This window comes from Nocardia alni (assembly GCF_019038435.1).
Classification (GTDB): domain Bacteria; phylum Actinomycetota; class Actinomycetes; order Mycobacteriales; family Mycobacteriaceae; genus Nocardia; species Nocardia alni.
Genome location: NZ_JAGPOX010000076.1, coordinates 1 through 44085 on the forward strand (window position 1 = coordinate 1; position 44085 = coordinate 44085).

35 protein-coding genes are annotated in these 44085 nt (G+C 65.5%); 8 read left to right on the top strand and 27 right to left on the bottom strand.

Features of this window, described 5'->3' with window-relative positions:
- From eccCa to eccA, 3 genes are all read right to left on the bottom strand, one after another.
- Nucleotides 1-2087: type VII secretion protein EccCa (gene eccCa, locus JZ791_RS25960; RefSeq protein WP_216897845.1), on the bottom strand; the 2087-nt coding region annotated here is incomplete at its 3' end.
- Entirely contained in the window at nucleotides 2084-3634 is a 1551-nt protein-coding gene (gene eccB, locus JZ791_RS25965) for a type VII secretion protein EccB (protein WP_216897846.1), read from the bottom strand. The genes eccCa and eccB, both read right to left, overlap by 4 nt.
- A 6-nt stretch (nucleotides 3635-3640) precedes the next feature.
- Nucleotides 3641-5395, bottom strand: coding sequence for a type VII secretion AAA-ATPase EccA (eccA, locus tag JZ791_RS25970; RefSeq protein ID WP_216897847.1), 1755 nt, complete (start codon nucleotides 5393-5395; stop codon nucleotides 3641-3643).
- A gap of 370 nt (nucleotides 5396-5765) precedes the next feature.
- On the opposite strand from eccA, the gene JZ791_RS25975 reads away from it, so the two are divergent.
- Complete coding sequence (locus JZ791_RS25975) at nucleotides 5766-5999, top strand: hypothetical protein (protein ID WP_216897848.1); 234 nt, start codon at nucleotides 5766-5768, stop codon at nucleotides 5997-5999.
- Between the two features lie 147 nt (nucleotides 6000-6146).
- Nucleotides 6147-8939 carry a helix-turn-helix transcriptional regulator gene (locus JZ791_RS25980; protein ID WP_216897849.1) on the top strand — a complete coding sequence of 931 codons (2793 nt, stop codon included), beginning with the start codon at nucleotides 6147-6149 and terminating at the stop codon, nucleotides 8937-8939.
- 273 nt (nucleotides 8940-9212) lie between these two features.
- Here JZ791_RS25980 and JZ791_RS46295 read toward each other — a convergent pair whose 3' ends face one another.
- Nucleotides 9213-10022 (bottom strand): C40 family peptidase, encoded by an 810-nt coding sequence (locus JZ791_RS46295; protein ID WP_305802084.1) that lies wholly within the window; start codon nucleotides 10020-10022, stop codon nucleotides 9213-9215.
- 420 nt (nucleotides 10023-10442) lie between these two features.
- Here JZ791_RS46295 and JZ791_RS25990 point away from each other — a divergent pair, with 420 nt between their 5' ends.
- On the top strand, nucleotides 10443-11312 hold the full coding sequence (locus JZ791_RS25990) for a hypothetical protein (protein ID WP_216897851.1): 870 nt from the start codon (nucleotides 10443-10445) through the stop codon (nucleotides 11310-11312).
- A 50-nt stretch (nucleotides 11313-11362) separates the two neighbouring features.
- Here the strand turns inward: JZ791_RS25990 and JZ791_RS25995 are convergent, their stop codons facing one another.
- The 13 genes from JZ791_RS25995 to JZ791_RS26055 all read right to left on the bottom strand — a co-directional run bounded on the left by JZ791_RS25995 (nucleotide 11363) and on the right by JZ791_RS26055 (nucleotide 24191).
- Entirely contained in the window at nucleotides 11363-13573 is a 2211-nt protein-coding gene (locus JZ791_RS25995; RefSeq protein WP_216897852.1) for a hypothetical protein, read from the bottom strand.
- Nucleotides 13574-13629: 56 nt separating this feature from the next.
- Entirely contained in the window at nucleotides 13630-13968 is a 339-nt protein-coding gene (locus JZ791_RS26000; RefSeq protein ID WP_216897853.1) for a hypothetical protein, read from the bottom strand.
- Nucleotides 13969-14008: 40 nt separating this feature from the next.
- Nucleotides 14009-14350: a hypothetical protein gene (locus tag JZ791_RS26005; protein WP_216897854.1), complete on the bottom strand. Its 342-nt coding sequence runs from the start codon at nucleotides 14348-14350 to the stop codon at nucleotides 14009-14011.
- 58 nt (nucleotides 14351-14408) lie between these two features.
- Complete coding sequence (locus JZ791_RS26010) at nucleotides 14409-14750, bottom strand: YbaB/EbfC family nucleoid-associated protein (protein WP_216897855.1); 342 nt, start codon at nucleotides 14748-14750, stop codon at nucleotides 14409-14411.
- Between the two features lie 7 nt (nucleotides 14751-14757).
- Nucleotides 14758-16647, bottom strand: coding sequence for a type VII secretion target (locus JZ791_RS26015; protein WP_216897856.1), 1890 nt, complete (start codon nucleotides 16645-16647; stop codon nucleotides 14758-14760).
- 150 nt (nucleotides 16648-16797) lie between these two features.
- Nucleotides 16798-18729 (bottom strand): hypothetical protein, encoded by a 1932-nt coding sequence (locus JZ791_RS26020; protein WP_216897857.1) that lies wholly within the window; start codon nucleotides 18727-18729, stop codon nucleotides 16798-16800.
- Nucleotides 18730-18735: 6 nt separating this feature from the next.
- Nucleotides 18736-19050, bottom strand: coding sequence for a hypothetical protein (locus JZ791_RS26025; protein WP_216897858.1), 315 nt, complete (start codon nucleotides 19048-19050; stop codon nucleotides 18736-18738).
- 33 nt (nucleotides 19051-19083) lie between these two features.
- Nucleotides 19084-19431, bottom strand: a complete 348-nt coding sequence (locus JZ791_RS26030; protein WP_216897859.1) for a hypothetical protein — start codon at nucleotides 19429-19431, stop codon at nucleotides 19084-19086.
- Complete coding sequence (locus tag JZ791_RS26035; protein WP_254206311.1) at nucleotides 19431-20132, bottom strand: hypothetical protein; 702 nt, start codon at nucleotides 20130-20132, stop codon at nucleotides 19431-19433. The genes JZ791_RS26030 and JZ791_RS26035 overlap by 1 nt, the downstream gene beginning before the upstream one ends.
- Nucleotides 20129-20497, bottom strand: a complete 369-nt coding sequence (locus tag JZ791_RS26040; protein ID WP_308163097.1) for a YbaB/EbfC family nucleoid-associated protein — start codon at nucleotides 20495-20497, stop codon at nucleotides 20129-20131. The genes JZ791_RS26035 and JZ791_RS26040 overlap by 4 nt, the downstream gene beginning before the upstream one ends.
- Nucleotides 20494-21978 (bottom strand): PE family protein, encoded by a 1485-nt coding sequence (locus JZ791_RS26045; RefSeq protein WP_216897860.1) that lies wholly within the window; start codon nucleotides 21976-21978, stop codon nucleotides 20494-20496. The genes JZ791_RS26040 and JZ791_RS26045 overlap by 4 nt, the downstream gene beginning before the upstream one ends.
- Nucleotides 21979-22017: 39 nt before the next feature.
- Entirely contained in the window at nucleotides 22018-23598 is a 1581-nt protein-coding gene (locus JZ791_RS26050) for a hypothetical protein (protein ID WP_216897861.1), read from the bottom strand.
- Between the two features lie 56 nt (nucleotides 23599-23654).
- On the bottom strand, nucleotides 23655-24191 hold the full coding sequence (locus JZ791_RS26055; RefSeq protein WP_216897862.1) for a hypothetical protein: 537 nt from the start codon (nucleotides 24189-24191) through the stop codon (nucleotides 23655-23657).
- Nucleotides 24192-24982: 791 nt separating this feature from the next.
- Here JZ791_RS26055 and JZ791_RS26060 point away from each other — a divergent pair.
- From JZ791_RS26060 to JZ791_RS26075, 4 genes are all read left to right on the top strand, one after another.
- Nucleotides 24983-25918 carry a DUF4226 domain-containing protein gene (locus JZ791_RS26060; RefSeq protein WP_216897863.1) on the top strand — a complete coding sequence of 312 codons (936 nt, stop codon included), beginning with the start codon at nucleotides 24983-24985 and terminating at the stop codon, nucleotides 25916-25918.
- Nucleotides 25918-27087: a transglycosylase SLT domain-containing protein gene (locus JZ791_RS26065; protein ID WP_254206312.1), complete on the top strand. Its 1170-nt coding sequence runs from the start codon at nucleotides 25918-25920 to the stop codon at nucleotides 27085-27087. Before JZ791_RS26060 ends, JZ791_RS26065 begins: the two co-directional genes overlap by 1 nt.
- Nucleotides 27088-27237: 150 nt before the next feature.
- On the top strand, nucleotides 27238-29574 hold the full coding sequence (locus JZ791_RS26070) for a hypothetical protein (protein ID WP_216897864.1): 2337 nt from the start codon (nucleotides 27238-27240) through the stop codon (nucleotides 29572-29574).
- Nucleotides 29575-29688: 114 nt separating this feature from the next.
- Nucleotides 29689-31161, top strand: coding sequence for an MFS transporter (locus JZ791_RS26075; protein WP_254206313.1), 1473 nt, complete (start codon nucleotides 29689-29691; stop codon nucleotides 31159-31161).
- Nucleotides 31162-31180: 19 nt separating this feature from the next.
- On the opposite strand, the gene JZ791_RS26080 is transcribed toward JZ791_RS26075, so the two are convergent.
- The 10 genes from JZ791_RS26080 to JZ791_RS26125 form a co-directional block, all read right to left on the bottom strand.
- The gene (locus JZ791_RS26080; protein ID WP_216897865.1) at nucleotides 31181-32617 is read right to left on the bottom strand and encodes a C40 family peptidase; all 1437 of its coding nucleotides are present in this window, start codon (nucleotides 32615-32617) and stop codon (nucleotides 31181-31183) included.
- An 82-nt stretch (nucleotides 32618-32699) separates the two neighbouring features.
- Nucleotides 32700-33317, bottom strand: a complete 618-nt coding sequence (locus tag JZ791_RS26085) for an NlpC/P60 family protein (protein WP_216897866.1) — start codon at nucleotides 33315-33317, stop codon at nucleotides 32700-32702.
- Nucleotides 33318-33690: 373 nt separating this feature from the next.
- A complete protein-coding gene (locus tag JZ791_RS26090) occupies nucleotides 33691-36252 on the bottom strand; it encodes a hypothetical protein (protein ID WP_216897867.1) in 2562 nt (853 codons plus the stop codon).
- Nucleotides 36249-38774, bottom strand: coding sequence for an ATP-binding protein (locus JZ791_RS26095; protein WP_216897868.1), 2526 nt, complete (start codon nucleotides 38772-38774; stop codon nucleotides 36249-36251). Before JZ791_RS26095 ends, JZ791_RS26090 begins: the two co-directional genes overlap by 4 nt.
- Entirely contained in the window at nucleotides 38774-39289 is a 516-nt protein-coding gene (locus JZ791_RS26100) for a hypothetical protein (RefSeq protein WP_216897869.1), read from the bottom strand. The genes JZ791_RS26095 and JZ791_RS26100 overlap by 1 nt, the downstream gene beginning before the upstream one ends.
- Nucleotides 39289-39555 carry a hypothetical protein gene (locus tag JZ791_RS26105; protein ID WP_216897870.1) on the bottom strand — a complete coding sequence of 89 codons (267 nt, stop codon included), beginning with the start codon at nucleotides 39553-39555 and terminating at the stop codon, nucleotides 39289-39291. Before JZ791_RS26105 ends, JZ791_RS26100 begins: the two co-directional genes overlap by 1 nt.
- Before the next feature lie 18 nt (nucleotides 39556-39573).
- Entirely contained in the window at nucleotides 39574-40611 is a 1038-nt protein-coding gene (locus JZ791_RS26110) for a conjugal transfer protein (protein WP_308163098.1), read from the bottom strand.
- Between the two features lie 124 nt (nucleotides 40612-40735).
- Nucleotides 40736-41857: a GAF domain-containing protein gene (locus JZ791_RS26115; protein ID WP_216897871.1), complete on the bottom strand. Its 1122-nt coding sequence runs from the start codon at nucleotides 41855-41857 to the stop codon at nucleotides 40736-40738.
- Between the two features lie 146 nt (nucleotides 41858-42003).
- Complete coding sequence (locus JZ791_RS26120; protein WP_216897872.1) at nucleotides 42004-42894, bottom strand: ROK family protein; 891 nt, start codon at nucleotides 42892-42894, stop codon at nucleotides 42004-42006.
- 13 nt (nucleotides 42895-42907) lie between these two features.
- Nucleotides 42908-43489, bottom strand: a complete 582-nt coding sequence (locus JZ791_RS26125; protein WP_216897873.1) for a hypothetical protein — start codon at nucleotides 43487-43489, stop codon at nucleotides 42908-42910.
- A gap of 316 nt (nucleotides 43490-43805) precedes the next feature.
- Between JZ791_RS26125 and JZ791_RS26130 the strand changes: the two genes are divergently transcribed.
- On the top strand, nucleotides 43806-44085 hold a 280-nt coding region (locus JZ791_RS26130), incomplete at its 3' end, for a MerR family transcriptional regulator (protein ID WP_254206318.1).

Sequence of the window (44085 nt, forward strand, 5' to 3'; positions counted from 1 at the left end):
GGGGTATACGGCGCGCCGACGTAAGCGGCCTGGAACCGCTGCAGATCCCCGGAACCGACGCGCAGGTATCCGGCGCCGGGCTTCTTCGGCAGGTGATAGGCGTCGGCGGTGCCGATCGCGTCGCGAGAGTCGCTGGTCTGGTTGGTGCGCAGGGCAATCCGGTAGGACAGGTGCGCCTCGAGCTCCCCCATCCGGTTGGCGGGCACCTTCTGCGAGGCCAGCAGCAGATGGATCCGCAACGACCGGCCCAGCCGCCCGATCGCCACGAACAGCTTGGCGAAGTTCGGATGCTGTTCGAGCAGTTCGGCGAATTCGTCCAGGATGATCAGCAGTGTCGGCAGCGGCGCCAGTTTCGCGCCCTGCTCGCGGGCCCGCTCGTAGTCCGCGACGCTCGCGAAGTTGCCCGCATCACGCAGAATCCGTTGCCGCCGTCCCATTTCGCCGTTGATCACGTCCTCCATGCGGGTGACCAGGTCGGCCTCCTCCTCCATGTTGGTCACCACCGCTGTCACGTGCGACAGGCGATCGAATCCGAGAAACGTCGCGCCACCCTTGAAGTCGACGAGCAACAGATTCAACGTATCCGGCGAGTGCGTGGCCACCGCCGAGAGCACCAGCGTCCGAAGGAATTCCGACTTGCCCGACCCGGTGGCGCCGATACACATGCCGTGCGGGCCCATGCCCTCCTCGGCCGACTCCTTGATGTCCAGATGCACCAGACCACCGGCCGGGTCGTGGCCGAACACGATATTGAGCCGCGACCGGTCCGCGTCCCGGCGCCGCGTCCACAGCCGTTCGACGCGCAGGACACCGGGATCGGCGATGCGCAGCATGTCGTGCCACGCGGTGCCGACGCTGGCCTGATCGGCGACAACAGCCTCCACCACGGTCGACAACCGGTACGGCGACAGCGTGCGCGCCAGTGCGGTCGCCGCGGCAACCGGCATATCGTCGGCCACCCCGACCCGCCGCAGCCCTCGCGCGGTCACCTCGTGCAGCGACCGGTCGTCGGCCACGGTGAACTGCAGTGCCCGCGGCAGCGGCTGATCGGTCGTGCCCAGCCGCAGCCAGGTGCAGCCGTCGATCCCGGAGATGTCGCGATCGCTGGCCGGGCCGCCCACATCCACGATCAGCACATAGTGTTTGCGGTCCAGGCTCGGGTCGGCGTTCGCGGTGAACGGCCCGCGATTGAGTCCGGCCAGCACCTTCACCCGCAGTTCGGCGACGGTGCGGTACACCATCCGGCTCGAGCCGATGCCGTCGGTTTCGGCCGAATGCTGCACGTGCGGAAGCCATTTGAGCCATGACCACTGCGGGGAGTCGGGATCGGCCAGCACCGCGGCGACGGCGACCTGATCGGGACCGTGCAGCACCGCCAGTTCCGCGATCATGGCGCGCACCAGCGCGGCCACGGTATCCGGGTCGCCGTCGACACCGACCTGTGGCGCCGAGAGCAGATTGATCGCGATCGGCATGCCGCCCACCGTCGAATACGCCTTGGCGAACCGCGTCAGTTCGACCACGCCGACCGGATCCAGGTCGGAGGTGGGCGCGGCCTCCGGGACGATGACCCGGACCTGGTTGGCGATCCGGCCGCGGCCCATCCGCACTCGCAGGAACTGAGGGCTGGTGACCTGCACCTCCCACATCCGTGTACTGCCCACCAGCCTGGTGAGCTCGGCCGGGCCGGGGTGGGTGTAGCGCAGGTAGGTGAACAACTCGATTTCCGCCGCGCGCACCGATTTCCGATTGTCGGCGATACTGCGCAGGTAGTCCTTGCGCTCCTCGTTCAGGCCGGCCGCGTTGGCGCCGCCGAACGCGCCGCCCAGCATGCCGATGACCGAGGTCACCATCATCATCGGAAAGAACAGCATGGTCGGTGAGAGCTGACCGCCGCCGCGGAACATCATCACCATCATGCCGATCATGCTGGTCATCATCACGACCGGCATGATCATCTTGATCCGGGACGGCGGTACCGGCCGGGGCAATTCGGTCGGCGGCTGCAAACGCAGTTCGGTGACCGCGGGCGCCTTGGGCCCGCGCACCATCCGCGCGGGCCGCACGAAACGACGGGTGCTCGTCACTGGCCGTCACCGAGCCCGGCCACGGCCTTGTCCGCCGCGACGCCGTCGTGGGCGAGGCGGGAGTCCTTCTGCGACAGGGTCGGGCCGACCGCGAACAGCGAAACGATGCTCCAGGGCGCGAGAATCGGTGTGCGCAACCCCAGACCGGCCAGCGTCGGATCACCCGCGGAACCGCCGAGGGTCGCGTCTATGCCGTAGCGGACGCCACTGCCGGAGACCCAGTACAGCGCCTCGCGCCGGGATGATTGCTGATCCGCCCCCGTCACCTGCACGAACCGGCCCACGCTGCCGGCCAGGTACGCGGCATCGGCGGTCGTGCCGTTCGACAGTGACGCCGTCACCAGGGAGACCGGACTGTTCTGCTGGTTCTCCGGCAGCGGCAGTCGCTTGCCCACGATCAGGTCGGTGACCGCGTTCTGCGCGGACGCCGTATGCGACCAGTGGTAGCAGGACACGGTGAAGCGTTCGGAATCGACCAGTCGCACAGGTTGTTCCGGATAGGTCTGCGTCCCCGGCCACGTGCCGGGCCGCAGGCTGGCGGCGATGACGTCGGGCCCCACCATCATCGGTGAGACCGAGCCGTGCGAGTTGGCGCTGCTGAGCATCGTCGCCAGCACCGGACTGACTTGCACCACACCGGAATTGGAGACCACGTAGTAGAGCTGCGGACGGTCCGGCGCCGATACCGTCAACACCGATCCGATCGACGCCGACATCCCCGAGGACAGCGTCACCGTGCTCCCGGCTCCGGGCAACTGCGGCACGGTGATCGCCGGCGCCTCGGGTATCGCGTTGATCAGACCCGGCGAGGCGACCATCACCGGCGCGCTCGAGTCGATGCCCAGGGCCAGGACCACGGCCGAATCGGTGAGATCCACCGCGGCACGCACGATGTGGTCGGCGCCGTCCAGATAGACCAGCCAGGTGGTTGTGCCGCTGCGCATCAGCCTGGCCTCACCAGCGGCGAGACCGCGGTCGGTATCGCCATCGACGCTCAGCGGCCCGCCGATCAGGGTGGTCCACACCGGGCGTTCGGCCGTCGTCGGCAGCCCCGCCTGGTTGACCGGCGCCTGGGCGCCCGTCCGCTCGGTATCGCAGACCGTCCACTCCGAATCGCGAGGTCCGGAGTCGACAATGCTGCCGGGCGCTCCCGGTATGCCGACCAGCGGCCCGCGCGGATATTTCGACAGTTCGTCGTCCGAGACCGGTACCGGATTGTCCGGCGACCCGACGATCAGGCGCGCGGAGGTCAGGTTCAATGCCGGGTACAGCCGATCGCCCAGATGCACGAACAGCGCGCCGGTGTCCTTCTCCGCGACGATCTTCGCCTGCGCCACCTGCTTCGCCGGTTTGAAGAACGCCAGCACGGCCGAGCCCAGGATGACCACGCAGGCCAGGGCGATGCCGACCGACAGCGCGGTCGAGCGGCCCCGCTGCGGATCGTCGATCATCGAGGCGTCCCGGCGCACCAACGCGTGCTCGATGCGGCGGAACAGGAACCGCCATCCCGAGATCTGGTACCGGGTCACCACCCGGAAGCGCGCCACCGGTGTTTACCTCGCCGGCGCAAGACCCGCGAGCGCGCGAGTGATGTCGGTGCCGTCTATGGTCATCAGTTCCTCGTCACTCATCGCCAGCACGTCGAGACTGTCGCGTGTGAAGCGATAGTCGCGCTCGGCCTCGGCGGCCTCGACCACGTTGCGCACGAAGCGGCCGTTGCCTGCCAAATCGATCAGCCTGCGGCCGTCGCGGCTCTGCGCCGCCAGTTCCTCGCAGCGCAGTTGCAGCGCCTCGCGCGCCTCGCCGGACAGGATCGAATCTTTCTTGTGCGCAATGTGATCGGCGATCCGCACCAGTTCGTCGCCGGTATAACTGGCGAAGCGAATTCGTTTGGTGAAACGTGAGGACAGGCCCTCGTTGGAGGTCAGGAACCGATCGATCTGGTCCTCGTAGCCGGCGATGATCACGACCAGTTTGTCGCGGTCGTTTTCCATCCGGGCCAGGAGTGTGTCCACCGCTTCCTTGCCGAATGCGTCGCCGCCGGACAGGCCCTCCTGGATCAGGGTGTACGCCTCGTCGATGAACAGCACGCCGCCCAGCGCCGAATCGATCAGCGCGTTGGTCTTGGGCGCGGTGTGACCGAGGTGGGTGCCGACCATATCGTTCCGGGACGCCTCGACCACATCGGGATTCTCGACCACGCCCAAGCCCGCGAAGATCTTGGCGATCACCCGGGCGATGGTCGTCTTACCCGTGCCGGGCGGGCCGGAGAAGATCAGATGTTGGGAGCGCGATTCCACCGCGAGCCCGCGCTGGGCGCGCACCCGGTCCATCAGCACACCGGATTTGAGCCGGTCGACCTGTTCCTTGACCGAATCCATCCCGATCTGTCCCTGCAGCAGTTCCGACGCCTCGGTCAGCAGGCCCTCGCGCTCGGCCGTGGCGGCCTTGGCCGCGGCCTCGGCGGGATCCTTCCCGGTCGCGGGATTCCACTGATCGGTGCGGGTGGCCAGCAGTTCCTCGGTGGTGACCTCGAGCCGATAGGTCTTGTCCCGCAGCGCCTGCTGCCATCGTTCGCGCTGGGGCCACAGCGCCGAGCCCTGCAGACCCTTCAGCACCCGGTCCGAGGCCTCGTGCTCGCCGTTGTTGCGCAACAGCATTCCCAACAGGAAGTGCGCATCGGCCCAGATGTAGGACAGGCTGCCCGCGGCGCTGTCTTCCACTACACGCTGGGTCCGCGGCAGCGATTCGCCGAATCGTCCCAGATGGGCCAGGGATTCCGCGGCCATCAGCTCGGCGGCGATATCGAGCAGGCCATCTTCCAGGATGGGCTTGTCGGCCCGTGCGGCGACCACGTCGTGCCACCGTTCGGTGCGGAAATACAGTGACAGGCGCACGAAGTCGGCCACGTCGTCGCGCGGCACCTGATCGAGAATCGCCACGGCCTCCTGCCATTCACCGCCCGCCGCGTAGGCGCACGCCTGTGCGATGGCGATCTGATCCCGATCGGCCATGGCCACGCGCAGCCCGTACATCCCGACTTCGACCTGGCACCACAGCGAGCGATCGACAAGCCCCGCGCGCTGCTGATCGCGATAAAGATTGTGCACCGAACGGTAGGCACCGTAGATCACCTCTTCGGTGACCTCCCCGGCCATGGCCCGCCCCAGCCAGGCATCACACATATTCGGATCCAGATCGGTGGCCGCCCGGAACGCCGCCAGCGCCTGCTGTTCGTTACGCGGGCCACCAACTACCAATCCGAGACTTTGCACACCTGTGTAGAACGCGTCCTCCGCCGCTGACAACTCGGACTTCCCTTCCACCGAACTCGTCTACAGCGAACGATAGACACTCGCGATCGCGCGACGATCCGGACTATTCCCAACATTGGGAAAGCTGGGTTGCGGTGGCGTTTCGCTACTTCGTCACTGATGGCCGCGACCGGGAGACAGCATCGGGTTTCCGCTACCGGTCGACGGCGCGATCACCCTCGGCGATGCCCCGCGCCGAGGCGGCCCAGCCGGCGCGGAGGCGATCCTGCGACGGGTCGGCTGCTCTGCGCCCACCGCATCGGGGGGTGAAATTCGCTGGTGCGGAACCGGTCCGGCATAAGTCGGAGCGAACACCCGATGTTCGGACTTCTGGTGATCAGCTATCGGCGCGGCCGACCATGGCGTGGCGGACCGCACCGGCTCGGCGGTGACCGAGGGCGCGGCCGCGGGGCGAGTGGCCCTGCGACGGTGTGTTCGCCACGGCGTCGCACTCCGCACGGGCGTACCCGCGGCCTGCGACCACGGGCTGGAGGTCGCGGAATCGCTCTCGGCAGCACCCATTCCGACGCCCGGCACGGCGGCCGCGACCGCGGCCTCGTACGGGACTTCCATGGCCACCCCGGGGTTCGGTTCGTAGCACCGACGACCACGGCGCCACTGGACATAGGCGAACTGTGCCGACATGTTCCCACATCGGTCCGCCGCACCCGCCTTGCCAGAGCCGGGAAGGCCGAGCGCGGGGCGGGCTGTCCCAGGGGCCCGGCAAAACCTATGATGAGCGCCGATGGCCGACCTGTCTACCACTGTCCCGCCGACCGGCGCGGGCGTCCTCGTGGGGCGCGATGCCGAAGCCGGTCGATTCGCCGAACTGGCCGAGCGCGTCGCATCGGACCGCGGCGGAGTCCTCGTCGTGGAGGGCGAACCGGGAATCGGCAAGACGGCGCTCCTGCGAGCGGCCGAAAGGGAATTCGCCGCCCGCGGGCTGCGCCTGTTACGTGGCACGGCACGGCCGCAGGACAGCACCGTCCCATTCGCCGCGATCGCTACCTGTCTGCGTGGCGACGACCCCTCGATCACGCGAGTACTCGAACTGCTGCAGGGCCAGGGCGCATCCGGGGACAGCGCGTTCGATCACGAAGTCGCCGTCATCGACGCACTGCTGGCACTGGCCGACGAGTGGTGCACCCGGGGGCCGGTGGCGGTGATCCTCGACGACACGCACTGGGCCGACGCGTCCAGTCTCCTCGCGCTGGACCGGCTCGCCGAGTCGACCGCCGATCTGCCGCTGCTGATCGTGCTCGCGATGCGCCCGCTGCCGCGGTCGGACGCATTGTCAGCGCTGCTGTACCAGCTGACCGCCAAGCGGATGAAGTCGCTGCACCTGGCTCCGCTCGCCGAGGGCGATATCGCCGCACTGGTCGCACGCACGGCCGGAGTGACGGTCGAGCCCGCACTGCGCTCGGAACTGGCGGCCGCGGGCGGTAATCCGCTGTATGCCATCGAGATGGCCGAGACCCTCCGGCGGTCCGGCGGCGCCGACGATCCGCCGACCGGCCCGCGTCCGCCGCTGCCCGCCTCCCTGACCGATGCGATCGTCAAGCGGCTCGAGGTCCTGCCTGCGCCGGTCCAGCGGGTGCTGAATGTCGCGGCGGCGCTCGGTGGTGAGATCGACGCGGTATTCCTCGCGGAGGTGGTCGAGTCATCGATCCTGGATGTCTGGAACGCCGTGGCCGCCGCCGTCGATGCCGAACTGCTGGACCGCACGAGCGCCGAACTCGTCTTCCGGCACGAGCTGATTCGCCAGGTCCTCGCCGATCGGCTGCCGCCGGGCGCCCGCGCCGAGCTGGCGACCCGAGCCGCCCATGTCATGATCTCGAAACAGGCGCCCGCCGAACGCATCGCGCACTACCTACTGTCGGCCGGCGATCCGCTCGACGATCGGTCGATGCAGTGGCTACTGGCCAGGGGATTCGCGCTGATCTCACGCGCGCCCGAACTGGCGATCGAACTGTTCGAGAGGGCAACGGCCGATACCGATCGCGGTGTCCAGCGGACCACACTACAACTGCTCCATCTGCGCGGCCTGCTCTGGGCCGGGCGAGCAGCTGATGCGGAAACCCTTGCCCACCAAGCCCTTTCCGAGCAATCTGAGGAGAACTCACCGACAGCCAAACTCATCCGCTGGACGCTGATCCTGGCTCACTACGGCCAGGGTCATCTGGCCGAAGCGGCCGGGGCAGTCGAGATCGCACTCTCCGATCCCCGTATGACACTCGCGGAAGAGGCGAAATACCACGCGTTTCTGGGGGCGATCTATCTGTTCAGCGAAAGGTTCGACGACGCCGAGCGAAGCGCCCGCCGAGCCATCGAGGCGGGAACGGCCACCGACGACCCGTTATCGATCGGGTTGGGGTGCAACGCCCTCGGCGGACTTCGCTACACCCAGGGCCGTCTCGACGAGGCGCTGACGCTCGCCGACCGGCTGGCCGACGCGCACCGGCAATGCGAGCGCCGGGGCACACAGTTAGGCGATCAATTGGATCCCTATGTGCTGCCGGCACATTCACTGATCGAGTCCGACCGGCTGGACGAGGCCGAGGAGATACTGAACCAGGCGATCACCCACGCGCCGATGAACCGTGGGCTGCACCTCGTCTCGCGGGCCCGGTTGTTCTTCCTGGCCGGTCGCTGGGACGACGCACTCGCTGAAATCGCCGCTCGCCGAGGGCTTCCCGATATCTTCGGCCACGGCGTGGTCACCGAGAGCCTGACCGCGCTCATCGCCGTGCACCGCAGCACCGAGGTTCCCGAATGGACTCCGCCCGCTCGCGACGACAGGACCGGCAGCCTGACCTACCTGCACTTCGACTCGTGGGTCGACGCCCTGCTGCTGGAAGCCCAAGGAAAGCTGACCGAGGCGGCGGACACGCTGGCAGACGCGTCTCGCAGTTTCGCACGCGGACTGGCCAATTCGACGCTGCACTACATCTATCCCGACCTGGCTCGCCTGGCCGCGCGAGCCGGCGATCGAGCGGCCGCGGCGGAGGTGAGCGCCGCGGCCGAGGCGATGCTGGCGCTCGGCCCGACGGTCGGCAGGCGCGCCACCGCGGCGCTGTGCCGGGGCCTGGCTGCCGATGATCCGGATGCCATCACCGCCTCGGCCCAGCAGTTTCGTGCCGCCGGACGGCCCCTGTTCGAGGCGACCGCATGGGAAAGCCGGGCGTTGCTGCTCGCGCGCGCCGGGCGTAACACCGAGGCCCGCTCGGCGGTGGACGCGGCGATCGAGCTGTACTCCGAGCTGGGCGCGCAGCGTGACATCGCCCGCGCCGAGGCGCTGCTGCGCGAGCACGGCATTCGGCGCGTGCGGGTGCGCAAGCGCCCGAAAAGTGGTTGGGGCGCACTCACTCCCACCGAGAACAAGGTGGTGGAGCTGGTCGCGCAGGGGCGCTCCAACACCGATATCGCGGGCCGGCTGTGCCTGTCGCACCGGACGGTTCAGACCCATGTATCGAACATTCTCGCCAAGCTCGACCTGCAGTCGCGGCTCCAGGTCGCCGTAGCGTACGGCAGCCGGTAACCAAGGTAACGAACCGATATTGACCGTGCCGTCATATAGGTGTACATTATTTTCGGATCGTTAGTCCTCACCTACCGATCCCACTAGGGTGAATCCGGGGCCGATCCTGCGGTCGGCCCCGGTCGCCGAACTTCGATCGCAGCGGTCGGCCGCTCCCCCTCACCGGTCGGCCCTGCTAAAGCACCGGTCGGCTCTCGGCCGGACCACCGCTCGGACGGGGCAGCGACCGACCACCATCGCCGGCCCCCTCCGACGCACCACCCATTGCCACCACTACAGCACTCGCACGACCACCGCCTGGCTCGGCATTCGCGACATCGTCACCGTGGCCCCGGAGTGCGGCGCCTCGATCACCATCCCATTACCAGCCGCGAGCTGAACATGTTCGGGCCCGCGCGCGCTGAACGAACTTGCCGGGAAGACCAGATCCCCCGGCCGCACGTCTTGTATAGGCACCCGCACGCCGCTGTAGATCTGTTGATATGTGGTCCGGGGCAGGATCACCCGGCCATGGCTGGCCTGCGCGATCGCATATTGGGTCAGCCCGGAACAGTCGAATCCGCCGTCGCTCGGGCCGCCCTCGCCGCCGCCACCCCACACGTAGGGCGTGCCGACCCAGGCGCTCGCCACACTCACGGCATTGCCGCCCGCGGTGCCATCGGACGATATCGGGGTGCGCAACCGCGTCTTCGCACCGCTGTGCCGGCGACCTCTGCTACTGCGGCGACGGCGCTTGGCCGACGTGGTTCTACCGTTTCCGGTCGACGACGTGGATTTACCGTTTCTGGACGGCGCGGCGACAGAGGGGGGCATGATCTTGGCGGCCTGTTCACGGGCCGCCAAGATATCGGCGTCCACCTGGCGGGACGCATTCGTGATCGCATTCTGTGCCGCGTCGAGCAGCGCCGCGCCACCGAACCGGGTGTCGCGGACGGCGGCAATGGCCTGCACACGGGTCTGGAAATCGGCGATCTGATCGGTCAGCCTGCTGCGGCCGGTCACCGTACCCGTGCCGGAATCGGCGACCGCTTCGAGTACCACGTGGTCCTTGCCCGCATGCGATTCCGCCACTGCCGCCTGCATACCCCGGGTATTCGTATATCCATTCACCGCGGGACCTATTACTGCGCCCACGGTGTCGGCAATGGTTCGTGCGGAAGAAGCCCGACCGGCCGCAGGCTGGCCTGCTCCATATAAACCGAGCAGCGACGCGAGCACCCCGGGCAGGCTATCGGTCAGCGGCAACGTCATCGGGCGTTTTCCAGTCGTTCGGTCGAATGTCCATTCCATTGTGCCGCGCGGAATTCATCGGCTGTTCCCAATTGTGGGATGATGCCGTCATCTCGGTTATTCCTTCCCAGCTTCGGGAAGATCGGACAATGAGGGAAACGCTAGGGAGGCGGTACCCAGGGCATGGCATCTGCGACGTCGGACAGCAGCAACGGTGTCGGCCAGCACTATTGGACCGTCACGCTGAAAGCTCCCTCCGGAGCGTCGGCGGCGTTGCAGCAGTTCGTGACGATGGGTCAAGACGCCATTCAGACCGCGGTCGACCTGCTCGGCAGGGGCGCGGGCGAACTCCCCCCGAACATGGACGATCTGCTGCAGACGGTGACCTATCAGGATCTCGGTTCGGGCTCTGCGAACTCCAGTTACCAGACGATCCTCTCGGAAATCGAGAGCAGGCAAACCTCTCTGCTCTCGACCGATAATCAGGTGGCACAGACCTCCATCACCGTCTCCGCATCCACCGATACCACCCTGCAGTACATCGAGACGGTCGTCGACGATCTGCAATCCGAATTCAACTCCATCACAGGCACGTTGACGGCGGCGGAGAACACTGCCCTCATGCAGCAGATCGGTGATGCGGTGGATATCGTCAATGCCCGGGTCACATCGGTCTACGAGGCCAATCAGAGCCTGGCCGGTAACTCCGGTTCCGGCTCCAGTTATGGTGCCGGCAGCGGAAACGGCTATGGTTCCGGTTCCACCGGCACCGGTACCAGCACCGGCACGACCAGCACTGGAAGCAGCAGTGGCGGCTCGGATCTGTCCTCGCTGCTCGAGATACTCCCGATGCTGGCGATGCCGCTGATACAGCTCGCACCGCAGTTGCTCAAGGACCTACCCAAGCAAAATCAAGGACCGGCCGGGGCGGGTACCGCCCAACAGACGGGCAACGCTCAACAGACGGGCGCCGCTCAAAAGGCCGGCAATGCCCAGGCCGCCGTCGGCGCGCCGGCCAGCCTCGTCCAGCCGGCCGTCGCCACCGTCCCGACGAACTCGGGACAGCCTGCCACGGCGAACTCCTCGACCACCGCCACCCAGAATCAATCCACTCCGCAGAATCAATCCACTCCGCAGGGCTGAGACCGCGAAGGCACTCGCCGTCCCAACGGACGGCGAGTGCCTTCGCGGTCTCAGCCCTGCTTCGGCGGAGTGATGGGGGGCGGATTCGCCGACGCCGTCTGTGTGCTGGTGACAGCGGGCGGATTCGCGACCGCGGTCTCGACCGGCGACGTGTTCGTCGAACTGTTCAGATCGGCGCCGGACGGATGGTAGAAGCCCTTGAAATCGCCGTACGCGCCATAGGCGTCCTGCGGCGGGGACTGTGTGGTGTCCTGGGTGAGCGGGACGATCTGACCATCGACGATCATGTGCAATCCCTTGTCGTCGTGGACCACCAGGGAACTGCGATCCTGCCACTGCACGACGTCACCGGTCTGCAGCTTGGACAGGTCATCGATCTGCTGCCACGGCTGCCCGGTCGTATTCTCCCCCGGCGTGCCGGAGTACGCGTCGATCGCGTTGCTGCCGTTCGGATTGTTCAATTCCTTGTTGATCGCATCCGCCACCACGGACGGAAGCTTTTGGGTCTCACCGTCCAGAGATACGCTCACCAAATGGTTCGCACCCGTCGTCGCGGGGGCAGTGCCCGCGTCGGGAGCGGTCACGGCCGCCGGGGCGGCCGTTCCGGGCTGACTTTGCGCGGCTGCGGGCTGACTCTGCGCCGCAGACGCGTCCTGTGTCGACGATGCATTCGAATTCTGATTGGTATCACCGGAATTGGCGTTGCTGTCGTTGCCCTGCCCATTGCTGGGATCGAGCGCCTTGCCCAGTATGTACGGGAGTATCTGAGCCAGACTATTGTTGTTGTTATTCGACGAGTTGTTCGACGAGTTACCGTTCGCCACTTCGCTCTCCAACTGGCTGAGCAGAGAGGAGATTTCAGAGTCCGAACTCGTACTCGCGGTGGCGCCATAGGAGCTGCCATAGTTACTTCCGTAGGAGCTGGACACCAAACTCGAACCGCTCCCGCTGGTGGCTCCGTCCACCGCGTCGCCGAACAGCGACGAATAGTCCGCAGAGGCAGCGGTCGAAGCAGCCGGTGTGCTGTAGTCGGCATTGGCGGCCGCGCCCTCACTGCCAGTGCCAGTGCCAGTGCCAGTGCCAGTGCCAGTGCCAGTGCCAGTGCCAGTGCCAGTGCTACCGGTCGCAGCCGCTTTTCCCTTGTCGTACCAGTAGGTTGACGAACTCGTCCCGGAACCGTTCGAACTGGTTTTCCCGGACCCGCTACTGCTGCCGGACCCGCTGCCGGAGCCGGACGCTTTCGTGTCGTGCTTGCCGGTACTGCCGTCCGGCCAAATAGCATTATTCGGAGCCAGATTGTTGCCGAAATCCACGTACTTACCCACCCAGTACGAGACCCCGCTGATCGCCGCATTGACGGCAGAATAAGCAGACGCTACGTCCTTGATCGAATCCGCCTTCCCGCCGTGGACAACCAGCGATTGCAATCTTTGGTTACAATCTGCGATCACTCCGTCGGCACCCTTAACATCGGCGGCGCGCTCTTGTTGCAGGTTTTTTAGCCGGGTCTTCAGATCGTCGTCATTGTTCTGCCAAATCTGCTCATGGCCGGTAACGTAATTCAGTGCACTCTGCCACGCGTCGTGCGCCGCACCGGTACCGGTAGCGGCGCTGGTATTATCCAGATCCTTCCCCACCCAGGACGGCGCATTGGAAATTCCGGTCTCCTCGGTGAACTTCAATTCCACCTTACCCGATCCGAAATGCTTGGCCAGAGGCAGGATGACGTCCGCGTTAATTCCGCCGATAAAGCTCTTCAGTGGATCCGCGGCACCTTCTGGGGCCACTATTGTTTCATTGAGGTACGGAGTTTTATCAGTATAGCCCGTAGAGTCATTTACGGTTCCGTCGCTTTGTTTTCCGACAAAATTTCCGTCATTCTGCAGCGTGTAGTCGGTAGTGCCCCAGCTATGATTGTAGCGAGTGTGACCTAGAGTTATCCACGACCCTTGGCCCTGGTTATTTTGAAGTTTATTATCACTGTTGATGCTGAGGGTAGTATTCGGATCTTCGGTATTGCTGGAGGAGACACCGGCTTCGGTACCGACATCATCCTGGGTAACGTCCTTGGACCACGTCTTCTGCCCATCCGGTCCATACTCGACGAGTTGGCCGTTTTCCAGCTGCAGCCGGTACTGACCGTCCGGCGACAGCAGGTAGTCGCCGTTTTGCATCGGGTCCATACCCGACTTCAGCGTGGAGCCCCGGTAGTGCGAATCCTTGGGGTATGCCGGATTTACCGGCGGTTTACCGTCACCCATGGATCGATCGCCCTTCGACAGGGCGCTCGGCGCCCATCACCGTGCCGTGTGCCACGTCAGAATTCATCCCCGCTCCGCGTGGCCTGGGTTCCACCGTCGGCGTCGGCGGACTCGAAATCAGGTGCGTTCACATGGTGGGTATCGCCCATACCCTGGTATTTTTCCGCGACCCCGTGCCATCCAACCTTTCGATGGTTGTAGACATATTCGTTCGCCCACGAGGTGAACGTATGAGCACCGTTACCGAATCCGGACAGATCGAATTCAGGGTTCGGCTCGGCGATCTTCCGACAGTCCGCGGCCTTGCCGTAGCAAGCATCACCGACGGTGCGTAGAGCATCCGGGTCGACATCAGTATTGTCAGCCATGGTGACAAGTCCTCTCTCAGCGACCACTGCCGTCGGTCTCATTGTCGATCATCCCCGCCCATGGGAATCATTGATCGAATGCCGCCCGCTCCATCGCGGCGTATTGAGCCGCAGTCGGCAAACCGAAATCCTCGGCTATATAAGACGGTGTCCCCCGCTCGAGCATCTCCGCACGGCGGCCGACCAGGGACTTCTGATAGGCAAGCCGGGCAAGCAAGAGGATCTCCGCGGCCAGCCAGCCGTCGGTGCTGTCGCGAACCCCTGCACCGATATGCAGCCCGATAATCTCACCGTCTAGATCACAGGCCACCCCCACCGAATGATCGGGGTTGAAAACCTCGTAGAACGTCGGTGGCTGCGGCGAGGCTGTCCCGAGTTCCTCACTGCCCGATAGGAATAGGTCGGTCATCGCCAATTCCCGCCAATCGCGTCCTCGGCCCATCTGGCCACGCGATCATCACCGCGTCTCATACGTCCGACTCGTCTTGCGGCGGACCGGACCCAAGGATGTCGTCGACAACGGTCTCCTCGATCACCATCGACTGGTGGCGCTTGGCGTCGGCGGTGCTCTCGCGGATCGCGGCCATGATCTCCGCGGCCAGTTGCTCATCGGACAGCCGCGCTATCGTGCCCTGCGCGATATAGAGATCGGTGAGCCGCCCGGCGCCGTCGACCTCGGGAATCACCCAGTTGTTGGGCGAAGGTCGCCGGGCACGGATTTGACCGATTCGCTCGAACATATCGTCGATTTTGTGTCTTATGGCGGTCGCGTTGTCCAGTGCCGCTTGGGTTTCGGGATGAATCGCCATGCCGCGCTCAGCGTGTTTCAGGCATTATACCGGGGACCCCGAGAGTCGGCGGCTGCTCGATCGGGGGAGCGATCGCGCCGTTCGGTGGTCCGGCAGTCGCACCGGACGGTGGTCCGGCGGTCACCGGCCGGACGAAGTCCACGCCACCGGCAGCGGCCGGACGCGCAACGCGCTCGACCTCCGGCGCCGACACGGCAACCGGAGCCGCGACGAACTGCGGATGACCCACGATCTGCTCGTGTGCGTACACCGCGTCCCGCAGGCTCTGCCGCGTGGAATCGTCGGCGGCCAGCGCCAGTACCAGCTCGTTGCAGCGTCTTTCGAACGCCAGGGCGCGCAGCGCGCCGGCCTCGTCGTCGAGGCGCAACGCGCCCACCTCGACCCGTCCGACGTCGACCCGGCGAGTCAGCAGGGATGCCGCGAGCAGGTCGTCCGCGTCGCGCAGGTCGTCCCACAGCGTGCGAGGCACCGGGCGCCCGGACTGGACCGCGGTCAGGATCGCCTCGCGCAGCCGGCGTGCCGCGGCCACGTCCGGTGTGGCCGCGACGGACCGGGTCACCTGTGCGTCGGCATCGGTGGCGAGTTCGATGCATCGCGAGCGCACCGCCGAATCGGGCACGGCCGCAACCTGTTCCAACGCCGGCTTCGATCCGGTGAGCCCGAGCCGATCGGCCGTGTCGGGAGTGAAGACCCGCAGATCGACGTCGAAGGACGGACCGACGAGCCCCTGCATGGGCACATCGCTCAACTGGGCCCGCAGGCCCGCATCGATCGGCCCCGACGAGGCCAGGGCCGAGAGCTTCGCACCGGCCGGCGGGCCCCAGGCCAAGCCGAACTCGACCAGTACACGCGCGGGATCCGATACGCCCTCCCACGGCGATCCGGCACCGGTCCCGTCGGGATCGAGCACCTCGTCCCACAACCACGGTGTGGACACCTCCCGGGGCAGGAACACCGCGGGCGGCAACCAGCCGCGGCCCTCATTGGAGGTGATGAACACGCCCACCCCGGCAGGTCCGCGCATCACCGACACCGCCCAGGCCGTGCCCGCGACCGAGGAGTCCACGGTTGCCAGCACCGCACCCAGCAGTGTCCGCGCGATCAGCAGGTCGTCGTCGGTGACGCCGTTCACGACGGCGGGATCGTTCTCTCGCTTCCGCACGGCATGGACCGCCGCGGCGAACGGCGTCGGCACGAGGATCGGTATCGGACCTTCCGGTCCTAGCGGGGTGGGCCCCTGACCGCCACCCGGGCCGCCACCCGGACCACCGAACCCGCCGAATCCGCCGAGCGGCGACGTGCCGAATCCGGAGCTGGGCACGGTGCCGGATCCGGTCAGTGCAGGTGGCACCACACCGAAACCTCCGGGGCCTTGCGAATCTGGACCGCCCCCGTCGCCTCCCGGTATCTGCCCCAGCGGGCCTTCCGGTGTCGACGTGGTCGACGGCCCACCAGCATGTGGGCCACCCCCGGGTGGGATGCCGACAGGTGCTGCGGTATGCGCCGCCGCCGGTCCCCCGCCATGCCCAGCCGGCGCCATCGGCCCCGACGATGGGCCACCGGAGTACCCGGGATGCCCGCCGAACTGGTCACCGGCCCGCCCGATATGCGTCGCACCGGCTTGGTCGGCCTGCTCGAACGCCTCCGCGGAGGCACGCAGTGCCGCCGCGGTCTTGTTGTGCCCGTCCGCGAGCGCTTCGCCTGCCCGCTGGCGTGCGTCGTAATAACGATTCAGCGCCTGATGTACCGGATGTGCGATCTTGCCGTAGGTGTCGGGGAAGCTCGCCAGCCATTCCGTGGGAGGCTGCGCCCAGGTGCGGGTATCGTCGGCGACCTGATCATGCTGGTTGGCAAGGTCATACAGCAATTGCAGGTCGACATCCAAGCTGTCCGGCATGCTGAATCAGATCCTTTCCACCCACCAGTCCCCTCATTTTCCTCGCTTCCCAGGGCTGGGGATTCGACCGCGATTCGGCAGTGCCCGTTGTGAACTCACACCAATTCGGCCCGTGCGAACGCGCCCGGACACCCGAGCAGGTGGTCGGCCCTATGCCGGTGCTCGAGCCGGGTCGGCTGGAAATGCCGTGGATACGGGGGGTGCGGTGGTCAGCACAGGGTGGTCGACGATCTGGCCGTGGGCATAGATCGCGTCGCGCAGCAGTTGCCGGTCCAGTGGCAATGCCAGCATCAGCGTCAATTCATCGCAGCGCCGCTGGAACACCATCGCACGCAGCGCGGTCAGCTCCGGGTTGGAGCGCGAGGATCGCAATTCCCCCAACGGAACACCGGACACGTCGGCGCGGCGCGCGAGGATCGTAGCCGCCAGCAGATCGTCGATGTCGCGCAGCTCGTCCCACCACTGCGCGGGCGCCTCGCGCCCGCCGCGAACGGCGGTGAGCACTCGCTCGCGCAAGGCGGGGACACCCAATGTCTCCGCACTGCTCGATGCGAGCTGCCCGACCCGGTCGTGCGCGTCCCACGCCAGCTCGACACAACTTGCACCGATCAGATGTGCGGGCACCCGTTCGACGCGGTCCACCAGCCGCGGCGATCCGACCAGTCCCAGCCGGTCCACCAGTCCTGGACCGGGCGCGGTCAGCGGCATGGCCGACGACGCGGCCACCCGACCCTCCATCGGAATCTCACCCAACTGCCGGCGCATATCCGGCTCGATCCGTTGTGAGGACACCAGTGCCGACAACCGCGCCCCGGATTGTGCTCCCCACGCCAGCCCGAATTCGGCCAGCACCCGCGCCGGATCCGAAATCCCTTCCCACGCGGCATAATTTGCCGCGGCCCACCGCGCGGGGGTCGAGGTAGCACGCGGCAGATACAGTCCGGGCGGCAACCAGCCGCGCCCCTCGTTCGAGGCCACGAACGCCCGCACACCACCCGGGTGCCGCATCACCGACACCGCGTATCCCACTCCGGACCATGATGATTCGACCGCGGACAGGATCCCGCCGAGGATCGTGCGGGCGAGCATCAGATCACCGTCGACCCGAACGCCGCCCACCTCGAAGGCCGGGGTGGCCGCCGCGGCCATCGCACCGCCGACGACGGTACGGATCATCTCGGCGCTGCTGTGCTCCTTCTCGGCGTTGTGCACGACGGCGGGTCCGGATGACACCCGGTCTTCGTCGGGTGCGCGCACAGCGGACCGAGCATCCGCTGCCGGGTCACTGCGCGCCGAATGATCGGCCTCACCGTTGCTCGCCGCTTCCTCCCGTCCTGCGGATACCTCCGGCCGCTGATCCGGTCCGGACCGGGTCCCGGCCGTCATGGGCGGCTCCTCCTGGGGCGCGAACGCCATCGGCCAGAGGAACGGATCGGAATCGGCTGTCGCGTCCGCATACTCCGACGTGTCCGGGGAGTCGACGGGCACTGCCGCCGCCGAATCTCCGGGTTCGTCGGTCGTCATGGGAGCCCGACTGTCCGGCGAGTCGCCGGCCAGCGACGATGGCGCCGGGGCGGTCGACCCCAGGGGTTCGGCGATCTCGGCCTGTGCCCGCGACCAGGGCACATCGGCCACGTGCAGTGCGCTCGACACCACATCGGCGACCTCGTCCCGCGCGGCGGCGACGATGCGATACGCCTGGACAGCTCTCGGCTCGGCTACGAGCCCCGGGTGTATCCGAGTGATACTGTCGGTCGCCCGATCCACGACATCGAGAATCTGATTGCGCGTCCGGTGAGCCAGCTCGGCGAAGTCCCGCAACAGTTCCGCGGCGGCCGTGAGCATATTCGCCAGATCTCGCGAATTCCCTTGCTGGACAAGCATATCGTCCTTGATCAGTTGCAGGGACTGGCTGGCTCTCACCCGGCTCTCGAAATCCCTGCGGGCCTGCTCGAGACCGTCCACGTCGAGCGCGCCCGAGCCGTCGCGCACGACCGCCTCCAGCGCGCCCCACTCCGCCGGACCGATTACCGGCCAGTTGTCACCGACGATGGCCGTCCAGTAGATGCTCTGCGGCTGCACGGCGGCTCAGCCCGGCCCGGACCCGCGAATATGCCCGGCGCCCGTCCGATCCGCGTCCTCGAGTGCCCGCACGGCCGTGACCGCGAACCGGATGCTCGTATCGACCCGCGCCACATGCCCATCCACGCGGCGAGACAGCGCCGCGCAGACCCAGTGCAGTCTGGCCGCCAGTGCTCGATCGAGCACCGACTCCGCCCGACGAGGCAGGACAAGCTCCCGCAACGTCCCTTCCACGCGGTCGGTGACGGCGGAGGCGGCGAGGCGGTAGCGACCGGCCGCCGCGATCACCTCTTCGGGATCATCGATATCGTGGACGTCCACGCTGTTCCTTCCGGCGTGCGCGCAGCGGCGGATTCAGGCGCCTGTCCCGCCGAACTCGGCCCGCTCGATGGCCCGATAGGAGTTCTCGGTCGGCAGATCGAATGCGTCGATGGTGTAGGGACGGGTGCCCTTGTGTTCCATTTCGGCCCGCAGCCCGACGCGTGATTTCAAGTGCACAAGCCGGGCCAGCCGCACGATCTCCTCGGCCAGCCAGCTGTCGCCGTTCTCGCGAGCCTCGTCGGTGATGTGCAGGCCGATGATCTCACCGTCGCGATCGCAGGCCGCACCGACGGTATGGTCCGGGTTGAAGACCTCGTAGGTCATGGTGCGCCAGTCCGGTTGCTCGACGCGGCTGGGCTCCTCGGGTGTCACGTCTGTCATCAGCTGGTCTCCGTCTCGGGATTCGGATTCGGGTCGTCCTCGGCGGCCAGCCGCTGCGCCAGCGCCTCCCACGCGCCGTCCTCGACCCTCATGATCTGGCGCAGCTGCCAGAACCGCGCGCCCAGATACATTTCGCCGACGCCACCGGTGGCGATGTCCAGATGATCGGGGCCGTCGTTCGACGAGTCCACGGTGACCGTGGTGACGGGCGGCCGCTTGTCGTCGATCGTGACGATCGTCGCGCCCGCCCCGGGGATGAATCCGTGCCGGCAGCGCGGACTCTCGGCGATTGCCAGATCCGCGCTGTTGGTGGTTATCGTGACCTCGGAGTTCAGCAGCAACTGCATCACCCACGCGCGCGCGGCGGTCTCGGGACGCTCACCGTTGATCGAAATACGGTCCGCGACGGCGAGGTCCACCACGAGTACCGCATCGGCAGACGTAATACCGACGACCACAAGCCGTTTCGGCGTGCCGATCGGACCCGGGAGATCGTCGGCAGACAGCGTCACCACATCGGAGCCGAGCCCGACACCCGTTGCCGGATGGGCGGATACGGTACCGGTGCCGATATCGATCGTGTACGCGACGATGGGGTCCGGGATACGCCCGCCCACCGAGGCCAGCCGGATGAGCCCCTCCTCGTGCAGCCACCGCACCGCGTCCGCCGCGGTGACCTCGGCTTCCAGGGACTCGGTCATGACGCCTCGGGCGAGGCGACGGCCGATTCCAGCTCCTGCTCGGGCTGGGCATCCGGCTCGGTATCGACCCAGGGGTCACTGTCCATGATCGTCTTGTACTGGCGGGCAGCGTCCGCGGTGCTGTCGCGGATGGCGCCCATGATCTCGGCGACCAGTTCCACGTTGTCGAACCGGTCGCAGGTGCCCGGCGCCAGATACAGGGAGGTCAACCGGCCCATCGCGTCGATCTCGGGCACGACCAGACCGCTCGGCGACGGCCGGCGTGCCCGGATGGCGTCGATCCGCTCGCGTAGGTCGGCGATCCGATGCCGCAATTCGCGAGCGGCGTCCAGGGCCGCCTGCACATCGGGATGGATATCGTTCACGTGGTGCCTCCGGGTTGGTTGAGCGGAGTCGGCGGTGTCACGGTCGGGGCGATCGTCGGCTTCTCGCCGATCACCTGCTCGGTGTGCGGGGTGTCGTCGACGTACATGAGCCGATCGGGATGCCAGGCCACCACCCGGCTACGTTCGGCGCCGCCGGCTCCCGCACCCATACCCGCACCGCCGCCGGGCATCATCGGCATATAGGGCATGCCGGAGCCGGCTCGCCCGGCCTCGGCGGCCTGGGCATCCATCGCCGCGGCGGGGCCCAGCGCGTCGCTTACCGCCGCCTCGGGCAGGGACGCGGCATTCAGGCTCGACGCGGCGGCGACCATGGGCATCGCACCCAGCGCGACATTCTGGACAGCCGAGGTGGCATCGCCGATGCTGCTGCTCATCGGGGCCAGTGCCGTATCGATGTCCGAGCCGATATCGGGGAGAGAGGAATCATCGCCGCTCCCACCATCCGAGGACAGGGCGTTGTCGGTCGAATCGCCGATTTTCGAGTTCTGCGACGAAAGTCCCTGTGCGCCCATCATGCTCATCAGCGGGAGCATCGACGCCAGACTGCTGAGATCGCTGGAACCGGAGCCGGTGCTCGAATTCGAGGTGGCGGCGGAGGTCGCCGCGCTCGAGGTCGCGGCGCTCGTGCCGGTTTTGGCGCCCACCGTCGAGGCGTAACTACTGATCGTCGCCGCCGACCGGGCATTCTGCTCCTGGTATTTCGCCAGCGCGGCCGCCATTGCGACCTCGTTCTTGGATCGCATCGCACCGAGCAACTCCTGACGGGTGGCGATGATCTCCTGCGGGGTCGGATGCGTGGCCTTGGCCGTTTGGAATGCGCCGCTGTAGGTATCGACACCATCGACCAGTGACCGCATTCCGGAACCCAGACTGTCCAGGTTGCTCGCGTGCCCGGTCAGGACCGTAGCGGCCCGGGTCCCGACCGGTGTCCAATTCTGCATGGTCTGCGCGGTATCGGTGACCGTGCCCGTGGCGTCGGTATGCGCACCGCCGAGGTATTGCCGCACGTCGTCGGCGAATCCGCTCGCCAGGCCGGTGCCGGGACCCGAATGCAGCCCCTCGGCGAAGGTCAGCGGATCGATCGAGGCGCCGGTATCCGGAAACGTGTACACGGGCGCCGTGCGCGGGCCGAAATTCTCCGCGGACGCAATGGGATTCGTGAGCACATCGCTGCCCGCCCCGTTCACCATGGCGCCACCCTCGGCATCGGCGGCGGAGTAACCCGCCGCCGATGCGCCGATCTCGCCGGCCGTGGCGTGCACACCCCGCAGTACGGCGCTGGTCTGATTGAACAGCGCCTGTGCCTGCGCGTTGAGGGCCGGGACCGCCTGTGCGGAAACAGGATCCGCGCCCGCGGGCACCACCCAGCTGCCGGGCAGCGCGGCCGCGGTGCCACGCGCTGTCTCGGCGAGTTGCTGAGCCGACGAGATCAGTTCCGCCGGGTCGACATTCAACGGCATAGCGTTCTCCTGTTCACCTCGCTCACCTCTGGCCCACGATCAGCCCGTCGGCGCCGCCGCCACCGCCGGCGCCGACATCGCGCCCCCGGTGGGGTCCGCGGGCGCCGCGGCGGCGGCCGTGACACCGGTGGCTGCGCCGCTGTCGGCGCTCATCTCGATGCCGTGCGGGTGGGCGAACCCGTTGAACTGACCGAAATCTCCTTGCTTGTCCGACATTTCCGGAGTGAACGGCTGCAGCTTGCCCTGGACCATGACCTCCAGGGATCCGGTGGCGCTGGCCTGATCCGGTGGGAAAACCACGAGGATCGCCGTTCGGTTGTCCCAGGTCGCGACGTCGCCGGTCATCAGTTGGTACGGATCCACGGCATCGCCGATGTGCTTGGCATCCGACCACTTCACCGACGTCTTGGCGTACGCGGCCTGCGCGTCGGTTCCGTCGGCGTTCGCTCGCGCGGCATCCAACGCTTGCGCGACGATCGCCGAAACCTTCTGCGTGCGACCGTCGTCGAAGGTGTAGGTCACGCTGCCGTCCGAGTTCTGGCCCGGCGGCGTACCGGTCGGCTGGGTCGAGGACGGGCTGCTGGGCGCGGCCGGCGGCGCGGGCGTGACAGGCTGCTGAGTCGCCTGCACGGACGACGGGGACTGACTGACCGGCGGCGGCGCGGGCTGGGCCGCACTGCCCGAAGCGCCCTGATTGCGCAGGGAGTTGAGGTCGGAATCGTTATTGTCGCGGCCCGACATCTGATTCATCATCATGGGCAGCATCATGGAGTCCATCAAACTACTCATATCCGAACCCGAGCTGCCGCTGCTGTCGTTCGCCGAGTTCTGCAGGGAGTCGATCGCATTTTGTAGTTCGCCGGCGATATCGGAGTTGCCGGCGCCATAGGAGGAACCGTACGAATTCCCGGTGCCATTGCCACCGGAACCGGTGGTGGTGTAGGAGCCATCGGTACTACTGGACGGGAAAAGGCTGCTGTAGTCGGTGGATACGGCGGTCGAAGCGCCACTCCCACTGCCCGCCGCAGCATCAGCAGCTTCCTGGGCAGCCAAATCGTTGGCAGCTGCCTGATCCGAATTCGATCCATTATTATTATTACCGGCAGTACTGGGGATGCCGCTGGCCGTACTGCCCTGATCACCGTTCGCTGCCGTGTAAAGTTTATCCACCTGTTGCACCGTAGTATCCATGGCGGTCCAGAGATATTGGTCCTCGGATTCGTTGCCCGCCGGCGGTAGCCCCACAGTCTGATTGAATGCCGCTATAGCGGTATTGAAACCGTTCTGACACTCGGTGCTGATGGTGGCGGACGCCCGCACTTTGTCGAGGACATTATTGTATTCCGTCAGAAGCGATTCCCAGTCGGCCTGTAGGGCCGCAGCCGTACTGGCATAATTGTCGAATACCTGGGACTGGCCCGCCGAAATCTGAGGAACCTGCGTCACGGCCGCAAGAGTCGGCGGGGGGAGTTTCGATCCCTCGCCACAGGCTCGAAACATTGTCGAGATACTGTCTCGGGTCGAGAGGATCAACTCTGCGGTCTGATCGAGAAAGATGTACTGCCGTGGATAGCTTCGAGCCCTCATGGCTATCCGATCCGGCAGGTACATATCGTCCATGACGACGGCAGAAGTAGATGCAGTGGACGCAACCATAGGTCACACCGTCCAGCCACTCATACAGGGATCCCGGAGGATGCTGTGGTCACATAGGGGCTCGCGTCGGTGATCGTATTCGAATCCGTACCGTTTCCTATGTTTACGGTAGGAATAGAGGTAATCGCAGTAGTCTTAGCCGCGGGTACCTCGCCCGCATATACCTTATCCGCACCTTGATTGACTGCTGTCGCACCCGCACCAGCCGCAATGGAGCCCCATCCTGTACGACCTATATCGTCCATTGCAAATTCCCGCGCCTCAGCCCAGGTAGCATTACCGGCGAATCTCTCGCCTAAACCGGCCACGGCATTCTCAGCGGCGTCCGTAACTCCGTCCAACGCACCACCGGCGAGCCCTCCACCGATCCACCCAACCGCCCCGGTCAACGCGGCGGACTCGAGGGAATGAGTGAGACTTTGGCCGTCGATCATATTGGTGGCAAAGGAAGCAGCCCCGCCCACGAGTGCCGCGCCGATCGGCCCGCCCACCGCGAATCCGACCCCGCTCGCCAGGCCGGTAGCAATATTTCCCCAGCTCAGACCGAACAAACCCATGAGATCACCTGCCTGACCACCATCTACGGAACTGTTTCCGAACAAGCCCATTGTCGAAGATTCCCAGCGATGGGAAGCGCCGACTGGTGAGGGCAGGTCAGGATGGAATCGTCGGATGCCCAAAGGGCACCTATGTCCGTGACCGTAAGGATGCTGTCGGTGCCCCGTCATCGATGCAGGAGGAAGTACCGGATGAGCCTCCACCACTCGCGGCTCATGGACCCCACACCGCTCTGCTATCCGTGCGGGGTGACGGATGTGCCGGGTGGTGGGCGGTGACGAGTCCGACGGCCGAGGCGCCCGCCGACGATGATGCGGCGACAACCGGTACACAGGATAATTCGAGCACGAGCAGTACGACACCGTGGTCGGGGCGGACTTCCCAGCGCAAAGGGACGCAGTCTCCCGGGACAAGCGCACCGGGGACCACCGGTGATCTGAACAATCCAGCCCAGCAGGGTTCCGGGAATCAGACCGGCTCGACTACGGCGACGCAGAATTCGGATGGCACGAACGCTCCCCCGGCAGCGAGTACGACCGCGGCGCCGCAAGGTGTCACGGTGGGCGCACCGGCACCGGGGCAAGCTGGGACGACGGGGCCAGGGAACCCACAGGCGGGAACGCCCGGAGCTATATCCGCCGATCCCGGAGGCCCTCGAACAGGTTCCACCACAGCATCTTCCGCACCCAGCGGTACAAGTTCCGGTGCGTCGCCACTCGATCCGAGCCAACTCGCCACATTCGCCGCACCGCTGCTCCAGGTCGGCGCCTCGGCCCTGGAGATACTGCCCATGCTGGCCGCGGCACTGGCCGGCTCCGGTGGCGGCACAGGCGACAGCGGGAACTCCGCACAACTCCAGAACGCGATCAATATCCTCGAACAACTCCAGTCGGCCTATGGCGACGGCAATTCGGGTACCGGCGGTACCGGCACTACCGGAACTACCGGCGCCACAACAGGTTCCGGTACGGGGTCGACCGCGGAGGCGCTGAAGGCCCACGAGATCTACCAGGAGAACGTCGCGGCGGCGTTCAACGGGATAGACAACACGCTCGCCAACCTGGTGACCTCCTTTGCCGGAGGCCATACGGTCGACCAGTCCCAACTCGACTCCCTGCTCCAAGCCGTGGATGCCGCGCTGGCACATGTCGGCTCGGCCGCCCTGCTCACCAGCGCGGGCGAACAACAGGTCACCAAGATCCTCACCATCGCCCTGGACCAGGCGGAAAAGCTCGCCGGGAACACCACGACCAGCGCGCAGACGACCGCCACCGACATCAACGAACTCGCCAACCAATACCTGCTGATCCTGTCCGGAGAGAACCCCAACGCCACAGTGTCGGTAGCGGGGGTGAACAGCGTCGGCGGCACCGTCGGCCAATGGATCTCCGAAGCGGCACAGGTGCTGAAGAAGTACGGCATCACACTCACCGCGGCCGACGAGCAGGATCTCGCCGTCATCATCGAGCACGAGTCGGGCGGAAATCCTGACTCTATCAACGAAACCGACAGCAACGCCGCGGCCGGCGACCCGTCCCGCGGCCTGATGCAGACCATCGGATCGACCTTCAGCGAATACGCGGTGCCGGGTTACAACACCAACATCTACGATCCGGTCTCCAATATCATTGCCGGAACTCGCTATGCCATCGCGAGGTACGGCTCGCTGAGCAGCGTTCCGGGCGTGATCGCCGTGAACGAGGGCAAAGCCTACGTGGGGTACTGATGCCCCTTACTCGGAACATCCCGGATCCGGACTCCGACGACGACCAGGCTGTCCCGGGAGCCCACCCCGAGGTGACGACGGCACCGTCTCCACAGCGGCGTTCCGCACCGAAACGACCTCGGCTGACACCGCTCGAGCTGACAACGGCGGCACCACCACCAGCGACAACTGCCGCGACGAAGGGCGTGGCGGCCGTCACGCCGGCTGCGGCCGCCGCACTGCCCCTGTCGGGCGCGCTCGCCGGCCAAGCCTCCGCCACACCACTCGCCGCTACCGCCCTCGGCACACTGGCCATGATGGCCGCCAGTTACGGTGCGGGAGCTCCTGTTTCCGATATCGGACAGTCCGTGACTCCGCCTGGACTCGCTACGAGCGGCCAACCGGCCGGCCTGTCCGCCTGGGATGGCCCGGTCGGTTCCGGCTACGCCAGCGCTGCCCAGACCACATCGGAATCGGGCACCGCGATGGGCGATGTGAACACCGAACTCACCTCACTGCTATCCGGCGCCGCCGGCAATACGGCCCAGGGTCGCGCGGCGATGCAGGCGATCCTGGCCGATGTCGATTCGTCCATCACGGCCCTGGGCACGGTGCCCGACTCGGCCGCCGGACGCGCCTTGCTGATCGGTGTGATGGATACCGCCTTACACCGCGCGGGAACCGTTCTCGGGCAAGGACACTCGGTCTCGGCCATCACCGCCGACAGGATATCCGCCCTCGCGGACCGCTACCTACGGGAGTCGAGTATCAGGTCGTACCCGACCGCCGTCTATTCCGGCTTCTCGGCCGGTCCGCCACTGGCCATGCCGTCAGGCACGGAGGCCGAGTGGATCGGCGGTGCCCTGGACCTGCTGCGCGCCAACGGATACGACGTCAGCCATATCAATCCTGCAGATATCGCGGCGATCATCCAGCACGAGTCCGGCGGCAACCCGAACGCGATCAACGGCTGGGACAGCAACGCCGCGGCCGGGCACCCGTCGAAGGGGCTGATGCAGACCATCGACTCGACCTTCTACGCCCATGCGCTGCCCGGCCATACCAACATCTGGAATCCTGTCGACAACATCGTCGCGGGTGTCCGCTACGCCATCGGCCGTTACGGCTCGGTCGACAACGTGCCGGGTATCGTCCGACTGCACGAGGGCCTGTCCTACGTCGGATATTGAGCCCAGCAGGCCATGACCGGGTCGACCTAACAATGTTCGGTACCGTAAGACACCTTTAATGTACCATCAAACATCGGGACGATTAACGCCGTCACAACAGACAGGTCGCATTGCGGCAACCATTGATTCATGCCGATGGGCGGTGAAACGATGCCAGCGCTCGCAGTCGAGACGGGATCGCACAGGCCTCATCGGCTGAAGCACGCTCCAGCACAACCGGTTTCGGTCATCGGGTGCTGCGCGCGCTGGGCCACCGCGTCCCGGCGACGTCGCTCGACCGTCCTGCTCACGATCGCCACCCTCGTCGAGTTGACCACCACCGCAATCCTCTGCTCACGAGCCGGGGCGTATGCCGGGCCCACAACCACCGGCACCAACACCTCCGCGATCAACGGACTCAGCTTCACCGATATCCGGGACTCGTACGGCGTCCCGGTGTGGGACTACCTGTACGCCACCAAAGATGGCAGCATCCTGAATCCCGGGCAGACGATGCTGGCTACCGGGCTGCGCGGTCTCGAGATGGTCTTCGTGGTCGAGTCACTCCTCGCGCTCTATCTCACCCAGTGCGTGTGGAGCTTCTCGTGGCTCGGCTGGTTCGACGCGGCGCTGACGAAGGTCGCCGATACGCTGACCGGGCAGCTGACCACCCCCGTCATCCTGGTGCTGTCGGTCACCATCGGTGGGTTGTTCGTGGCGTGGTTCGTGCTGCGCGGCAGCTATGCCAAGGCCACGCTGCAGGTCGTGACGATGGTGGCCGTCGCCACGCTGGGCACGATATTCCTGGCCCATCCGCTCGCCGATGTGCTTTCACCCAACGGCGTATTGGGTCAGGTTCGCAACCTCGGCTTCTCGATCGTGGCCGCGCTGAACGGGGATGACACCGGCAACGGCCAGGCCACGATCAACACCGTGACGGGAACGCTGGCCACCAATATCCCTCGACATCTCCTGCAGACCTGGAATTTCGACGCCATCGTCGATGATTCGCCCACGTGCCGCGCGGCCTGGTCGAACGGGGTGCTCGCCGGTAGCGAATCGCAGGTGGAGTCCGGACTGCGCAGCTGCGGAGCGTCCTCTGCCTACGCTATGACGCAGAATCCGAGTATGGGGCAGATCGGCACGGGCCTGGTGGTTGTCACATTCGGCACCATCCTGCTGATGTTCCTGGCGTATCTCTCGATCAAGGTCGTGCTGTGCGCACTATCGGCCATTACCAACGGTTTTCGCCTCATCTTCGCGCTCACCGTAGGCGGGTTCATCTACGGGCGCACTCAACTCGGCCTGGTGCGCGCCCTCGTGGGTGTGGCCGGGGACGCCTGGTCGATGCTGGTTTATCTCATCTATCTGGGTGGGTACGCGATGATCGCGAACGATATCTTCGAGGCTGCCCCCGGCAGTGGAATGGAGGTGATTCTCGTCGGTGGGAGTGGGATGATTGCCGGATTCGTGCTCCTGCGGCGCATCGACAAGAACCTCCTGCTCGGTCAGAGTCAGATCGTCGACCAGTTACAGGGCGCATTGACCGGCAAACCGGGCGAGGCGGTCGGCAGCACTGGCGGAATGGGCATGAACAGCTTGCGCTATTCGCTCTCACCAGGTCATCTCGCCACCGAACTAGCACTTCTCAATGCCAACCCGGTCACTTCCTACGTATTTCGCAGGCCGAGCCCGCTGACATACGGATCGAAGGCGAGCTGGGACAACACCTGGCTCAACTACCAGATGATGCTCGGGAAGATTCCGAAACGGGCAAGCGAAAGCTGGATGGCCCGCCTGACTGCCAACAAGATAGCGCACGACCATGAAGCGAGAGAGGCGGTACGCGAATTCCACGGAAACAACGCTCGTTCGGCCGCTGCCGCAGTATCGAACGTATTCGGGCTCACGAATGATCCCGCGGATGCCGTGGGTGCATTGATAAACGCAAGATATTCGAGAAGTATGGCGTATGGCGCCGTAGAGGCCCGCGCTCGGCTGAATTTGGCCGCCGAGGACAATCCGGCGGAATACGGACCACTGAATCGTGCGGCCGCGGCCGTAGAACTCGCCCGCAACGCGCGACATTTTCCCGATCCGGCAGAAAGGGACATTTATCGAGGTCAGATGGCCGAGATCGCAGCACTGTTCGCGTATGACGCGAGGCCGTTCGATCCCAGTGGATTCCAGCATCTCAGTCAGGCAGATCAGAACTTCATCACCGAGGTGCGGAATCATTGGGATGAACCATGGGAAACCTTCAATGCCAGCCTGACGCAGGGACAGGGATCGAACCAGCGCACAATGCGGCAGCGGTGGGGGGAGATCAGCGACGATGCCCGCCGATATACGGGAAGCCAGCTTGCCGATGGGCTTTCCCGGGCGGCCACCCGATACTGGGAAACCGACAATCAGGCCGACCTGAACGACGCGGTACGGTGGAAGAATAGAGCGACGATCATAGATATGATCATGTCGGACACCCATGTCGGCCCATGGACCAACTAGAATTCACGGAAACCGGTGATGGGAACGTGCCTGCACTATTAGCATCGACCCGGACAAACCAGTTCATCATGAGGGCGGTACAGTATGACGACAAACCCCACCATAATCCGAAGTTTGGTCCCCGCACGGATGGACCGATTGCCTTGGACGAGATTTCATTGGCTCATCGTTGTCGGCCTCGGTGTCTCCTGGATTCTGGATGGGCTCGAGATCCAGATCGTCAGCAGCCTGGGTGGGGTGCTGGAGAGCCCGCACACCCTGCATATGACCAGCGGGCAGGTCGGCGCGACGGCGTCGTGGTATTTGGCGGGTGAGGTGGTCGGCGCGCTCGTCTTCGGGCGGATCACCGACAAACTCGGCCGCAAGAAGCTGTTCGTCCTGACCCTGGGCATCTATCTGGTCGGCAGTGGGCTGGCCGGATTCGCCTGGGGTCCGGTGTCGCTGTACCTCTTCCGATTCATCGCGGGCACGGGGATCGGCGGCGAGTACACCGCGATCAACTCGATGATCGACGAGATCATGCCGTCCAAGTATCGCGGACGGGTGGACATCGCGATCAACGGAACCTATTGGGGCGGTGCGGCCCTGGGCGCCGCGGCCAGCCTCATCCTGTTCAACGAGCACTACGTGCCGATCCAATGGGGTTGGCGGATCGGCTTCTTCATCGGTCCCGTGCTCGGCCTGATCATCATCTTCGTGCGCCGCCAGATCCCGGAGAGCCCGCGGTGGCTGCTCACGCACGGCCGGGCCGAGGAGGCGGATCGCACGGTCGAGGAGATCGAGGCACGGGTACGCGCGCGAGGTGTGGATCTGCCGCCGGTCGACGAGAGCAAGGCCCTGGACATCGTCGATTCCGATCGCCTGTCTTACCTGCAGATGGCACGAATCTTCTTCGGCCGCTATCCCTCTCGATCGTTCCTGGGCTTCACGATGATGGTCACCCAGGCATTCCTGTACAACGCGATCTTCTTCACCGAAGGTCTGGTGCTGATCCACTTCTATCACGTCCCGGCCGACCACACGGGGTACTACTTCTTCCCGTTCGCCGTGGGCAATCTGATCGGCCCCATCGTGCTAGGCCCGCTGTTCGACAGTATCGGCCGCCGAAAGATGATCTTCGCTACGTACGCCGGCTCGGGCGTGCTACTGCTGTTGTCCGCCTGGGCATTCCACGCGGGCATCCTGAACGCCACGACCCAGACCATATTCTGGTGCTTCATCTTCTTCTTCGCCTCGGCGGGCGCGTCGTCGGCCTACCTCACGGTCAGTGAGATCTTCCCGCTGGAGCTACGCGGCCAGGCGATTTCGTTCTTCTTCGCGATTTCCCAGGGTGCCGGCGGCGTGGTCGCGCCGTGGCTGTTCGGCCGCCTGATCGGCGGATCGGACAACCCGAGCCCGGATCGGTTCCCGCTGACCATCGGATACGTCATCGGCGCGGCGGCGATGATCGCCGGCGGGCTGGTGGCATGGTTCTTCGGCGTGAACGCCGAGGGGCAGTCGCTCGAGGACATCGCCGACCCGCTGTCCAAGGCGGACCCGAGTTCGTTGCCCGCGGCGACCGCCGGCGAGCCGAGCGGTCAACCGTAACCGCCATGCCCGGAGGGGCTTACGCCCAGCGGCTGGCGTGATAGCCGCTGGGCAGGGGGATCACCTTGACATCCTCACCGGTATGCGGGGCCTCGACGCACTCGCCGTTGCCGATGTACATCATGACGTGCCCTGGGTCGCCATTGTTGAATTCGGCGTCGGGGAAGATCAGGTCGCCTGGCTGGATGTTGGCCGGGTTCACCTTCTGCAACTCCTGATACTGCTCGGCCGCGGTACGCGGAATGTGGACTCCCGCCGCCGCGGCGGCATATTGGGTGAGCCCGGAGCAGTCGAAGGAGTTCGGACCCTCCGCGCCGTAGACGTACGGCTTGCCGACCTCAGACAGCGCGACCGAAATCGCCTGGCGCACAGCGGTGGTCGCGGATCCTCCGCTGCCCGCGTTCGGATTCTCGCCGGACAGGATCAGCATGTACTGGTTGGCCAGGTCATTGATATCGGCCGCTGTGGTCTGGGCACTGACACTCGTGTTGCCGGTGAGCTTCTCGGCCTGGGCCAGGGCTGTGGTGAGGATCTTGGTGACCTGTTGCTCGCCCGCGCTGGTGAGCAGGGCGGCCGAGCCGACATGGGCCAGTGCGGCGTCCATGGCCTTCAACAGGGAGTTCAGTTGGGCCTGGTTGACCGAATGTCCCCCCGCGAAAATCGTGATGTCCTCGGCAAGAGTGTTATCGATGGCGTTGAACGCCGCGGAAACGTTCTGCTGGTAGAGCTGATGGGCCTTGACCGCGTCGGAGGTAGAACCTGAGCCCGAAGTTGTTGTGACACCGGTTGTTCCAGTGCCCCCGTTTGCCCCTGTTCCGGTCGTCCCGGCGCCGACCTCACCGCTGCCGCCGTTGCCGTAAGCGTCTTGAAGTTGTTTGAGAATGTTGATCGCGTCCTGGGTTTGCGCGGAGTTCCCGGTTCCTCCGCTGGTTCCGTCACCGGAACCGCCGAGCGAGGCGAGCAGCGGCAGCATCTCCAGCGCGGAAGCGCCTGCTTGGAGCAGGGGCGAGGCCAGGGAAGCCAGATGCTGCGGATCAGTGAGGGATGCACCGGAACTCGCGCCGACCGACGCAGAACCACCGGTGGAGTCCGTCTGAGTGCTCCCCGGCCCCGTCGACACGGTAGCCGCCGTTCCCGCCTGAGGATTCCCAGGTCCGGTCGTCGCGGCCTGGCCGGGACCGGCCGCACCGACGGTCGTACCGCTCGGGGTGGGCGCCGCACTCGCGCCTACCGGATTCTGGGCCACCGTACCCGGACCCGTATTCGTCCCGGTGGCCTGGATCTGCCCGTTCAGCCCGCCCGCGCCCGCCGCCTCTGCGGTTCCGCTCCCTGGTTGCGTCGCTTTACGCTGCTGCGTCGTCCGACCGGACCACGGCGTCGAACCAACCGAGCCCGCGTCCGCCGCAGCGGTTTCCGAATCATCGTCCGTCGGCGCATCGGTCGCCGGACTGGTCATGACACACCGCCCTCCCGGCCTGTTTCAGCGACGCTCATCGCATCCGCAGTTCCGCTCGTTCCTTTCGGCTCTGGTCTCGGGATCATGAAGCGCCCTCGAGCACTCGTTTCACCCGCACATCGCTTCCGGTCGGCATGCTCTCCTCGACGACCTGTCCGGTCCCCGGGTCCACGGTGACGATCTGCTCCGGCCCGAGGGCCACACCGGCACGGGTCGGCGCGTTGTCGCTGTAGCTCCAGAACACCAGGTCCCCGGGAGAGGCGGCCGCGGGAACCACCCGCTGACCGCAAAGCCCCTGAGCCGCGACAGTACTGGGAAGTCGAACGGATTCCGGTGACTTCGCCAACTCTGCACAGGTCTCCGCCGAAGCAACGGAGGGCGCCTCGGAATTCACCACCGTGGTCGGAACCTGACACCGGCCGGTCGAGCCGGCGATCGCCCCGAACTGTGTGACCTCCTGCGTCAGTGCCGCGACGCCCCGGGCAGCCCGACTGCCCACGTCCGCCAGTGCCACCTGTCGGGCGCAATCGATCGCCGCCCCAGTGGCCGGCGTCTGCAGCGGCTGCTGCTGATAGGGAGCGGATGCCATGGCTGTGGCACAGGCCAGGTCCCAGGCCGAGGCACTATCCCCTGGGGCGAAGGTGAGCCCGGCATACGGGTTGGCGGTCGGCAACTGCGACGGCGCCGTAGTCTCGGTCACTGCCGCCGTAGTGGATGGAGCGGTGGTCTCGGTGACGGCGGGATCCGGCCCGATCGCACTGTCGCACTGATAATGCCAATCATCCGTTGCTTCCGAGGTAAAGCTCCCCAACTCGACGACCGTCAACGCCACTGCGAAGATCACCAACCCGACAAAGATCATGACCGCCCAGAAAACGACGGGGAATCCCGCTGCGAGGGATCCAACCCAAAGTACTGTCTGCACCCCTCTGACCATCCTCCCAGCAGCCGACCGCTTCGCATTGTTCCCTTGTCCTCGACCGACCATCAGGGCCTACCTCACCGCTGAAGCGTCCAGGACGTGCGGTTCGGCCGCAGTTCCATTGCAAGGCACGGAAAAAATCGGTTGAGCATCAGGGCACCGACCCATTCAGAGGCCATTCCTGGTATCCGCGAGGCGTCCTCAGTCGCCTGCTCAGCGGAGACAACCTTGAATTCCAGTCGTGGGGGGCAAGGTGAACAGTGTCCGAATCGGGGGGATTCACGATGTCGATGACGGACCCGGTTTTGAAACCGTGTATCTGCTGGGTCAAGTATGCGGCTTCCCTGGCTTGCCTCATAGTTTCATAGTCTCCAGGGTTACGCATGAGGCGCAAGGAAGAATCAAATGTGCGCTTTGCCGCCTCGTTCGTAATCCAGTCCAGAACTCGATGAGCGTGCTCGGGATCCATGTCTCGCAGTTCATGCCGAAGCGAAGCAAAATCGTCACTCAAATCTGCCCCGCTTTGATAGGGCGAAAGTCCCGAGAGCTCCCGGAGTGCCCCGATATGGAGTTTATCGGGATACTCAAAATACCTCTGGGCGATATCCAGATTCTCGGGACTCAGCGTGACACCGCCACGGTGGTGTCGCCGATATCGATGAGCCGCAGCCTCGAATGTTGCGAAATCTGCAGCCACCTCTTCCGCTGATTGATGCGGATCTCGCATAGCATACCGCCGCGCAGAAATAGAGGCACGACTGGCCGCACCGAGCAGCAAACGGAGATTTGCGTCGGACAACGGATAGCCCGCAGCCTCCTCCTCCGCCCCGCCCCATGAGCGTACTGCCTCCCAGGCTATAGGCGCACTGAATCCGGAGGCGATCATGGCGGCGTATGCGTCATCGAGGCTGCCGCCCGCTCTGACGACATTGGATATGGCGGCGCCTGCTCCGAGGTGGCTATTGATTCCACCGAAGGCCACGGCTCCGTCAAGGGCCAACCTCTGGTTCTTCTCGCGGTGCATCAGGCCCTGCACGTTGGCATTGTTCCTTCCGCGCAGGAAACGATGATGCTTGAATGCATCAGAATTCGCCTTTTTGGCCAACTTATCCCCCCGAGCAAATGGGTGCAGGAAGTTCGGGGTGGCCCCGGCCAGCCATTCGAAGGCAAAGTTGCTGCTCAGCGCATTTGCCGCGGCGAGGCCAGCCATCATCTTGAACCCGCTCAACGAATTCCCCGCCGCGGCGTTCCCCATGCCGAGCGCACGCCCACCACCGCCGCCACCGCCGGATCCGCCCTGCGCAGCCTGACCGAGCCGGTTGGCGATGAAGTCGTTGGCGCTTTCCATCCCCTTGCGCATGCGTCTGAGTTGGGTGAACGCAAGTATCGGCATGAAGACGCACAAAATCATCACCACCATGGTCTGCCCCTGGGCGACATCGAATAGATCGCCAACAAAGAGCTCATACCCGCCGTCGAGAGCGATATACCCCACCATGGCGCCGGCGGCCACGAAGCCCTCGACGACGCTACGTATAAGAAATATCTGAGGCGGGCCGTACACGAAACCGCTGCCCGCAAATCCTACGATTGCGCAACCAGCCGACCAGACAGCGCGGAAGAACGCCCACACGATCACCCAGAACAAGTAAAACTGAAACAACAGTTCGAAGAGCCCGACCACCACCAGGATGAACCCTTGTCCCATTTGGCTGGCAGTCGGGTTGGCGGCCAGCGAATACGCTACGCTGTCGCCGCAACTCTTCATACCACTCTTGATCTCATCTTCATTCGATGTCATCGCACCGCGGGTCCAGGCAGTCTTGCAGGTCGCCGAATTGTCGACCACATGTCCAAAATTCCACACCTGAAGCGGATAGCGACCGAACTGGTCCACCATATCGTGTTCCATCGAGGCTTGCATCGCGTCGGGTTCGGTGGTTGGCGTACCGTTGAATCCCGCCGCGAGTGAAATCCCCAAATTCTGCCCTTGCGCGAGTAATCCGTTCGAGGACAGCGCATCACTCAGTGGATGTGCGAGATACAGTGGCCCGATAATTGCGACAAGAATCATGGTCACCACCTGCATGGCGGCCTTGGCATGAAATCCCCGGACAACGAAGTACGCGACGAATAATGCACCGATAGTCGCACACACAATCAGTATGGAAGAAATCGCAAGCTGGCTCGAGAAACGATCGGTCACCTTCGTCAGTACCGAGCCGATCGCCTGTGGCACGCCTCCGGTAACTGCCGCGTGATTCACCTCTTCGGACCACTCCAACTCCTTTTCCCAAAGCCCGAAGTTGATCTCGTCCACGCTCGACATACCGAAATCCTGCGGATTGAACAAACTCCCGTGATTGGTGGCGAACACATAGTTCGATAATGGAACGCCTGAGGAATCGGTAATCTGCCCCGAACCCAACGTTGACGCCGCAGGCGTGTCGATGACCGCAGTGTCGGTCTGCGCAGTGGCGCCCGGCGCCATCGGCAGGAACACCAGCGCGAGTACAGCCGTCAGCAGCCATACCGCCCTTCGCCGACGACGGGTGGCGCCGAGCCATCGCCGACCTCGCCGCACCACCGCCAGCAGTCGCCACCGGTCGTAATCGAAGAGCGTACGCTCCCACGCCAGGAATTCCGGCCCCTGTGCTGGGGGTAAAAGCCGCGTGACGCGTTCCCGAAAACGCTCCGCAACTCCGGTACTCACGGAGCAACCTGTCGCTGAGATATCAGCTCACGCATCTCCGCCGCAGAGGTCGGCGTGCTACTTATCGCTTCGGCTCGGTCCGGCCGCGCCGGACCGAGCACCTTGCCGCGCCCGATCCGGTTCAAGGCGTCGCGGATGAACATCTCCCCGCGTCGCTCCTCTGGCACCTGTCGTCCCTGGCCGACCGGCGGGGAGGTTTCCTCGCGCAGAATCTGCAGCAGAAACGGGGCCTCCTCGAGATCCACGCCGAGCCATTCCAGGCTGTTGCGGGCCAGAACCTCATCGCGCTGCCGGAAGACGAAGCGGTTGGGGATCAGGTTGTGGGCCGCGCCCTGGAAGTCGGTCGCGGGGTCGTGTGAGGCCAATCCGATGGCGGCCAGATGCTTTCGGCCGTCGCGGCTGAAGTCGGAGGTCACCGCGGCGCCCACCTGGGTCTGGGTGAAGTGGTGCGCCTCGTCACCGATCAGAAGCCCGAATCGTCCGTTGTCGGTGAGGAATGCCTCGCGCGCGGTGACACCCACCAGCTCGTACAGCGCGGTGCCGAGTCGTTTGGTCAGCGGCAGTCGGTTATACAGGTGCGGTGTGGTGAGTTCCTCGGCGGTCGGCAGCGCCAGGTTGTGGCTGCGGATGACCGTCGCCGCCGCGTCCAGGCGCAACGTCGGCAGCGCCGAGTCGAACAGGACCGGAACACGGTCCACGATGGCGCCCAGCCGGGCCGCCAGATCGGTGTATTCGTCGCCGCCGGCGTGGTCGCGCAGCTTCAGAACGACCCGGTGCAGGTCGGCCATGCTTCGAATGCCGTGTTCGGCGAGCCCCTTTCGGGTCAGCAGATTGCCGATCACGGCGCCGGCCCCGCTCGTGGGCGACAAGTCCAGCAGCGGCAGCAGCGAATCCGTCGCTCGCTCACCGGCGACCGCGGGATCGAACAGGCGCAAGGGATCCAGAGAAACCGTCGGATTGGTCAGGTCGATGACGACGGCGTCGTCGATCGACTCCGCGAAATACGCCCACTCCCCAACCTGACTGCGATCGATCGCCAGGAACTGGCCGCCCATATCGTGCACCAGCACCGCGATCAGCTTCAGGAAATAGGACTTACCGGAGCCCAGTTCACCGGTGACCGCGAACGATGCCGACAGGTCGTGCAGCGCGGCCTCCATGATGCCGAAATGGATCGGCTCGTAATTACCGGACAGCAGGTTCACCCCGATCACCGGACCGCTGTCGTCGCCGATCTGGCTGGAGGTGAACGGCACGAATCCAGCCCACATGTCCGAGGGCACGATATGTGCGAAATCGTCGTAGGCGCGCCGCGGTGGGCTGCCGGGTATCAGCATCGACCACAGGTCGACCTGGGCGCCGACCGGCGCGGTCAAGTCCACCTGAAATCGCTTGTAGCGTCGTTTTATCGTGTTGACCGCATCCAGCGTGATGTCTCGGGACGCTCCGCCGACGGCGATCACGGTGGTGAACGACACCTCCGCCTCGCCGCCGTTGACCTCGAAATGTTGCTGGTATTCCCCCAGCATCTGCGCCTTGGACATCAGGGTGTTCTGGGCGAAAGACACCTCCTGATCCCGCTGATCGAGCTGTTCGCCCAGACGCCGCAGGCTCAGCTCGTTGTTCTTGAGTACCTGCTCCGCCGGTTTGGTCGATACCCGGATCCCCCAGTCGACCGTGACCTCGGACATCCCCTCGACGACGCTGAGGAATTCGCTCCCGCCCGGAAATGTCATGCCGGCGTAGGGAAAAGAGCGCGGGGTGAGCATCGTCTGATAGGAGGGCTGATAGCCGTAGTCAGGCTGCACCACCTTGATCACCGGGGCGAACGAGGGCCGCAGGCGTCGGCCGCTGTCGGCCTGGGCCCCCTCGTCGAGGGCGGCCGAGCGGAATACCGCCGAGGTGATGTCGTCCAGCACACCCGCACGGGTCGGGGCGTCCGGATCACCCACCGCGCCGCGCGCCAGATAGTGCTCCCATAGCCATTGGAACAGCGCCGCCGGAACCGGCGTCGGATCGAATTCGCTCCCGATACGGGACAGGATCTCGGTGGCCTTCGTCTCGTATTGTTCGAGCTCGGCGTTCGAGAGCGCGGTCGCGTCAATCGTGGTGGTACTGCCGCGCCACATCCGTGACAACGCGGAGGTCGCCTGATTGCCGGCTCCGACCGGAATCGAGAGCAGGAATATCCGGGTATTCGGTGCGATGGCACGGATCCGCTCATAGGAGGCGACGACCTCGAGCGCGTAATCCTCGCATTCGTCGAGATCGACACCCTCCACCATTTTACTCAGCACATCGATGGTGCTCAGACGCGCCTGAATACCCAGCAGCAAAGATCCGCTGGGCACATTGGTGATGAGCGCGTGGTGGGCGGCTTTGACATCGTATTTGTCGGTCGCCCGGCGCAATCCGTAGCCCAGTGGATTGATGAAATAGGTCGCGGTGATCAAGCCCGAGTGGGTGAATTGCAGATTCCCTCGGATCGCGGCAGTGGGCTGCAGATCCCGCTCGAATGCCATCAGTAGCTGCCTCTGGGAAGTGCGCCGTTCTCGTCCACCCGGCCGGCCGCGGTGATCCAACTCTGCGCCATCTGGAGCGGTACTGAGCTGGACCGCCGACGACCCGAAACGGCCCGTTTCGCATCGGGTACGATAATCACGAAGCTCTCCTCGACGAATACGGTATTCCGGTTCGAATCCATGAGAGTGGGCATTCCGGAGGCCGATAGAGGTTTGCGGATCACGATCACTCGCGCCACCCACACTATTCGCGAGATCATGCGAACCCCGGTGTACGGCACCAGCCCAACCCCGAAGACGACCAGGACCGTCAGCCCGAGCCCGACCGCGAAGGTGACGGCCGGATTCAGCGGCAGCGACATGGCCAGCACCGAGGCGATCAGCAGCAGGACGATCGCCGCGACCACCTGCGGCAGCGTGTAGGGACCGAAGGGAAGTTTCTGGCCGTTCTGTGCCTTGCCGATCATGGTGGGCACCCGTTTGATCGGCGTGAACACCTTGATCACCTCGGCCATCAGTAATTGCTTCCGATGGGATGGTTGGGCAGTACTGTGTCCGAATCGGTCCGGGCGTAATTGATCAGCGTGGGCAGAATCCAGAACAGGACCGCTGCCAGCAGGGCGGAACCGACCACGGTGAGAATCGCGCCGGGCGAGAGCTTCGATTTTGCCGCCTGAGTGATCAATACCGCCATGCTGATGATCGTGATAATGATCAGACCACCCCAGCGTACAGCGTATAGAATAATCTCCAGAATTTGGGACAACTGTGTGTTGACCATCTCGCCACCTCTTTCGGGTCAGTTCTGCGTCGCCGGCGGAATCTGTGCCGTCGGTGAGGATGTTGTGGTGGCCGTGGCCGAGGATGTGCCCGCGGCCGGGACAGGCGCTCCCGGCCCGGCGACCACCGCCAGCGGCTGACGCAGCAGGGGCACCGGATCGATCGTCTGCACCTGCCATTCGCCCGCGTTGCGAATCATCGTCAGGGCGTAGGCCAGCGTGGGGACGGCGCCCGCGGCTCCCTTCGGGTTGATCATGGCCTGCACCCGAGCCGACGCACTACTGCGGCCGCAGCTGCTGTCGTCGGACTTGACCGACAATGTGTCGACACCGGTGAACGGCGCGGGGTTCAGGGCGGCAATGGCCGAATTCGGCGTGACGTAGCGGGTGATATCGCCCGTGCCGGTCAGGAAGGCGGTCAGAAATCCGCTCGACACCGTGGCCACTGGCGAATCGGTGGGGCATGACATGCTGTACCCCAGCGCCAGGTCGGCCCCCTGACCTGGCGGCTGTACCACGGCCGGTGGTGAGAGCGCCCGCAGCAGTCCGCCCGATTCGGAGACCGCGACGCGGTAGTACTGCCTGTCGGTGACCGACGGCGAGGTGGTCGCGGCCGCCGCGCCTTGGTTCGTGGCAGCCAGACGCACCGACACCGTCACCGCCCAGATATCCAGGCTCCCGGTGGACAGGTCGCGGGCGATATACGCCACGGACGGATCGATGACCAGCTGCCCGGTCGCCGGGAGCGTGAGCTGCTGATCGTCGCCGAGATATCGGGAAAGCTGATCGTGCTGTCCGGCCGTGGCGCCCAGATAGGCGGCCACGAAGTCCCGCGCGAACGATCCCGCGAGCTGCGCATGCCCGACCAGCACCGTGGTCGAGTCGTCCGAGGGCCCCTTCGGCGGCGTGCTGAAGAATCCGAGAATCGCACGACCGCCGCCCAAAATCGCCAGCACCGCGAGCACCACGACGACTACGTTGTCGCGACGGCGACGCGCGGCCATTCGGCGAAGTAATTCCTCGCCCGAACCTACCGCCCGTCCCGTACTTGTTCGCACTCAGAAATGGTAGAGAGGATGACGTGTACCGAATTGATCGCTGTTCCCAACGATGGGGAGCGGTCCTGAGCTGGCATTCGAAAGGGACCGGCAGCCGTCGCGGCCAGCTTCACGGTCGGCCGTTTCAATAGTCGACTCGTCGTTCCAATCGGCGGCTGAGCCAATGTCTGAGTTGATCGTCGTAACCGATCGGCGCGTGCCCGCCGGGCACGTCGAGCAGACTCGGCTCGGGTTCCAGCAGCGGGATGTCTGGCACCCGGACCAGCTGCGCGATCGCCAGCTGCCGGGCGGAATATCCGGGATACGGATACATCAGCAGGGAGGTCGGGGTGTATCCGCCGTTGTAGTTGAGCGCGCGCACCACCACCCCCGCGGTACCGCCCGAACGCAGGTTCCCGCCGAGTTCCGCGAGCCTGTCCCGGTCGTCGGGGTGAAACGCTTCCACGGGCCGGAACAGATAATCCCAGCGGATCCAGGGCGCCGGATCGGTGAGCCAGTGCGAGATGCTGGTGTGCTCGAGCTGAACCACCGCGAGATGGGTTCCGGCTCGGCGATGTGCCTCCCGTAGGCCGACCCGCTCCAGCGTCGGCCAGGCCACCGGCATGCTCGTGGAGGAGATGTCCTCGATCAGCCACCATGCGCCCCGGGGTCGCGTGTCGGTGCGGGCGCGGATGGTGATCCGCCAGCGCCCGGGGTTGCCCGTGAGACCCGGCATGGTCACTTCGAACTGCAGTTTGTCACCAGGTTTCGGGTCGTACAGCAGATCGAGCAGTTCGGCGTGCCGGTCGAACGCCGTCATCCGGGCGAAGAGTTCGGCGATGGACATGCCGGGGACGTACTCCTCGGCCGAGATACCGCACAGGCTGGTGATACCGCCGGGCAGGGCCACGGTCTGGGTATCCAGATCCCAGACCGCGCCCACCGCCGGCGCCGGTTCGGGCTTCGGCCCGTCCGCCGGACCGAGCCAAACCCGCACCGCGTGCACATCGCCCGCGGGGCCGAATACCGGCCGGATCCGCAGCAGGTGCGGACCCGCCGTGGTAGGGACCGACTGCTCGAGCTCCTGTGCCCGGTCGCGAACTCCGAGCACGGCCTCGGTGATCAGCGATGTTGTGAGGCTGTCGTAGAGGGCCGGCGTCCTGGCCAGCAGGCGTTGTGCGACCCGCTGCCAACCAGCGAACTCCCGCGCGGTCTCCCCCACCGATGCCACCGATAGGGCGCCGGGCGCCAACGTCTCGATCGTCACCCAAGGGATCACTACGCCATTTCGCATTGTCTGCCTGTATCAGTCGTCCGCTCGACCGCGAGGATCGAACTAGTCCGATGGTTACACTAAGTAATGTACCGTTACTTAGCGGCATGATCAATGGGCGTATGGGCCTCTTTACTCAGCTACTCCCGCGCAGTCACGGCCAGCACCCCCGCACCCGCCAGAACACCCACCTCCCCCAGCTTGGACGGCACCACCCGCAATCCCGGCAGATAACTCAGCCTGGCATGAGCGGCGACCGCCTCGCCCAGAGGCCGCCACAGCGCCGGCCCGGCTTGCGCCACGGCCCCGCCGACGACCACCAGGTCGACATCGAGCAGTGCGGCCACTGACGCGATCGCCCGGCCCAGCGCCGTTCCGGCGCGCCCGATCGCGGCAGCGGCGAGCTCGTCACCCATCGCCGCCGATCCGATCAGATCGTCCAATGATGTTCCACCCCAGCCATTCTCACGAGCCCAGCGGACCATGGCGATCCCGCTCGCCACAGCCTCGAGGCAGCCGCGGCCGCCACACGAACACGGCTCGTCGAATCCGGGTATCAGCACATGACCGATGTGCCCGGCGTTGCCGGTGCGCCCAACCGCGACGAAGCCACCGATCATCACCCCGCCGATGACCCGGTGCGACACCGAGATCGACAAGGCGTCCTGCACCGTGCCCGTCGAACCGAAATTCCGTTCGGCCAGTGCGAGGCAGACGCCATCGAGCGCCAGGCTCACGGCCGCGCCCGGGAATGCCTTGCGGGCGGCCTCGACGATGCCGAAACCGCCACGCCACGAAGCGATGTCGGACGGCGCCACAACCCCTGCGACCATATCGATCGGTCCCGTCGCCGCGATGCCCAGCGCCGCGACGTCAGCGCCGCCGGCCGCGGTGAGCAGCAACTCGCGACACGCCTCCCACGGCGCCTTGGCGGGTATGGGTATCCGCTGGATGTCGTCATCGCCGACACCGTCCTCGACCCGGCTCGCCACGAACTCCTTCGAGCCGATCTCCAACGCCAGTATCGTCATGAGTCTGCCCGGCTCATACCGCCTCGGCGCCGGTAGGCCTCAGACGCCGCCCGAGTACCAGAAACCGCTGCGGCGCACCCGAAGTCGAGCCGGTGTGCAGCGGGCGCTGGCCGTTGCGGATGATGCGCAGCGGGCGTTTGTGGTCGATGGCCGCGGCGCGGTGCCGGTCCAGGTTGTCCACCACTCGGCCCGCGCCGTCGTAGCCGACGCCGGCCCAGATCATCGAGCGTGGCGCCAGGCCGCGTTCGATCAGATTCTGCGCCAGCTCGGCGCATTCGGCGAACAGCGGACAGCCTTGGCAGATCTGGACGGCGGCACGCCAGGAATCGGGGGTGCCGACATCGAGGTCCCAGTCATTGGGACCGTCGGCGCAGGGGGGACGCCGAACCGCGGCGGGCGGAACCGCAGGTGCCGGTGCAGCCGAATGCTGCCCGACGATCTGCGGTTGCTTCGCCCGCGAAGGCCCGGCCGGGGCTGGGGGCTGGGACGCCTGAGTTTGCGTCCGCTGAGCGAGGGTATGCGAATGCGAGGCAAGTGATTGCTGTGCCAACGCATGTGAACCCGCGATCAGCGCGCGGGTGTCGATGGTACTCATAGCCGTCTCCGGGGATGCCGAGGGCACGCCGAGTGAGCGTGTCCATGGGTCGGACGTCATCAGGGCTGCTCAACAGTCCCCGGGAAGCAGCGATAAAACGCTGTACTCGAACGCTAACCCACGATGGCCTGCAGGGCAAGCGGTTAAGCCGCCACGTAACGGCACGTTGACCTACCGGAAATCCCTACTTACCGCTATATATGGTACCGTTACTTCACGGCACGTTCTTAGGTGGATCGATCTTATGGGTTCGGAAACTTCGAGATCGAGGTCCGCGAACGCGTGCCTATCGAATCGAGTTGGGCTTTCCAGGAGTCTGGCTGTGCAGGTTGAATACACGATCGACGAGTTGGCACGGGTCGCGGACACTACGGTACGTAGCGTCCGGGTGTATCACGAGCGCGGCCTGCTGCCCTCCCCCGAGGTCCGCGGTCGCATCGGCTACTACGGCGCCGGACATCTCCACCGCCTGCAGACCATCGGCCGCCTGCTGAGCCGGGGCATGAAACTCAACGGCATCCGGGAACTGCTCGATGCCTGGGACCGGGGCGAAGGACTGGCCGACGTCCTGGGCGTCCAGCCCGCCCCCGGCGCCC

Coding starts and splice junctions, on each gene's coding strand:
- JZ791_RS25980 (WP_216897849.1), top strand. CDS start 6,147: ATGGCCGACCTGTCTACCACTGTCCCGCCGACCGGCGCGGGCGTCCTC.
- JZ791_RS46295 (WP_305802084.1), bottom strand. CDS start 10,022: ATGCAGGCGGCAGTGGCGGAATCGCATGCGGGCAAGGACCACGTGGTA.
- JZ791_RS26105 (WP_216897870.1), bottom strand. CDS start 39,555: ATGGTCAACACACAGTTGTCCCAAATTCTGGAGATTATTCTATACGCT.
- JZ791_RS26050 (WP_216897861.1), bottom strand. CDS start 23,598: ATGGACGATATGTACCTGCCGGATCGGATAGCCATGAGGGCTCGAAGC.
- JZ791_RS26065 (WP_254206312.1), top strand. CDS start 25,918: ATGCCCCTTACTCGGAACATCCCGGATCCGGACTCCGACGACGACCAG.
- JZ791_RS26015 (WP_216897856.1), bottom strand. CDS start 16,647: ATGCCGGACAGCTTGGATGTCGACCTGCAATTGCTGTATGACCTTGCC.
- JZ791_RS26005 (WP_216897854.1), bottom strand. CDS start 14,350: ATGACCGACCTATTCCTATCGGGCAGTGAGGAACTCGGGACAGCCTCG.
- JZ791_RS26035 (WP_254206311.1), bottom strand. CDS start 20,132: ATGACCGAGTCCCTGGAAGCCGAGGTCACCGCGGCGGACGCGGTGCGG.
- JZ791_RS25995 (WP_216897852.1), bottom strand. CDS start 13,573: ATGGGTGACGGTAAACCGCCGGTAAATCCGGCATACCCCAAGGATTCG.
- JZ791_RS26095 (WP_216897868.1), bottom strand. CDS start 38,774: ATGGCATTCGAGCGGGATCTGCAGCCCACTGCCGCGATCCGAGGGAAT.
- JZ791_RS26060 (WP_216897863.1), top strand. CDS start 24,983: ATGCTGGCCGCGGCACTGGCCGGCTCCGGTGGCGGCACAGGCGACAGC.
- JZ791_RS26010 (WP_216897855.1), bottom strand. CDS start 14,750: ATGGCGATTCATCCCGAAACCCAAGCGGCACTGGACAACGCGACCGCC.
- JZ791_RS26125 (WP_216897873.1), bottom strand. CDS start 43,489: ATGAGTACCATCGACACCCGCGCGCTGATCGCGGGTTCACATGCGTTG.
- JZ791_RS26120 (WP_216897872.1), bottom strand. CDS start 42,894: ATGACGATACTGGCGTTGGAGATCGGCTCGAAGGAGTTCGTGGCGAGC.
- JZ791_RS26080 (WP_216897865.1), bottom strand. CDS start 32,617: ATGACCAGTCCGGCGACCGATGCGCCGACGGACGATGATTCGGAAACC.
- JZ791_RS26070 (WP_216897864.1), top strand. CDS start 27,238: ATGCCAGCGCTCGCAGTCGAGACGGGATCGCACAGGCCTCATCGGCTG.
- JZ791_RS26100 (WP_216897869.1), bottom strand. CDS start 39,289: ATGGCCGAGGTGATCAAGGTGTTCACGCCGATCAAACGGGTGCCCACC.
- JZ791_RS26055 (WP_216897862.1), bottom strand. CDS start 24,191: ATGGGTTTGTTCGGTCTGAGCTGGGGAAATATTGCTACCGGCCTGGCG.
- JZ791_RS26045 (WP_216897860.1), bottom strand. CDS start 21,978: ATGCCGTTGAATGTCGACCCGGCGGAACTGATCTCGTCGGCTCAGCAA.
- JZ791_RS26030 (WP_216897859.1), bottom strand. CDS start 19,431: ATGACAGACGTGACACCCGAGGAGCCCAGCCGCGTCGAGCAACCGGAC.